Raw genomic sequence first — 57,671 nt, forward strand, 5'->3', positions numbered from 1 at the left:
CAGCCCGTGCACGTAGCCGTGCACCTCCAGCCCGTCGCGCGCCGGGATCCGGGCCGGGTCCAGGCGCGGGCCGGCCACCACCACAAGGCGCAGCCCCGGCACCGCACGCCGGGCCGCCGGGAACGCGTCGACCACCTTGCGTAGCAGGTCGCCGCCCACGCCGGACCCGCCGACGGTGGCCACGCAGACCGGCTCGTCCGTTGCCCAGCCGAGCTCGGCCCGCAGCCGGGCGCGCTCCTCGTCGTCGACCTCCGCGAAGTCGGTGACGTACCCGCTGAAGGTGAAGTGCTCGGTGGTCCAGTCGCGGACGCTGGGCAGCCCCGGTCCCAGCGGGTCGTCGACCAGGTCGGCCGGGTTGCCCACGAACACGGCCCGGTCGCGCAACCGGGGGAAGCGGGCGATCTGCTCGACCATCTCGGCGTTGTAGTCGCCGGTGAGGTCCGCCTCGTCGGGGGCCATCGGCAGCCAGCCGACGAAGTCGGTCAGCCACGCGTACGCGGTGCGCTTGAGCTCGGGATTCTCGTGGAGGAAGTAGTCGAGCTCCCAGGCCTCGTCGCCGACCCAGAGGTCGTACGGCTCGCGCTCGGCCAGGTCGGCGAACACCATGAAGTTGGCGACCAGGATCTCGTCCATCCGCCGGATCGCCTGGAACGCGTGCAGGTCGTGTTCGCCGGCCTCGCTCTCGATGTGCGCGGACTCGGTGACCAGGTGTTTCGACGCCGGATGGACGCGCTCGCCGCGCCGCTCCAGCACCTCGGTGACCGGGTGCTGCGCCAGCCAGTCGACCTGGACGCCGGGCCGCTTCGCGCGCAGGGCGTCGACGATCGCGGCGTCGCGCTCGACGTGCCCGAGGCCGATCGGGGACGACAGGTAGAGCACGCGGCGGGGTCTGTTCAGCGGGCGTTGCCAGCGGGTCGGCTTCGCCGGGGTCCTGGTCACGTCCCGGACGAAGTCGCGCAGCAGCCGGTTGACCACCACCGGCTCGCGGACGTGCGGCATGTGGTCGACGCCGTCGAGCACCACGTCGCGCGCGCGGCTGTAGAGCGCGGCCCGGGCCATTTCGTCCGGCGTGCGGCAGTGGTCGTCGGAGCCGCGGATGACCAGCACCGGACGGTCGATGCCGCGCAGCAGCGCCTCGGCCTCGTCGCGGTCGCGCACGCATCGCTGACTGCGCTCGGCCGCGATCAGCGACTCCGGCGTGGTCTGCACGGCCCAGCCGACGGCGTCCTCGATCTGCTTGGTCGAGTGCGGCTCGCTGATCACCGTCTGGAAGAAGAACTCGGCGAAACCGCGCAGGTCCTGCTGCCAGAAATGGCGGTTGAAGCGCTGCCAGCCCTCGTACGCGTCGCGGCGCCGCTCGAAATGCTCGACCTGGCGGTAGGGGGGCTGCTCGTCGAGGAACGGGGCCACAGGCGCGATCGCCACGGAGCCGAGCACCCGGTCGGGATGGCGGGCGGCGCCGACCAGCGACCACCAGCCGCCCCGGCTCAACCCGACCAGCACCACCCGGTCGGCGTCGACCGCGTCCAGCACCGCGATCAGATAGGCCAGGTGGGCGTCGTCGCTGTAGGCGGCGGGGTCGGTCGGGCGGTCCGAGCGGCCGTTGCCCGGCGGGTCGATCGTGATCACCCGGAACTCGCGGGACAGGTACGGGACCTGCGCCTTCCAGTGCCGCGAGTCGACGATCGACCAGGCCGGCAGCAGCACGACCGTCGGCGCGTTGGCGTCTCCCGGGTCGAACACCTCGTACCCGATCCGGACGCCGTCGCGTTTGACGTACCCCTCGATGTCTGGTTCCCGTGCCCGCATGACCGCCAGCCTGCCCGGTGGCATTGCAATGCGGTTGCAAGCGGCCTGCAACGCCGGTCCGGAGGGTGTGCCGGGACACGACCTTCCAGAGGGGGAAATGATCATGGCGATCGACAACGACCGGTTGATGGAGTTCCTGGGCCGGTTCGTCGGTGACCTGGGCGCCACGATGGCGGCCGGCAACGTGGTGGTCGGCGAGCGGTTGGGGCTCTACCGTGCGCTCGCCGCGGCACCGCGCACGCCCGCCGAGCTCGCCGAGGCGACCGGGACCGACACGCGCTACGTGGACGAGTGGCTGCGCGGCCAGGCGGCCGGCGGCTACGCGCAGTACGACGCGGAGACCGGCTCCTACTCGCTGACCGAGGAGCAGGCGTTCGCGCTGACCGACCCGGAGGGCCCGGTGTTCGTGCCCGGCGCGTTCCAGCTCGCGCTGGGTGCGCTGCGCGCCGAGCCCCGGATCACCGCCGCGATCCGCAGCGGCGACGGGGTCGGCTGGCACGAGCACGACGCCGAGGTGTTCGAGGGGTGCGAGCGGTTCTTCCGGCCCGGCTACCTGGCCAACCTGACCGCGGCCTGGCTGCCCGCGCTGGACGGCGTCGAGGACAAGCTGCGCGCGGGCGCCAGCGTGGCCGACATCGGCTGCGGGCACGGCGCGTCGACCGTGCTGATGGCCAAGGCGTTCCCGGCGTCGCGGTTCTCCGGCTCGGACTACCACGACGGGTCGATCATGCAGGCGCACAAGCGGGCCGCCGACGCCGGTGTGGCCGAGCGGGTGTCGTTCGAGACCGCGACCGCGCAGACGTTCAGCGGCGGACCGTACGACCTGGTCACGACGTTCGACGCGATCCACGACATGGGCGACCCGCTGGGCGCGGCCCGGCACGTCCGCGAGTCGCTGGCCACCGACGGCACCTGGATGATCGTCGAGCCGATCGCCGGTGACACGGTCGCCGAGAACCTCAACCCGGTCGGCCGGGTGTACTACGGGTTCTCGACGTTCCTGTGCGTGCCCAACGCGCTCTCGCAGGAGGGCGGCTACGCCCTGGGCGCCCAGGCTGGCGAGGCGGCCATCCGCCGGATCGCGACGGAGGCCGGCTTCACGCGCTTCCGCCGGGTCTCCGAGACCCCGTTCAACCTGGTGTACGAGGCCCGGCCGTAGGAATTTCCGTCGGGCTGTCGATTCCGGCATCGTGGGGTTCGTCGGTGTGGTGAGGGGGCCACACCGCGGCCCCACGTACGGAAGGCCGTTCCATGGCGAAGTACATGTTGTTGATCTTTGGTGACCCGAAGCAGTGGGACGCGATGACGCCGGAGGAGTGGAGAGCGCACGACGCCGCGCACGCCGCGTTCAACGCCGCCGCCGGTTCGCGCGTCCTCCGCGGCGAGCAGTTGGAGTCGCCGCCCGTGGCGACCACCCTGCGGGCCGGGTCCGACGGCGGCCTGGTGCTGACCGACGGGCCGTTCCTGGAGACCAAGGAAGGGCTGGGCGGGTACTACCTGATCCAGGCCGACGACCTCGACGAGGTCACCAAGCTGGCGGCGCTGCTGCCCGAGGTGCGGGCCGCGCACAGCGCGGTGGAGATCCGGCCGGTGGTCGACCACGGATGAGCGCGCACGTCGATGCGGCGGTGGCGCTGGCCCACCGCCGCGAGTGGGCGCAGCTGCTGGCCGTGCTGGCGCGGACGACCGGGGACCTGGAGCTGGCCGAGGAGTGCGTGCAGGAGGCGTTCGCGCAGGCGCTGGTGGTGTGGCCGGTTTCCGGCATCCCGGACCGGCCCGGTGCCTGGCTCACCCGGGTCGCCCGCAACCGCGCTCTTGACGAGCTGCGGCGGCGCGCGGCCCTTCGGCGACGGCTTCCCCTGCTGGTGACCGACGGGCCGGTTTCCGGGCCGGACTCCGCGTTGGACGACGACCGCCTCCGGTTGATCTTCACGTGCTGTCACCCCGCGCTGTCCCAGGAGGCACAGGCGGCCCTGACGCTGCGGCTCGTGTGCGGCCTGTCGACCGGTGAGGTGGCCCGGGCGTTCCTGGTCTCCGAGGCGACGATGGCGGCGCGGTTGACCCGGGCCAAGAAGAAGATCGCGACGGCCCGGATCCCGTACCGCACGCCGGCGCCGGAGTCCCTGGGTGCGCGGGTCTCCGTGGTGCTCGAAGTCGTGCAGCTCATCTTCACGACCGGGCACACGGCGCCGGCGGGGCCGGGGCTGGTGCGGCACGACCTGCTCGACCGGGCGTTGGACCTGGGCCGGCTGCTGCACCTGCTGATGCCCACGTCGGCCGAGGTCGCGGCGCAGCTCGCGCTGATGCTGCTGACCTCAGCCCGGGCCGCGGCGCGGGTGTCGTCCGACGGGCGGCTGCTGTTGCTGTCCGAACAGGACCGTTCACTGTGGAATCCTTCGCGGATCGCCCAGGGGGTGGCGTTGTTGGACGAGGCGTTGCGGCGTGGGCCGGCGAGTCGCTATGCGCTCCAGGCGGCGATCGCCGCCACCCACGCTTCCGCCGCTTCCTGGGAGGCGACCGACTGGGCGGAGATCGTCGAGCTGTACTCGCGGTTGTTCGTGCTGTGGCCTTCGCCGGTGGTGGCACTGAACCGGGCGGTGGCGGTCGGCATGCGGGACGGGCCCGCGGCGGGTTTGGCCGCGCTCTCGCCGCTGTTGAGCGAGCCCGCGCTGGCCACGTATCCGTATCTCAGTGCCGCGCGGGCCGACTTCCTGCGGCAGCTCGGGCGGGTTTCGGAGGCGGCCTCGGCGTACGAGGAGGCCCTGGTCCTGACGTCCAACGACGTCGAGCGCCGGTTCCTCCTCGAACGCCTCGGTGCGCTCTAAGTGCTCTGTACCAACGGGTTGGTCGGGTTGAACAGGCCCGCCGGGTTGTGGAACCAGAGCCAGACGTGCATGGTGACCAGCTTCGGATGCCAGAAGCCGAACGGTTCACCGCCGTTGGTCTTGGCGCAGTCGGCCTCCTTCTCTTCGGCGACGAAGGTGCCGTCCTGGTAGTGGCAGGCTGCGGCGAACTCGCCGTAGGTGGCGCCCGGCAGGGGTGGGCCGGTCGGTTGCTCGGGCCAGACCCATTCCAGGGCGCCGAGCTCCCAGTGGTTGTCGTTCTTGACGTACACGAGGATCGCCGGTGTGGTCAGGTCGAAGGCCGGGGCCTTGGGGTTGAGGTAGTGGTAGCCCATGCCGGGCATCATCGGGGTGATGATCTGGTAGCCGTCCTTGAGCGCTGCCGGTAGGTCGGTGGCGTATTTCGCGGTGGCCGCTCGGGCCTTCGCCAGGGCGGCGGCCAGTTCCGGCGTCGCCGTCTGCTGGCTTTGGTCTTGGCTGTGGCTCTGGTCTTGGCTGTGGCTCTGGTCTTGGCTGTGGCTCTGGTCTTGGCTGTGGCTTTGGTCTTGGCTGTGGCTCTGGTCTTGGCTGTGGCTCTGGTCTTGGCTGTGGCTTTGGGTCGCGGGCTGCTCTTCTTTCGCACCGCAGGCCGCCGTCGCGCCAGCGGCCAGAGCCAGCGCGACGGCCGCCGCCAGGACGCGGCCCCTCACGAGTAGAAGTAGGGATCGAGGACGCGGACCTCGCTGATCCGGTCGACCGGGAGCGCGTTGCGGCTCGCGGTGCGGCGGACGGCTTCGGGGTCCGGGGCGTCGTACACGCAGAAGGTCTTGGTCTTGTCGCTGGTGACGTAGGAGTGGATCCAGGTGACGCCCTCTTCGGCGTTGCCGTCCACGACGCCCAGGCAGGTGGCCGCGCCCGCCTCGTCGACGGGGATGTGCAGGCCGCTGTCGAAGGTCCGCTCCACGATGTATCTCGGCATCTCGTTTCCTCCCGGTGGTGGTTTCTCATCACCGTAGGAATCGGGACAGGTCGGGAGATCCGAACAACTACCTAGGTTGCGGGTACGGGGATGCCTAAGTTGCGATGCCCCGCCTCGAGGCTTCGGTGACGGCCTGGGTGCGGCTGCTGACGCCGAGCTTGCGCAGGATCGCCGAGACGTGGTGGTGCACGGTCCGCTCCGACAGGAACAGCCGGGCGGCGATCTCGGCGTTGGAGTCGCCTTGGCGGACCAGCGTGAGCACCTCGCCCTCGCGCCGGGTCAGCTGGCCGGGGTTGCCGGCGGTGTGGGGGCGGGGGCCGCGGGGCAGCTTGCGCACCCCTCGCTCGCGGAGGCGGCGGGTGGCGATGGCCACGGCCGGGCGCGCACCCAGTTTCTGCAGTTCGTCGAGCGCGCCGCGGAGGTCCGCTTCGTTCGTGGTGTCGAGCAGGGCGAGGGCTTCGTCGTAGGGGCCCGGAATTCTCGTCGGCTCGGTTCGTTCGATGCCGGCCAGGCGGCGCAGCGCTCTGACCTCTCTCACGAGTGGGGCAGCTTGGCGGTCCTCGGCTTGTGCGAGGACGTCGCGGGTCGCCTCGTCGACGGCGTCGTTGCGGCCGGCGAGCCAGAGGGCCTCGGCATGGGCGAGGGCGACGGGGGCGCGGTACTGGAGCTCGCTCTGTCCATCCAGGAGCGTGCGGGCCTCCTCGATCGGCGCCCACTGGTCGGGGTCGCCGCGCCGGGCCCGGATCGTGCCGATGGTGGTCAGGGCGAGGATCCGCAGCAGGGGTACGGACTCCGCGGACCGCAGCACGAAGGCCGCGTCGTCGGCCGCCGCGTCCCAGCGACCCTGGTCGAGATGGAACCGGGCCCGGTACGCCTGGACGTACAGCCGCCAGCCCTCCAGACCGAGCTCGTCGCACAGCTCGATGCCGCGGTCGAGCCAGGGCGCGAGGTCGTACGCCCGGGTGCGGGTCATCGCCCATCCCACGTGGATGAACACGCGGCCGATGTGCTCCTCGAAGCCGGGCCGCTCGGACATCGCCCGGCTGCGTTCGAGCTTGGCGAGCCCTTGCCGGTCGCCGTTGAGGAGCTCGATGGTGCCGATGTTGTTGAGCGCGTGCACGATCACCGCATTGTCGTCGAGGGTCTCGGCTAAATCGATCGCGCGGCGTGCCCAGGCGACGGTCTCCGGTCGTCGCTCGTCGTTGAGGAAGAGCTGGGAGAGGTTGCTGTACGCGAGGGCCAGCTCGCGGCCGGGCGGCAGGCCTTCGAGGATGCGTACGGCCTCGTCGCCCCGCCGGGTGGCCTCCTCGGTGCGGGCGGCGCACCAGAGCCGGCGGGTCAGTTGCGACACGGCGGCGGCCTCGGCGCGCCGGTCCCCCGCTTCTTGCCACACTTTGATCGCCAGCTCCAGCGCGGTGATCGACTCGTCGGTCTGGTCGGTGAGGTAGCACTCCTGCGACTGTCGCTCGAGCAGGTCGGCCCTGGTCTCGGGTGGCAGGCCGGCCCCGAACCGCAGCGCCCGCGCGTAGTGGGCGGCGGCCTCGCGGTGCGACCCGATGGCGGCGGCCTGCTCGGCGGCCCTGGGCGCGAAGCGCTGCACGGCCTCGGCGTCGCCGGCGGCCTCGGCGTGGTGGGCGAGCCGGGTCGCGTCGCCGGCCGGAATCGCTCTCAGCGCCCGGCGGTGGAGGGCGACCCGGCGGTGTGGGCTCAGCGACTCCTCGATGGTCCGGCGGGCAAGCTCGTGCCGGAACCGGATCTTGCCGCCGGGCGCGACCTCGACAATGCCCGCGGCGAGCGCGCGCTCCAGCCCGTCTTGCGCGGCGGCGCCGTCGACCAGCGCGTCCAGGAGATCGAGCTCGCACTGCGGCACGGCGACGGAGACGGCCTCGACGACGGTGGTCGCTTCGGCGTCGAGCCTGGCCGCGCGGGCGAGCACGGCGTCCCGGACCGTCGCGGGGATGTCGTCGCCGCGAGCCGCGAGGACCTCGGTGACGAAGAACGGGTTGCCGGCGGTGGCCCGGTGCAGCTCGTGCGGGTCTCGGCCGAAGGGCCGGGCGAGCCCGGCGACGGCGTCCACCGAGAGCGGCCCGGCGGCCAGCCGTGTGCCGCGGACCTCCCCGAGCAGCCTCCGCAGGGGGTGTGTCCGGTGGAGCTCGTCGTCACGGTAGGTGGCGATGACGAGCATGGGCAGCGAGCCGATCCGCCGGCCGAGCAGGCTCAGCACGTCGAGGGTGGCCTCGTCGGCCCAGTGCAGATCCTCGAGCACCATGATGCCCTTGGCCTGCCGCCCGACCTCGACCGCAACCTGATGCGGCTTCGCCCCAGCGGCGATCAGCTCGCGCAGGGCACCACCGGTGTCGTGCGCGATGTCCGTGAACGGGCCGAGCGGCCGGGGCGTGAAGAGCGGGTCACACGCTCCCCAGAGGACCGGTGCGTGGTGACGGCAGAACTCCCGGACGAGGGCGGTCTTTCCGCCACCGGCCTCGCCACCGAGCAACACGAGAACCCCACCGTGGCCTGCGGTCACGGCGTCGAGCACGGCATTGAGCACGGCGAGCTGCGGCGCACGCTCGACCAGATCCGACCCTCCCACACCCGAACACTGCCAGAGCCCGACGGCACGCACTGTCAGGTTTGCGTCGTACGCCGGGCATCGGTGCCCGGGTTCGGGATCGCGAGAAGCTCTTGGTCGCCGGCCCTCGCGCGCCGACGCGTCATGCTCGACGCCGCCGACCGGGCGGCTGTGGTGGTTCACCATCGAGTCGGCCATTGTCGCCAGGCGCCGCCCTACGAGGCTGGGTGACGGGCCGAGCTCCGCGGGATCTTGCGGTTCGTTCAGGCCGCCTTACTCGTCCAGGCCTCAGACCCAGGTCGTCCATCTTCGCGGCTGCGCCGGGCCAGAAACCAGTGCAGGGCGACGAGCGGCACTATCCCCGCCGGATACCAGAACAGGTCGACCAGATCGAACCGCACCCCCAGCGCCATGCGCGACAGCAGGCTCCGGGCGGACAGATCGGCCGGGATACCGGTCAACTGGAAGAGCTCCGTCGCCCAACACCACCCCCAGGCGACGGCGCCGGCCACGGACGGTGACCACCAGGGCCGGAGAAACAGCACGCCCACCTAGATCATCGAGGCATACAGAACGGTCCCGGAGATCTGCTCGATCGTGCCGGTGCCGTCGAACCGACCTGCCCTGATGACCAATGCGACAGCCAGAAACCCGACCGCCGCAGCGAGCATCAGCAACCGAAAACGCGGACGGTCGATCGACACCCCGAAATCCTAGGCCCGTTGATCATGTAAACGCCGCGTGCTGCCCAGTGCTGGCGCACTGCCGAGAATCGAGCAGCCCACACGCGGCCTCGACGACACCGGCCAGCCCAGGCCGACCACCGACGCCCAGCAGTCCACACACAGCGCCACGCAAACCTGCCAAGCCCAAGCCCCCCACCTGCAAGCCGACACGGCGCCCCACGCACACCCGCCAAGCCCAGGCGACCACCACCCACTCCACCTACCGCCAACCACTCCGCACCCCGCCTCGGCGACGCCCACCAAACCCAGCCCGACCACCTCCAAGCCCACACGGGGCCCCACGCATACCCACCAAGCCCAGGCGACCACCGCGCTCGCCAACGACCGCCGGGTAGTCCATGCGGGGCCTCGGCGACGTCCGATGGGTGGGGGTGGACCGTGGCTGAGCAACGCGCTTCAGTCACGTCGTCGCGCGAGCGGGGCCGCTCGTCCTGGCCATCAGGTCCGTTCCACATCGTCGCCCGGGACGCCGGCCACCCCAGGCGGCCCGGGAGGCGCCGAGGCGCCGCACGCCTGGTTCACCACATTCCGCGAGGTCCCTGGGAAGGCGGCCGGGCCGTGGACCCCGGCCGACCAGGTCGCCGCGTGCGTGATGGTCAGTGCTGGACGATTCGTCAAACAGCCGCGACGCAGGATCAAGCACCGCGACCCGGCCGCGGCAACGCTTGCGCGGTGACTCTGACCTCTGATCTTCGCGAGCCCACGGCCGGCGTCGCGGTACGCCCGGCGCGGTCGCCGTGGTTCGCCGTCGCCGCCGTCGGGCTTGGCATCTTCGCTCTCGTGACCAGCGAGTTCCTGCCGGCGAGTCTGCTACCCGGAATCGCCGCGGACATGAACGTCACCGAAGGCGTAGCCGGTCAAGCGGTCACCGCTACGGCGATCATGGGAGCGATCACCGCGCCGACGATCGCCGTCGTCGTGCCGCGCCTGGACCGCCGACGGCTGCTGGCTCTGCTGCTCGGCCTCGCCGTCGTCTCCGACGTGCTGGTCGCGCTCGCCCCTTGGTACCCGCTGCTGCTCCTCGGTCGGCTGATCATGGGTGTGGCGATCGCCGGCTTCTGGGCCATGGCCCTCGCGGTCGTCGGGCAACTCGTCAGCAGCGACAAGCTGGGCCGAGCGATGACGGTGGTCAACCTGGGCGTCTCGCTGGCGACGGTCACGGCGGTGCCACTCGGCACCTTCCTGGGCGACGCCTGGGGCTGGCGACCGGTGTTCTGGCTGGCCGGCGGCATGGCAGTGGTCGCCCTGATCGTGCTGCTGGCCTGGCTCCCACCGGTAGCGGCCGCCGGCGCACCGCCCCTGCGCGCCCTGGTCGACACAGCCCGCGGCCGCACGATGATCCTCGGCATGGTCGCGATCCTCCTGGTAGCGGGCGGCCACTTCGCGGCCTTCACCTACATCAGGCCGGCGGCCGAGCGCGTACCCGGGATCACGTCCTCGTCCCTCGCCCTCCTACTGACGATCTTCGGCATCGCGGCATTCGTCGGCACGATGATCGCCGGCCCGCTGGCCGACCGGCGGCTCCGCCTCGGCGTCCTGGCGGCACCGGTCCTGATCGGCTCGGCTGTAACGATCTTCGCCCTGCTGTCAGGCTCGTACGGCGCGGTCGCCGCCGCCGTCGGCCTCTGGGGCCTGGCATTCGGCGGCCTCCCGACGCTGGTGCTGACCTGGGTGGCTCGGGTCGAACCGAACCGCCTGGAACCAGCGGGCAGCCTGGCCACGGCGATGTTCCAGGTAGCGATCGCCCTCGGCGCGGCCGTCGGAGGCGTCCTGGTCGACGCGTTCGACGTCCAGACGACCTTGATCGTGGCCGGAGTCGCCGCCATCGCCGGCGGTGCGGTCTTCACGAGCGCACGCCGCGTCCTCTGACGTCGCATGATGTGGATGGCCCGTGCGCTCACCGCGCACGGGCCGAATCCCTTGTGGCTCCCCAGCCGACGGCGGTTGGCCTGGCGCGATCCTGACCCATCGCACGCGGACAACGCGCCAAACCCGGACACGCCAGCTACCGACGGACCCGGTCAAGCCGCCAAACGGCCGGGCCGGGCGGGAGTCTTCGTCGTCGATCCGCCGACAGGCAGCGCCAGACGGAAGCCGCCCCACACGCCGGCGCCGTCCAGGAGACAGTGCCACCCCACACGGTGCCACCGTCCACCAGACCGGCGCCGCCTCACGCGCGACGCGCGCGCTCACGCGCGAGGGCCGGGTCCGGTTGCCGCGATGATTAGACGTGCAGGCGCGCGGGCTCATCGCCGGCGTGTCGCCATTGGGTGGGTGGGACGCCGGCGTGCCGGCGAAAGGCACGGCTGAAGGCGGCCTCCGAGCCATATCCCAGCCGCACGGCGACCTCGGCGACGCTGCCACGCTCCGCGAGCAGGCTCTTGGCGTGTTCCATCCGGATGCGGGCCAGGTAGCGTGCGGGCGAGTCGCCGACCGTGTCTCGGAAACGCTTGGCGAAGGCCGACCGCGACGCCAGCGCGATCCGCGCCAGCGCCTCTACGGTCCAGGGGGAACCGGGGTCGTCGTGGATGGCGTCCAGCGCACGCGCGATGTCGGTGTCGCGGAGCGGCACGGACAACAGCGACAGGCTCCCGCAACTGGACTCAACCCAGTTCCGGATCGCGGCCGCCGCGACGATGTTGGCCAACTGGGAGATCACCGACCGGGAGCCGGGGCGCGGTCCGCACGACTCGCCCTCCATACCCTCGAGCAGCGCCGCGACCACCGGCTCACGCGTAGTGAAGCGGCAGGCGACCACCATGTCCGGCATGACGGCCGCGACTCGGGCGGCGACCGGCGAGGCGTGCTCCAGGTCACCGGTGTGCAGCACGGTCTCGCCACGAGCTACCAACTCGTGGTCGCCGCCGCGCGGAAGCAACAGGAAGTCACCGGGGCTGAGCCGCTTCTCGGTGACGCCGCTCACCTCGCGCCGGCTTCCCAGGTCTTGCCGGCTTCGCACATCGATCCCACCCTGCACGACGAGGTGGAAGCGCATCCCGGCGTCGCTTACGGCGCGCCGCTCGCCTGCGCGCAACGTCTCCTTACGATAGGCGCCCACGGACCAGCGGAGCCGTTCGAGCACGTCGCTGAGGTCGTCGGTCGCCTGCGTCACAGTCACGAATCGATCCAGCACCGCTGGCAGTGAACCCATTCCCACTCGTGTCGACCGCCACGATCAGCTCGCGCGCCCAACACCGCCGGAGCCGCCTGCCACGTCGCGTTGGTGGGTTCCTGCCGTCACACGGCGCGAGCTGGTCGCTTCAGGTCATGCCTCGGCCAACACGGCGCCGCCGCCAGGCCGGGAGCGGCTATACAGTCCAGACCTCGGCGCGCCACCCCCAACCAACAACCCCCGCGTGGCCCGATAGGTCAGACCTCGATCCGTCGCCGCCCGGCGGCAAGGCCCCGCGTTAACCCCGACAAAGTAAACCTGGTCCGCCGCCACGCCGCGGCTAGGCCCGGGGGCAACCTGACAGATCAGACCCTGATCCGCCGCCGCACGGCGACAAGGTCCAGGGACAACCCGGACAGATCAGACTCTGATCCGCCGCCGCACGGCGGCAAGGCCCGGGGACAAGCCCGACAGGTCAGACGCTGGTCCGCCGCCGCACGGCGGCAAGGCGCGCCCTAACCCGACAAATCAAGCCTTGATCGGCGCCGCACAGCGGCAAGGCCCCGCGACAAACCGGCAGGCCAGTTCGGGTCCCACCGCTGTGGCTAGACATTTGCCGAGGGGTTAGCAAGGTCAGAACCGGCAACCCGGCGCCCACCGCCCAGACCCGAACGGCCCAGCCACGCCAAACCCGGCTCCCCAACCGCCTACAGCCCAGACCTGAGCAACCCGCCACCCCAAATCCGCACGCCCGCCGCCCACAGCACGGACCCGAGCCGCACTCCAGGTGAGACCTGGCCGGCGCCACGCGACCGCAAGACCCGAATGGTCCGCGAGGCGGACCTGGCCCTGCCGCCGCGGGGCGGCAGGGCCTAGCCAACGTGGCCGGCGCTCAGACCGCCGGTTTGGTCGTGTAGACCGTGGGATCGCCCTGGATCAGCCAGATCTCCGGGGTGTTGATCGGTAGGAACGAGCGGTCACCGCCTGGCTCTCGGGTCGACGGGACCGCGTCGCCACTGGGTAGGTGCATGATGAAGTTGACCGGTTGGGTGTCGTTGACCAGCGGGATCGCGTAGTCGGCCCAGCCGTCGGTCACACCAGAGCGTGGCCAGGGCTTGTCCCAGGCGACCTGGGCGAGCACCTCGGGAGCAACCGCGTCGCCCCACATGTGCAGGCCCCAACCAGCCGCTGCCGGGTCGCCGTAGTCACCCGCCGGTCGGTAGTAGTGAACCGTGGCCGACGTGGCCGGCGGGCCGGCCGCGCGGACCCGGCGTGGTTCGGACGTCGCGCCCGAACCGGCCAGGCCCCCGGGTAGCAGCACGGCCCGGTACTCGACCGGAGTGTTGGCCGCCAGGTCGAGCGGCGTCAGGTCGTCGAACACCGTGTAGGCCGGCGACGACGAGTCGGTGCCGACACGGGTCCACGCACCGTCGCCGACACGGCGCTCGATCGCGACCACGTTGGTCGCGCGCTCGGGGTCGACCACCGCGCGCACCTCGACGGTGCCCCGGACGCCGCTGCCCTCGGAGGGCGCCTCGATGGTGACCAGCGGCGCCGGCACGGTCGCCGACCGGACGGCCGATTCCCGGCTGTGGCCCTTGTTGTCGAGGACCACCGCGCGGTAGCGGACCGAGGTGCCGGCCCGCTGGTCGCTCACGTCGTCGAAGACCTGGTACGGCGCGTTGTCGTCGGTGCCGACCGGCCGCCAGGGGCCACCCGCGACCGAGGCGTAGAAGCTGACCTCGTAGAACGAGGAGCCGCCGACATTGGCCGTCACCTGCAACCGGCCGCGCGAGCCGGGTGCCGGCGTCGGCGTGCCCAGCGACACCGACGGCGCCGAGCGCGAGCCGGCCACCTTGTCGCCGGCCAGGTAGACCACCGCCGACAGCGGCGGCACCGTCAGCGACAGCCGGCCGTCGTTGCTCGTGCGCAGGGTCTGCGGCCCGTCGCCGTAGACGCTCTTGAAAGTCGAGCGACCCGTCGCGTAGGTCGGGATCGTCGCCGACTGGGCCGCCTCGCTGTTGTTGAGGGCGACCACGTATTCGCGCTGGTCACGCCGGTCGACCCGGGAGAAGGCGTAGACGCCGGGACCGTCGCTCGCGTAGCGGTGCTGCTGGGCGCCGTCGCGCAGCGCGGGATGCCGCTTCGTCAGCGCGGCCAGCCCACCGATCGACTCGTACAGGGGGTGGGTGGTGACGAAGTTGTCCTGGGCGTGCGTCGCGTCGGTGCCGAGCAGGTCGTCGTCGAGGTAGTCGGGCACCCGGCTGGCGAACAGCGTCTGCCGCGCGTCCTGGTCGCCGCCAGGACCGGTGAAGCCCTGCTCGTCGCCGTAGTAGATGACGGGGTTGCCGCGGGACAGGTACATCAGCTCGTGGGCGAGCCGGTCGCGGGCCACCCACTCGGCGTCGGTCGCGCCGGGGTTGTCGCCCCGGACGAAGCCGCCGATGCGGCCCATGTCGTGGTTTCCGAGGAACGTCGGGAGTTGGTAGACATTCGAGTCGGCGTCGGTGTACCAGTCGTCACCGGCGAAGAACGTCTGCAAGGCGGCGGCCGACTGCCCACGCGACGCGAAGTTGCGGGCCGCGTCCTGGAACGGGAAGTCGAGCACGGACTGCATCCGGTCGCGGGTGGTGAACTGCGAGGTGAAGCTCTTCGTGGTGTCGAAGACCTCGCCGAACATGAAGAACTCGGGCTTGCCCCGGCGGTGGGCGTAGTCGAGGATCTCCGGACCGAACTCCTGCCAGAACTCGTCGTTGACGTGCTTCATGGTGTCGATGCGGAAGCCGTCGACGCCGAAGTCGCGGATCCAGGTCTTGTAGATGTCGATCATCCCGCGGACCACCCGCGGGTTCTCGGTGAACAGGTCGTCGAGGCCGAAGAAGTCGCCGTAGTAGGAGTTCTCGCCGACGAAGGTCGTGTCGCCACGGTTGTGGTAGAGCGTGACGTCGTTGAGCCAGGCCGGCACCTTCAGGTTTTGCTCGGCGGGGTCGAGCACCGGCCGGTAGGGGAACGACGTCGCGGGGTCGAGCGCCGGGAACGACGGCTTGCCGGCGAAGTCGCGGTCGTCGAAGGTCGCGCCGGACGCCGTCTTGTAGGGAGCCACGTCCTTGCTGACGTAGCCCTTGCGCGCGCCCTCCGCGTACCCGATGACGTCCGCGGTGTGGTTGGTGATGATGTCGAAGTAGACCTTCATGCCCTTGGCGTGCGCGGTGTCGATCAGGGCACGCAGGTCGGCGTTGGTGCCGAGGTGGGGGTCGATCTGGGTGAAGTCGGTGATCCAGTAGCCGTGATAGCCCGCCGACGGACCGTCTTCGATTTGCACCGCCTTGTTCTTGAAGCTGGGCGTGAGCCAGATCGAGGTGGTGCCGAGGCCCTTGATGTAGTCGATCTTCGAGCGCAGGCCCTTGAGATCGCCGCCGTTGTAGAAGCCCTTGCGGGTCGGGTCGAAGCCGGAGACCAGCGGGTCGGAGCCGAGGCCGCCCTGGTCGTTGGCGGTGTCGCCGTTGGCGAAGCGGTCGGCCATCACGAAGTAGAAGTTCTCGTCGGTCACCGACTCGCGTAGCGAATGCCGCGCCGGCAAATCGTCGTCGCGACCACCGGCAACGGCTGGAGCGGCGGGCAGGGTGGCCACGAGCACCAACGCGGCGATCAGGCCGATCACACGGCGGACGGATCCAGGTATGGACATCTTCCCCCCTCGGACATCGACGGACGGGACGTTACCGAAGGGCTACGACATTGCATACGGGTGAACCAGACGGACAATTCAGGGGGTACGCGGGCGCAAACGTCCTCTTCAGACAGCTGCCGGCAACCGAATGCATAGAAACGGTGGGGTCTCCTTGACAGGATCGTTATCTGGCATCGGAGGCGTGGTGCCACGGGAGTTCCACCGCGGACGCCGGTCGACGCCCCGCCGCGAGCTCGTCGATCAACCCGGCCAGGCCGTACGGGAAAACCGTCTCCGCCGGACTCGCCAGCTCGGCGCTCGTCCACCAGCGGTGCCCGACGTGGAACGCCGATTCGACCTCCAGCATGCCGGACATGTCCGGCTCGAAGGCATCGACGCGCAGCGCGAAGAAGTCGTCCCGGAACACCCCTCGTGCCCAACCGAGGTCGGCATATCCCCCGGTGTACGCGACCGGCGCACCGAGGTCGTCCGGAGCGACGGCCAAACCGACCTCCTCGCCCACCTCGCGGGCCGCCGCCTCGGCGAGCGACTCGCCGGCTTCGACGCCGCCACCGGGCGCGCACCAGCCATATGCGCCGAACTCCGGCACGTCGCGCTGGTGGAAGGCGAACCTCAGGAGCAGGACGCGAAAGTCGCCGTCGAGCAACAGCACCCGCGCGGACAGCCGCGCCAACTCGCCCTGATCCGTCACGGACGCGCAGCTTATCGGCGCTTCCCAGATTTCCTCACCGCAATATCGCGTCACTCGCTGGACATCGCCCGACCTGCCCATGCGAACATATGTTCTATGTCCGAAGGCGCCATCCTCCACGCCGACCTCGACGCGTTCTACGCGTCGGTCGAGCAGCGCGACGACCCCAGGCTGCGGGGCCGTCCGGTGATCGTGGGCGGCGGAGTGGTCCTGGCGGCGAGCTACGAGGCAAAGGCCGCGGGGGTACGCACGGCGATGGGCGGCCGCGCCGCGCGGCAACTGTGTCCGGACGCGATCGTCGTCGAGCCGCGGATGTCTGCCTACACCCGGGCGAGCCGGGCGGTGTTCGAGGTGTTCCGGCAGACCACGCCGTCGGTCGAGGGCCTGTCGATCGACGAGGCGTTCCTCGACGTCTCCGGGTTGCGGCGGATCGCGGGGCCGCCGTCGGAGATCGCGGCCGGCCTACGCGCGGCGGTGCGCGACCAGGTCGGGTTGCCGATCACGGTCGGGGTGGCGCGCACCAAGTTCCTGGCCAAGGTGGCGAGCGGTGTCGCCAAGCCCGACGGCCTGCTCGTGGTGGCCACCGAGAAGGAGCTCGAGTTCCTGCATCCGCTGCCAGTCGAGCGGTTGTGGGGCGTCGGGCCGGTCACCGCGGCCAAGCTCCGCGACCGGCGGATCTTCACGGTCGGCCAGCTCGCCCGGCTGGGCGAGGCCGGGCTGGTGTCGCTGCTGGGCCGGGCCGCGGGCCGACATCTCGACGCCCTGGCCCACAACCGCGACCCGCGCGCGGTGCAGACCGGCAAACGCCGCGGCTCGATGGGCGCCCAGCGGGCACTCGGCCGAGCCCCGCGCACACCGGCGGCGCTCGACGCGATGCTCGCGGGCCTGGTCGACCGGGTGACCCGGCGCATGCGCGGCGCGGGCCGCACCGGCCGCACGGTGGTGCTGCGGTTGCGGTTCACGGACTTCACCCGCGCCACGCGCTCGCACACCCTCCCCCGCGCGACGTCGCACACCCAGACGATCCTGGACGCGACGCGGCGGCTGTTGGCGACGGCGTTACCGATGATCGAGGAACGCGGCATCACCCTGATCGGGATCTCGGTCGGCAACCTCGACGACCGCTTCATGCAGCTCCCGCTTCCCTTCGAGGAAAAGGACGGGGTCGCCCTCGACGCGGCGCTCGACGCGGTCCGCGACCGCTTCGGCTCGGCGGCCGTCACCCGCGGCGTCCTCGTCGGCCACAGCCCAGTCCTGGAGATGCCCATGCTCCCGGACTGAAGGCGCGCGAGGCGCGCGCGGCACATGGGAGTCGCCGAGGAAGGCTCCGCGACCGAGCCCCCGGACAACGCCGATCGCGCGATGGGGACGCCGGGCGCGCGTGCCGGAACGGCCGCGCAGACCGGGACCCGCGCGGACCGCGACCGCCCGCCGAGCCGAGACCCGCGCGAGCCGGGACCTACGCGCGGACCGGGACCCGGCACGGACCGGGACCGCCCGGCGGGCCGAGACCCCCGCGCAAGCCGGGACCCGCGCGGACCGGGACCTACGCGCGGACCGGGACCGCCCGGCGCCCCGAGACCCTGGGCGGGCCGGACCCCGCACGGACCGGGACCCCCACGGCGGGCCGAGACCCCGCGCGGACCGCGAACCCGCACGGACCACGAACGCCCGGCGGGCCGAGTCCCCTGCGCGAGCCGGGACCCCACACGGACCGGGACCGCCCGGCGGGCCGAGACCCCGCGCGAGCCGGGACCCCACACGGACCGGGACCGCCCGGCGGGCCGAGACCCCGCGCGAGCCGGGACCCCACACGGACCGGGACCGCCCAGCGGGCCGAGACCCCGCGCGAGCCGGGACCCCGCGCGAGCCAGGACCCGCGCGGACCGGGACCCCGCGCGGGCCGGGACCCCGCACGGATCCGGACCCCGCACGGCGGGCCGAGACCCCCGAGCGTGCCGGACCCCGCACGGACGGGACACGGCACGGACCGCGACCGCACGGCGCGCCCAGAGCCCCACGCGAGCCGGGACCCCACACGGACCGGGACCGCCACGCGAGCCGCGACCGCGGTCCGGCATGTCACCCCGCCGCTGCTGTCGCGACGTGCGTTATTTCTCGGTTGGGCCTGGGTTTGCGGTGAAGGACTCCTGGTAGACGTCCGCGTAGGTGCGGGTGCCTTTGATCAGGTCATCGCAGAAGGCGGCTACGTCCGGGCCGATGAGTTGGAGGACTCCCTTGCCTGACGCAACGCCCTCCTCGAAGAAGTCGACGATGTCCGGGAGCAGGCGCCCTTCGGACAGGTCGATCGGGCCGACCTTGAACAGGTACTTCTGCATCTCCTTGTAGACGATCTGGTAGTCCGGCGGGAGCGCCTTGACCCGGGCCACGTGGGCCCGCCACTGCTTCTTGCCTTCGATGACGTCCTGGATGCCCACGTCAGCCTCCCAGCCGGCCCAGTTTTCGTGCCACGTTCCTGTTCAACTGCTCGCGCCACCGGTCTCGATAGGTTCGGGCACCCTCGCCGCCGGCCAGTGCTGCGCAGAACGCGGGGATGTCGTCGCCCAGGACCTCCTGGATGGGCTGACCGTCCGCCGACGCTTCTTCGAGTAGGCCCAGGGCCGCGTCGGCGATCGGCATCAGGTTGCGGCCTGTGAAATCCCCGTACGCGAAGATGTTTCCTTTGATCTGTTCCCACGCCGACCGGTATTCGGCCGGTAGCTGCTGTGCCCGGGCTTCGAAGGCCTTCCATTCCCTGGTGAGGTCGCTGCCTGTGATGGTTTCCCAGAAGGTCATCTCCGGCCCTCCTTGAGCCCGTCGATGCGGGACGAGACGTACTGCCATTTCGCCCAGAACGTCGCCAGCTCCGCTCGGCCGGCGTCGTTGAGCGCGTAGAACTTGCGCGGCGGGCCCACTTCGGACGGCCGCTTGGTCACCTCGACGAGTCCGTTCCGCTCCAGCCGCAGCAGGATCGTGTAGACCGTTCCCTCGATGACGTCCGCGAACCCGAGCTCGTTCAGCCGGCGGGTGATGGCGTACCCGTAGGTCTCCTCGCCGCCGATGATCTCGAGCACGCAACCTTCGAGCGTGCCCTTCAGCATCTCCGTCAGATCGTCCATCGCGGCTCCTCTCCAGCCAGGCCCGGAAAGGCCCGGTACTTCGTGCCACCGAGTACCGCTATAACGTAGCACCAAGTACCGGTACGCGGTAGCACCGAGTACCGCCGACGGCCCTATCGTCGTTGCCCATGTGGATCACCAACGGCGCGGCATGACCGACCCCGCGGTCGGGGCGTGGTTGCGGGCCAACGGCAGCCTGTTGCGCACGATCGACCCCAGTGATGACGACGACTTCGCCGACCTGGCACCACTGAGGCAGATCGTCGGCGATGCGCGGATCGTCGGCATCGGTGAGAGCACGCACCGGGTGCACGAGTTCTACCGCGTACGCGACCGGCTGACCCGGTTCCTGCTCACCGAGCTCGGCTTCACGGCGGTCGTGCTGGAGTCGGGCTTCGCCGAGGGCGCCCTGGTCGACGAGTGGATCAAGAACGACGACGGCGATCTCGAGCAGGTGCTACGCGACGGGATCACCTACAGCTTCGGGCGCTGCGACGAGATGCGCGAGCAACTGCGCTGGCTGCGCGCGCACCGGCGGGCCGGCGCCGACGTGAGCTTCTACGGGATGGACCTCGCCGACTCGAGCGGCTCGGCCAGACCGGCGGTGCGGGCGGTGCTGACCTATCTCGACCGGGTCGACCCTGCGTACGCGGCGCACGTCCGGGCCACCCTGCTGCCGATGTTCGACTACCTGCCGACCGATCGCAGCGGGATCGCCTGGGTGGCACCGACGCTGCACGCCTACATGGCTCTGCCCGCGCCGACCCGCCACGAGCTGACCGCCGCCATCAACGACCTGGCCGAACGCCTCCAGGCGATGCGGGTCGTCTACCTGAGCCGCGCGAACCGCGACGACTACGAGTTCGCGTACCGGTGCGCCGTCACCGCCCGGCACACCGACGCGTTCCTGAGTGGATTCCCGGACGGAGCCACCCGGCGGTACGAGGGTGCCAACGTTCGCGACTCCGCCATGGCGGAGAACCTCGAATGGATCCTGGCCCGGCACGAGCGGGTCGTCGTGCTCGCCGCCAACGGTCATCTGCAGACCCGGCCCTGGTCCGCCCCGCCGATCGTGCACAACGAGCTCACCATGTTGGGCGGGCAACTGGCCGTCGACCACCGGCACGAGATGGTGATGATCGCGACCGCGTGCGGCGGCGGCGAACTGCTGCTGCATCGCCCCCACCCGGACGACCCACCGGGCCACAGCCGCCTCTTCACCGAAGCGCTGACTCTGCTCGACCCGGACAGCCTGGACGAGCTGCTCGCCGGGTCCGGAATGCCGCGGTACCTGCTGGACCTACGGAAGGTGCCGGCCGACGGACCGGTCCGCGACGGGTTCGCGGCCGTGCGTTCGATCATGACCGGCGGGCAGGCCACCCCGGTCGACCCGTTGGCCGCCTTCGACGCGGTCGTCTACGTGGGCGACGTCAGCCCGTGGCGACACTTTCCCGAGTGGGGGCAGCCGCCGACAGCGGATGGTCACTAAACGAAAATTGCCCCATTTGTGGCAGGCCTCAGGCGCAACAGCGTAGCGTTTCGTAAGTGCTCGGTGACGATTTGATGATCGCGGGGGGCCGGAGCAGCCACGACGAACGGCGCCCACCCGAAACCGCCACCCACGAGCAGCCGCGCCTCGCGGACGGCGACCGAGCGGACAGCAACGCAACGGCCGGCAACGCACCCGGCAGCAACCCGGAAAGTCGGCAAGAACGGCGCGTGCCGGTCACCTCCCGCCGGCACGTGCAGAACAAGGTCGCCGGCGGCGAAACCCCGACCGCCGGCGATCGGCAAAAGCACGACCAGGAGGGGCGCCGCCCGCAGAAGCAAGACCACGCGGAGCGCGGCCCGCAGGAGTACGGCCTCGCGGAGCATCAGCATCGCAGTGGGGTTGACGGGGTTGATGTGGCGCCCGTGCCCAGAGCGATGCTGCGCGACGCCCTCATCAGCGGCGACCTCGTGATCGCACCGGGCTGCTACGACGTCCTCGGCGCCCGCGTCCTCGAAGCCGCCGGCCTCGAAGCCGCCTATCTCACCCCGTTCGGTTTCCAGGCCGCAGACGCCCCGAGCCCGCACGCCCCGCACGACCCCTGGGAGCGTTACCTCGACCTCGCCCGCGAGCTCGTCGACGCGTCCGGCCTCGCGATCATCGTCGACGGGCAGACGGGCCTGGAAGGCGAGCGCAGCGCCACCGAGCGGGCCGCGGACGCCTTTTCCGCCGGCGCCGCCGGGTTCGTGATCGAGGATCGCCAGGGGTTCGGCAAGGACCGGCCCCTGCGGACCATGGTCGAGGTCGGCCGGGAGATCGCCGCTGTCCGGCACGAGGTCGGACGCGAGACCACGGTGATCGTGCGCACCGACGCCGTACGCGAGTCCGTCGACGACGCCCGCGCCCGCTGCGAGTCCTATCTGGACGCCGGTGCCGACCTCGTGCTGCCGTTGATGACCAGATATCTCAACTACCCCGACACGCCGGCCGACCGCGAGCGCCGGATGTCCGCGTACCACTTCCTGACCGAACGCGTACCCGCGCGCAGGATCGTCGTGCACTCCCCCACCGGGCGCCATCTCCCCGTGGACGAGGCCCGCCGGCTCGGGTTCGGGCTGTACCTGATGTCGCAGCTGCTCATCGCGTCCGCGGTGACCGGCATGACCCACGAGCTCGCGGCCGCGCTGGCCGACGAGCCCGGGCCGATGCCGCTGCTGACGCCCGTCGACCTGGCGACGCTCACCCGCGTCGACCGATGGCTGGAGAACCGATGGTGAGCCACGGCCACAGCCACGGTCACAGCAAAAGCCACAGCCACAGGCGAGGAGGCGTCCGTTGACGGATGCGAAACGGTGGGCCCGGACGAACCTGTCCGGCTACATCCCGGTGATGTTCACGCCCTACACCGACGAGGGTGCGATCGACGAGGCGGCGGTACGCGACGACGTCGAGTACACGCTGCGCCTGCCCGGCGTCGGTGGCCTCTACGTCGGCTCGGTCTGGCAAGAGTTCTGGCTGCTGACCGTCGCCGAGCGCAAGCGCCTGACCGAGATCGTGCTCGACGCGGTCGCGGGCCGGGTCCCGGTCGCCGTATCGGCCACGCACACGGCGCCCGACGACGCGGTCGACCTCGCGGCGCACGCGGCCGAGTCCGGCGCCGGCATGATCATGCTCTGGCCGCCGTTCTTCGGGCCGCGGGGGCATGGCGGCGTGGTGGCCTTCTTCGACTACGTGCTCGGCCGGGTGCCCGCGCCGTTCGGGTTCTACAACACGAGCCTGTCCGAGATCGGGTACGAGATGGACCTGCCGTTGCTACGCGAGCTCGCGCAGCGGCCGCAGATAGCACTGCTGCTCGACGGCGCGGTGCGGCTCGACGTCTTCCTGGAGACGCTGGAGGCGATCGGCCGGGACGTCATGGTGACCAGCCCCGTCGAGGAGTACTTCCTGGTGGCCCGGATGCTCTATCCCGAGGTCGCGCCCGACGTCCTGATGGGGTCGAGCCGGGCCCTGTTCCTGCAGACGCCGCGCCAGCCGTATCTGCACGAGTTCTTCGTCGCTGTCGAGAAAGGACAGTGGCACGACGCGCAGAAACGGCTCGGCTGGATCATGGCGGCGGGCGAGTTCGCGCACGGTTCCGTCCTGCGCGAGGGCAAGACCCCGTTGGGACTGATCAAGGCCATCAGGGGGGCGTACGGGCAGTCGGGCGGGACGCCGCGGGTGCCAATCCCGGCGCCGAGCGAGGTGGAGGTCGGCGACGCCGTGTCGAACCTGCGCGCGGCCGGGCTCGACCCGCTCTGAAAGCCCGCAAACCAGGCGCCGCCGGGGTAAGACTGGATGGATGGCTAGGGAAGAGGACTTCACCACCGAGGCTGCCGAGGGCCAACGGGACCGGCGGTTCCACGGTGGCGCGCCGCAGCGGCTCGACGACGACGAGTTGGCACGCCGCACGCGGGAGGAGCGGGTCGACGCCGGGACCTCCGACTACGACCCCGACGACGTGCCGCCGGCCACCGACGAGCCCGTGCCCACGGACCTGAGCGACTCGGCACTGGTCGAGGACATCGAGGGCGTCGCCGCGCGCCAGGAGGACGAGGACGAGACCCGCCCGCTCAGCGCGGATAACCCGTTCCCGCCCACCCGGTACGACGAAAGCTAGGCGGCCAACGCCGCACCGCAGCCGGCCGAGACCCGGGCGACCAAACGCCCGCGCACACCCGGCCGATCAACGGCCGAGGCCTAGGCGGCCAGGGCCGCGTAGCGGCCGTCCGAGTCGACCAGCGTCTCGTGCGTACCCGACTCCAGGATCTGGCCGTGGTCCACGACCACGATCTGGTCAGCGTCGCGGATCGTCGAGAGGCGGTGCGCGATCATCACCGTGGTGCGCCCGCGGGCGAGCCGGTCGAACGCGCGCTGCACGGCCCGTTCCGTCTCGGTGTCCAGCGCGCTGGTCGCCTCGTCCAGGACCAGGATCTTCGGGTCGCGCAGCAGCGTACGCGCGATCGCGATGCGCTGTTTCTCCCCACCGGAGAACCGGTGCCCACGCGAGCCGACCATGGTGTCGTAGCCGTCCGGCAGCGCGGCGATCACGTCGTGGATCTGGGCCGCCCGCGCCGCCTCGACAAGCTCGAGATCAGTCGCCGACGGCTTCGCGTACCGCAGGTTCTCCCGGATCGTGGTGTGCAACAGGTAGGTCTCCTGGCTGACCACGCCCACTATCCCGGCCAGGTCGGCCAGCCGCAGGTCGCGCACGTCGACCCCGTCGATCGTCACGCGGCCGGAGGTCGGGTCGTACAGCCGGGCGACCAGGCTCGCGAGCGTGCTCTTCCCGGACCCGGTCTCGCCGACCAGCGCCAGCGAGGTCCCGGCGGGCACGTCGAGCGTCACACCGGAAACCGCGGGCACCTCCGACCCCGGGTACGTGAAGCTCACGTCCTCCAACCTCAGGTGCCCCTCGACCTGCTCGAGCGTCACGGGCGAGGACGGGTCGTCGACCTCGACGGGCAGGTCCAGGTACTCGAAGATCCGCGCGAACAGGGCCAGCGAGCTGGTCAGCGTGACGCCGACGTTGAGCAGGCCCATCAGCGGCCGGAACAGCCCGGCCTGCAAGGCGGTGAAGGCGACCAGCGTGCCGATGCTCAGCGCGCCGGAGGTCCACGGCAGTCCCGCGCTCAAGTAGATCAGTGCCGGGATCGCCGCGAAGATGATGCTCATCGAGGCCATCCGCCACCGTCCGGCGAGCTCCGAGCGCAGCTCCAGGTCGATCAGCCGGCGGGACGAGGCGGTGAACCGGTCGACCAGGGCCGCACCGGTGGACAGCGTCTTGGACAGCTGTGCGCCACTGACCGACAGGCCCTCCTCGATGGTCACGTTGAGATCGGCGAGCTCGCGCTGGCGCTGTTCGGTGATCGTCCGGCGCATCTGGGCGACCCGGCGGGTCAGGAAGATCGCCGGGGGCAGCACGACCAGCGAGACCAGCGACAGCTGCCAGGAGAGCGCGACCATCGCGGCCATGGTGGCGATGGTGGTGGTGAGGTTCGAGGCGATCGAGGTGGCCGTCGTGGTGACCACGGCTTCCATGCCGCCGATGTCGTTGGTGATCCGGGACTGCACCTCACCGGTACGCGTACGCGTGAAGAAGCCCACCGACTGCCGGTGCAGATGGCCGAAGACGCTGGTCCGCAGCGCGTGCATGACCTTCTGCCCGACCGAGGTCGAGATCCAGGTCTGCACGACCCCGAGGGCGGCGGTGGCCGCGGCGACGCCGATCATGCCGATCACCAGCCAGACCAGCAGCCGCAGGTCCTGCTTCGGCAACGCCTGGTCGATCACGGCGCGGAGCAGGAACGGCGACGCCATGGCGACGATCGACGAGACAATGATGATCAAAGTGACAATGCCCAGGGGCCAGCGGTACGGCGTGAAGAGACGCCCGATCCGGCGCAGCGACACCTGGCGCGCCTGGGTCTTTTCGGCCTCGCTGACGCGTCGGCCACGTTCGTACGAAGGCAAGGTCCGGTTGTCCTCCCACGTATGCATTGCTGAGGTTCCCTCAACATGAGGTTACAACCTGATCTGTTGGTACGGTATTCCCCGTGGACCAGGGGGAGAGCCTCTCCGAGGCGTTCTGGGGCGTGGCCCGGCGGCTACGGCACCTCAACCGGGAGACGATGGCGCCGTGGGAGGTGACGCCCGCGCAATGGCGGGCGATCAACGTCCTGGTCGACCACGGCCCACTGCGCCTCGGCGACCTGGCCGAGAAGCTGCACATCGCGCCCCGCTCGACCACCGAGGTGGTCGACGACCTGGAACGACGCGGCCTGGTCGAACGCCACCCGGACCCAGCCGACCGCCGGGCGACGCTGGTCGCCATGACCACCGCGGGCACGTCCGCCGCGACCGCGATCCGCACGGCCCGCACGGCCGAGTCGGAGCGCTTCTTCGGCTCCCTGTCCCCAGCAGACCGCGACCACTTAGGCCGCATCCTGCACGGCCTGGCCCGCGACTGACCCGACGGGCATCGGCCTGGCTGCGGGCGGACCCTGCGCGGGAGCCGGTCGGCCTGGCGGCGGGTCGGTCCCCGGGGGCGGGTCGGCCTGGCGGTGGGTTGGCCCCCGGGGGCGGATCGGCCTGGCGGTGGGGTCGGCCCCGGGGGCGGGTCGCAGTGGCGGTGGGTTGGCCCGCGCGGGCGGGTCGGCCTGGCTGTGGATAGGCCCGAACCGGCGAGCGCCGGCGTAGGTCTCTACCCACGGCCAGACCGACCCGATGGCGCGGGTCCGCCCACGGCTCGGCCGGGCGGACGCTGTCCGGCTTCCGACGCGGAACCGGGCCACGCGGAGTGACTGTCCACGATAGAGTCACGCGCATGGTAGCGCTCCCACGCCGCATCGCGGCCCTGCTGTGCTGCGCTGTTCTGACGGTCGCGTCCGCCGCCGCGTGCGGTAGCGGCGACGACGTTCCACCGACCCCGCCGTCCACCGCCGACGAGGCTCCTCCACCCGCCGAGCGCTGCGGCGGCTCCGGCGACGTCGCCAAGGTGGTGCTGACCACCAGCGACGGGGTCGAGCTCGCGGCCGCCCGGTTCGGCACCGGCCCGCGCGGGCTGGTCCTGGTGCACCAACTCGGCAGCGACCTGTGCGGTTGGTTCCCGCAGGCCCAGCGCTGGGCGGGCGAGGGCTACCAGGTGCTCGCCTTCGACCAGCGCTGCGACGGGCTCAGCGAGTGCGGCGGCCCCGAGCCGGCGACCGACGTGCCGGCCGCGGTGGCCGCGCTGCGCGCCTCCGGCGCGAGCACGGTGCAGCTCATCGGCGCGTCCCGGGGCGCCTCGATCGCGCTCGTCGCCGCCGCACACCCGGAGACCGACGCGGACGCGGTGGTCTCGCTGTCCGCGCACGACACGAGCTTCGTGGCCGCCGCCAAGACCCCGACCACGCCGGGCGACGCCGCCGCGGCGATCAAGGTGCCGCTGCTGTTCGCCTGCGCCGTCGACGACCCGTCGGCCTTCTGCGGCGACAACGACCAAGGCTTCTTCCAGGCGGTCGCGGCCACGGACAAGAAGCTGGTCGAGCTGAAGGACAGCCGCCTGCACGGCTGGGACATGCTCAGCGCCATAGAGTCCGATGTAGACACCTTCCTGGCCGCACACGCGGGCTGACGCGCGCCGCGCGGATCAGAGTGGCTCGGCGGCGAGTTCCGGCCAGGGCTGGGCGTGCGCGCCCAGTCCGACGGCAGCTCGTGCAGGACCGCGTAGCCCGACCGGAGACCGGCCACGCGCCGAGCCCGACGACAACCCGCGCGGCACCGAGTAACCCGACCGAAGACCACGCGCACGCCCAACCCGACGACAAGCCGCGCACCACCACGTGGCCCGACCGAAGACCAGGCACAAGCCCAACCCGGCAAGTCGCGTGGGACCGCCCAACGCCAACGGCGACCGGGCGCGCTCGCCCGGTCGTTGTCCGGGCCGGCGGAGTGCCACGCTGATCCGTTGGCCGACGTCAGGGCGACCAGTAGAGCAACGTGCGATCGGGCGCGAAGCCGACCCGTTGGTAGAACGGCACGGCCCGGTCGGCGGAGTGCACGGTCACGTGCTCCAGGTCGAGCCGGCGGGCCTCGGCCAACACCGCTCCCAGCAGCAGGGCCCCGATGCCGTCGTTGCGCAGTTCCGGCACCACGTACACCGATTGGATGTCTCCACACCATCGCCGTCGTCGGCCCGGAGTGGGGACGCGTTCGGCGACCATCAGCCACGCCATCCCGACCGCCGCCTCCTCGCCGTCAAAGGCCAGGAATGGGAGATGCGAATCCGCGTGGTCGGCGAGCCAGCGGGCGAAGTACGCCAGATAGTCCGCGCGGTCAGTCCCCCGGTAGTCGCCCTCTTCGGTCACCCGCCGCCAGCGCAGACCGGCCAGCGCCTCCGCGTCGTCAACAGTTGCCTTGCGAACCAGCACCCGTCCGAAGCTAGTCGGTCGCCGCCAACACCCGGTGCAGCAGCGCGTTGAGCTGCGCGGCCTCAGCAGCGGTGAGGCCCAACGCGGCCGGCCGGTTCATCCGGGCGATCACCGGCCAGGCGCGGCCGAGCAACTCATGGCCAGCCAAAGTCAGGCTGACCGACAGCGACTGCCCACGCCGCGGTGCCGGATGGTCGACCAAGCCGTCGGCGACCAGGCCGCGGAGCAGCGAGCCCATGCTCTGCGGCGTGACCCGCACCTGTCGCGCGAGCTCGGCCGACGACATCCCCGGGTTGCGGCTCAGCGTCGCCAGGATGCCGAACAGGTGCGGCTTGAGCCCGACCTCGGCCAGCTGAGAGGTGAACACCCGGCTGAGCGCGTGGCTGGCCCGCACCACCGTCCACGGGACGACGGCGTCGTCGTCGAACTCCATGTTTAGTAGCGTATGGTCTCGGCTAACTATAAGGCTCCTTATACCCCTCACCTGACCACCACCCGGGAGCGGCTTTCACATGTGGACCGAGCGGATCCTGCGGCACCGGCGCCTCGTCATGCTCGGCTGGCTGGTGCTCACGATCGTCGGTGGTGCGCTCGCGCCCAAGGCGATCGACCGGCTCAGCTACGAGTTCAGCTTCCCGGGCCAGCCCGCGTACGAGGCCAACGTCAAGATCCAGGACACCTTCGGCGGTGGCGGCGGCAACGTGGACCCGCTGGTCGTCACCGTCACCCTGCCCGAAGAAAAGAGCTTCAGCGATCCGGGAGTACGCGACGAGCTCGCCGCCGCGTTCGGTCGTCTGCAGCGACCCGGCTGGCGAGTCGCGTCGCCGCTCGACGTGGCCGACCCGGCACCGTTCATCCGCGACCGCACCGCGTTCGCCCTGGTCTACCCGCCGTTCACACCGGGACCCGGCCCGTACGCCGCCGCCCTCCCCCAACTGGAAGGCGCGCTGGCCGGCGTCACCGTCGCGGGAGCCCAGCCGCTGGTGACCGGCGTCGACCCGCTCAACGAGAGCGGCGGCGGCTCCGACCGCCCGATCATCGTCGAGATCGCGCTGGGCGCGGGCGGCGCCCTGGTCGTGCTGGCGCTGGCGTTCGGCTCGGTGCTGGCGCTCGTACCCCTGCTGATGGCCGCCGTCGCCATCACCACCACGTTCCTGCTGGTGCTGGCGCTGACCGCGGGCGTCGACGTGTCGTTCATCGTGCAGTACCTGGTCGGCCTGATCGGCCTCGGCGTCGCCATCGACTACGCGCTGCTGCTCATCATGCGCTGGCGCGAGGAGCGGGCGAGCGGTGCCGACAACGAGCAGGCAGTACGCACGGCGATGGCCACCGCCGGCCGCGCCGTCGTCTTCAGCGGCGTCACGGTGGCGATCTCCCTGCTCGCGCTGGTCGTGCTCCCGCTGCCGTTCCTGCGCAGCGTGGGCCTCGGCGGCCTGCTGATCCCGCTGGTCAGCGTGCTGGTCGCGGTGACCCTGCTGCCCGCGCTGCTCGCCTCGGTCGGGCCCCGCCTGGAGTGGCCGCGCCGACGGCTGCCCAAGACGGAGAGCCCGGCCTGGCTGTCCGTCGGCCGGTTCGTCGTCCGGCACCGCTGGGTCTCGGCCGCGCTGGCCACCGCGGCGCTCGTCGTGCTCGCCCTGCCGGTCTTCGGCCTGCGGCTCGGCTCACCGGAGTTGGCGGCGATCGCCGGCGGCAACAGCCCGGCGGCGGTCGGCTACCGCAACCTGGTCGACGCCGGTGCCGTGGGTGCGCTGCGTCCGGTCGAGCTCATCACCACGGACCCGTCGGCGGCCGACTCGCTGGACCAGGTCGAGGGCGTGTGGACGGTGGTCGAACCGACCGGCCCCGGCTGGACGGCCGGCGACGAGCGGCTGCTGCCTGTCCTGCTGACGGAGGACCCGGCGACGCCCGCGGGTGCCGAGACGGTGGAGCGGGTGCGCGCGGCCGCGCCGGGCGAGGTCGGTGGCACGGCGGCCCAGGACGCCGACGCGGTCCAGGCGATCTACGGCGACAGCTGGTGGGTACTCGCCCTGGTCGTGGTGATCACCTTCGCGCTGCTCGCCCGGGCACTGCGCTCGATCTGGCTGCCGATCAAGGCCCTGCTGCTCAACGTGGTCTCGATCGCCGCCGCGTACGGGCTGACGGTCTGGATCTGGCAGGACGGCCACGGCAGCGAGGCCTTGTTCGGCACGGAGTCCAGCGGCTCGATCACGGTCTGGGTGCCGATCGCGGCATTCTCGTTCCTGTTCGGACTGTCGATGGACTACGAGGTCTTCATCCTGTCCCGAATCCGCGAGGGCCACGACGCGGGCCTGCCGACAGACGAGGCAACGATCCACGGCATCGGCTACACGGGCCGCCTGGTCACCTCGGCCGCCCTGATCCTGGTGCTGGCCTTCATCGCCCTGTCCACGGTCCCGGTGGTCGACGTGAAGATCTTCGCCACCACGCTGGCGCTGGGCATAGCCCTGGACGCCACCATCGTCCGCGGCGTCCTCACCCCAGCGTTGGTAGCCGCTTTCGGTCGCGTCAACTGGTGGTGGCCGGGGAGACCAGCAAAAACCAAGAGCTCTTGACTCGGGTTCGCGGTGGTCCGGACCGCTCCTCCCGCGAGGGACCGCTCCGCTTCGCTACGCTGCCGGCTCCGCCGCGAGGCGCTCTCAGATCCAAACCCGACGCCCACGGCGGACCTGGCAGCGCAGCCAAGCGTTCTCTCGCGGGAGGAGCCGTCCGCCCACCGCGAACCCAAGTCATGCCCTTGATGATCTTCGGTTGATCTTGGGTACCGCCCACTAGCCCTCGCTCCCTCAACGCTTTCGGCGCGGGTTGGCGGCGATGCGGTGGAAAGCCGACAGGGACCACTCCGCTTCGCTGCGCCGCCGGCCCGCTGCAACGAGCCCTCAGATCGAAACCCGACGCCCACGGCGGACCTGGCAGCGGAGCGAAGCGGAGCGGTCTCTCGCGGGAGGAACGGTCCGGACCACCGCGGACCCGAGTCATGATTGTGGGGATCTTCGGTTGATCTTGGTTGTCGCGCCGCTGGCCTTCGCTCTTTCCCACGGTTTACCACGTGGGTTGGCGGCGATGCGGTGCAGGGCCACAAGGGACCGAGCGTCGCCGTATCGGTGTGCCGCGTCCAAGGCCGCCCGGCGGACCGCGTCGTGGCGGTCGCCCAGTAGCCGCGGGAGCAGGGCGGTCAACGCGCGGCTGTCTCGTGCGACCAGGCTCGCCACCGCCGCTGCCCGCAGATAGCCGTTGCCCGCCTCCCGCACCTGCGCTGCCTCGACCAGGATCGTCTCGGACTCTGGCGTGTGCAGCGACGCCAGCGCCCGGACCACGTTGCTGTCGCGGCGCAGCTTCGGGCTCGCGGAGACGATCGCCTCGAAGCGGTTCGGCCATTGGCGGGCGGCGGCCCGCACGCATTCCGACGCGTCCTCGACGACCTCGATCGGGTGGGCGCCCGGTGCGCCAGCCGGCGGCATCGGCGCCGTGCCCTCGACGACCGCCAGCAGGTCAGCGCATGCCTCGTCGTCGAGTAGCAGGAAGTCGGTCAGGGCGTCCGGAAAGCCCCGGCCACCCAGCGTGGCGAGCAGTGGGCGACACCGTCCACAACCGACAGACTACGACTCCTCGGGCGCGCTCACCAGAGACGAGAGCAGCCGCAGGCGTTCGGCCGACGGCGAGCCCGGCGCCGCCCCGTTGAAGATGATGCGTTGGCCCGGGTCGTCCGGCAGGCGCAGGCTTTCCTCGTTGAGGGTGAGGCGGCCGACCAGCGGGTGGTCCCACTCGCGCACCGCGTGCAGGCACTCCGCCACCGGGTGGGTCGCCCAGATCCGGGCGAACTCCGCGCTGCGGATGCTCAGGTCGCCGACGAGCTCCGCCAGCAGCGGGTCGTCGGCCGCGTCGCTGGAGGCGTTGCGCAGATAGGCCACCGTGTTGTGGGCCTCGCGCTCCCATTCCACGACCAGGTCGCGCATCGCCGGCTCGAGGAACATCTGGCGTGCCATGTTCGGACGCTGCGCGGGGTGCAGGCCGAGCAGCGCGAAGCCCAGCCGGTTGGCGCCGAGCAGGTCCGTGCGCCGGCCGACCACGATCACCGCCTGGTCGGTGCTGCTGTCCGCGAGCGCCAGGACCGACGGCCGGACCGTCTCCGGGCCGGAAGGGCGGCGCGGCACGGCGGCCGGGCGGGCCAGGCGCACCAGGTGCAGCCGTTCCGCCTCGTCCAGGCGCAGCGCACCGGCCAGCGCGTCCAGCACCGAGTCGGACATCTGGTGGCTCTCGCCCTGCTCGATGCGCGTGTAGTAGTTCACACTCACGCCCGCGAGCTGGGCCACCTCTTCCCGGCGCAGACCCGGCACCCGGCGCGCCGTCCCATATGTCCGAATGCCGGTCGAAGCCGGAGTCAACGCCGCCCGGCGTGAGCGCAGGAAGTCGCCGAGTTCGGTGCTCATGGTGCCGATCATTCCCTCCGCCATCAACGGGCTGCCGTCCCCTGTCGTGGGTACCCAGCGCAGGGCGTGGTCGCCACCGCTACCGAGGTGCAACCTCGTTGCGTGAGCAAATATTCATTGGGTCTCGACACGTTCGGCGACGTCCTCTCCGACAACGACGGCGAACCGGTCAGCCACGCCGAAACCATCCGTGGCCTGGTCGAGCACGCCGTGCTCGCCGACCGCGTCGGCCTCGACTTCTTCGGCATCGGCGAGCACCACACGTTCGACATGCCGCTCTCCGCGCCCGACCTGGTGATGGCCGCGATCGCCGCGCAGACCGAGCGGATCCGGGTGGGCTCCGCCGTCACGGTGCTGAGCTCCGACGACCCGGTGCGGGTCTACCAGCGGTACGCGACCCTGCACGCGCTCTCCAACGGGCGGGCCGAGGTGATCCTCGGTCGCGGGTCGAGCATCGACTCGTTCCCGCTGTTCGGCTACGACCTGGCCGACTACGAGGAGCTGTTCGAGGAGAAGGTCGACCTGTTCGCCCGCCTGCTCGAGGAGAAGCCGGTCACCTGGTCCGGCCGGCTGCGCGCGCCGCTGGTCGACGCCGACGTCGTGCCGCACACCGAGGGCGGACCGATCCGGACCTGGATCGGCGTCGGCGGCAGCCCCAAGTCGGTGATCAGGACGGCGACGTACGGGATGTCGCTGATGCTGGCCATCATCGGCGGGCCGATCGAGCGCTTCAAGCCGTTCGCGGACCTGTTCCGGGAGGCGGAGCGCCGGCTGGAGAAGCCGGCCATGCCGATCGGCATCCACTCGCCGGGGCACATCGCGGACACCGACGAGGAGGCGTACGAGCAGCTCGTCCCGCACTACCTCGAGGTGCTGACCCGGGTCGGCAAGCAGCGCGGCTGGCGGGCGCCGACCGCCGACCAGCTCCGGCACGAGATCGAGAACGGCGCCTGGCACGTCGGGTCGCCGGAGACGGTGGCGCGCAAGATCGCCGAGTCCATCGAGACGCTGGGCGCGGTGCGCTTCGACCTCAAGTACGGCCTGGCCGGCGTGCCGCACGACGCGGTGCTGCGCAACATCGAGCTGTACGGCACGAAGGTCGCCCCGATGGTCCGCGAGCTGCTGGGCGAAACCGAGAATTAATCTGGTCCGGGACAACCAGGGATCGTGTACGCCGCGTTTGAAGGCGCGTGAATCCCTCGATCCCGCGGGCCGGCGTGGCGCTCGCCACCGCGGCCGCGTTGCTAGCCGGCTGCACCTCCGAGCCGGCCCCGGCCGAGCCAGGCAGACCGACCGCCCCGACCCCCGCCCAGACCGCCGACGACGCGTACGCGGCCTGGGCGGCGGGGCGGTCGACCCCGGTGCTGGACCCGATCTACCCCGAGCGCGGCACCGACGCCCTCGACGTGCTGCACTACGGCCTCGACCTGGACTGGTCGCCGGCCAAGCGGGTGCTGACCGGCACCGCGACACTGCGGATCCGGCCGACCCGGGACGCGCCGTCGCTCGCGCTGGACTTCAAGCCGTACACCCTGGACTCGGTGACCCTCGACGGCAAGGCCGTCAGCGCGGCGGTGACCAAGGCGGAGAAGCTGGTCGTCGAGAGCCCGGTGCGGGCCGACGTGCCGCTCACGCTGGTGGTCGGCTACCACGGCAAGCCGTCGCAGACCCCGATGCCGTCGAAGCGCGGCGACACCCACCCGCTCGGGCTGACCGTCGACCGCGAAGGCGGCGTCTGGACGATGCAGGAGCCGTTCGGCGCGTTCACCTGGTACCCGGTCAACGACCACCCGTCCGACGAAGCGCTCTACGACATCGCGGTGACCGCTCCGAAAGGCTGGTCGGGGGTCGCCAGCGGCACGCCCGTCGGTCAGGACGGCAACACGTTCCGGTACCGCAGCAGTGTGCCCGTCGCGTCGTACGCCACGACGCTCGCGGTCGGGAGGTTCAAGAAGGCCACCGACCAGGGGCCGCGGGGCATCCCGGTCACCTACTGGTACCACGACGCCGCGGCGCTGCCCCGGCTGAAGCGCTCCGTCGGCTTCCTCACCTGGCTGGAGAAGAAGTTCGGCCCGTACCCGTTCGAGTCGGCCGGCGTGGTCGTGGTCGAGTCCGGCTCGGCGATGGAGACCCAGCAGATGGTCACGCTCGGCGACCTGTTCACCGACGTCGACGACAGGTTCTACGACCTGACCACGCTGCACGAGTACGCGCACCAGTGGTTCGGCGACGCGGTCACGCTCACCGACTGGCGGGACATGTGGCTCAACGAGGGCTGGGCGCTCTACGTCCAGAAGCTCTACGAGGTGGAGCACTACGGGCTGAGCCGCGCGGAGCTGGTCGCGCAGAGCCGCAAGAGGGACGGCGAGCTGCGCAAGGAGTACGGGCCGCCCAGCGCGCCGAAGCGCGACGAGTTCGGTGCGACCAACGTCTACACCTGCGGCGCGGCCATGCTCCGCCAGCTCCACCAGGCGCTCGGTGACGACCGGTTCTTCGCGCTCGCGCAGGGCTGGGTGCGGGACAACCTGAACACCCAGCAGACCAGGGGGTCGTTCACGGCGTACGTCAACAAGACGACCGGCCACGACTTCACCGCGTTGATCGACGCGTGGCTGGACTCGCCGACCACGCCGCCGGAGACGGGGCCGCTGGCCTGACCGAGCGGGGCGGCGCGGGTCCCGGGCCGTCGGGCACAATCGGCGGCGTGACCGCCGACGAGACCGTTGTCGACGACCCCGGGGCCCGGGTCCTCTACTGGGTGCTGTTCCCGCTGCTCGGCGCCGGGCTCGGCTGGGTGCTCCAGTGGGCCGCCGGCCGGATCGCCGGGCTGCCGTTCGCCCCGTTCCGCGGCGTCTTCAGGTGGATCGACGAGGCGCCCGACCCGCAGGCGACGCTGGCGGCCGTCGGCGTCGGTGCGGCGGTCGGCCTGGTCGTCACGTTTCTCGCGATCGCCGACATGCTGGTCGTGCGGGTCGGCCTCGGCGAGGTCACGTTGACCCGCGGCGGCAACCAGGCCAAGGCGCGCCGGGCCGCCCGGAGCGAGGTCACCGCGGCGTTCTTCGACCGCGACGAGCTCGTGCTGCTCGGCCGGGACGCCCGCGAGCTGGCCCGGGAGAAGACCGACCTGTCGAAGAAGGACGTGGCGGCGGCGTTCACCGGCCAGGGCTATCCGTGGCTCGCCGCCGGCGACCCGCACCGGGCCGAGTTCCGGATCTACACCCGGCTCGACGACGACCTGCCGGGCGTCGCGCACGGCCTGCTGATGGACCGGGCCACCGCGTTGGAGAAGGGCAAGACCGAGGAGGCGGCGATGCTCCGCGAGCAGTTGCTGGCGTTGGGCATCGTCGTACGCGACGAGAAGAAGAAACAGCACTGGCGACGGGACCGGCGGGAGCTGGCGTAATGCGGATAGCGATGTGGTCGGGGCCCCGCAACGTCTCGACGGCCCTGATGCGCAGCTTCGGCGCGCGCCCCGACTGCGTCGTCGTTGACGAGCCGCTCTACGCGTTCTACCTGGCGGCGACCGGCCTCGACCACCCGGGCCGGGCCGAGATCCTGGCCAGCCAGCCGACCCACTGGTCCGAGGCGGTCGACCAACTGCGCCGGCCGTTGCCGGCCGGTCGCTCGGTGCAGTTCGAGAAGCACATGGCGCACCACCTGCTGCGCGAGGTCGGCCGGCGGTGGCTGGGCGAGGTGACCAACGCCTTCCTGATCCGCGACCCGGCGCACGTCGTCGCCTCGTACGCGAAGGTGCGCGGCACGCCGACCCTCGACGACCTGGGCTACCCGCAGCAGGTGGAGATCTTCCGTGCCCAGGGCGGCCCGGTGCTCGACTCCGCGTCGCTGCTCCGCGATCCGGCCGGTCAGCTGCGCAAGCTCTGCGCGGAGCTGGGCATCGCGTTCGACGAGGCGATGTTGAGCTGGCCCGCCGGCCGGCGCGACGACGACGGCGTGTGGGCGCCGCACTGGTACGCGGCCGTCGAGCGGTCGACCGGCTTCGCGCCCTACCGCGACGAACCGGCCGACGTGCCGGCGCACCTCGTGCATCTGGTGGAGGCGGCGCAGCCGTTCTATTCAGAGCTGGCCGCCCATCGGCTCTAGCCGATCGGGGTGCCGTGCTCGCGGGCGTGGGCCTGGTAGATCGCGGACAGCTTCGCGGTCACCGGGCCGACCTCGCCGGCGCCGATCGTCCGGCCGTCGATCGTGGTGACCGCGGCGAGCTCGCCCATCGTGCCGGTGCAGAACACCTCGTCCGCGGTGTACATCTCGACCAGTGAGATGTCGCGGACGGTGACTTCGTAGCCGGCTTGGGGGGCGAGCTCGAGCACCGTGTCGCGGGTGATGCCCTCCGGGCACGCGACTGTACGCGGCGTGACCAGCGCGCCGTCGACCACGGCGAACAGGTGGGTGGCGTTGGTCTCCGCCACGAAACCGCGCGAGTCGAGCATCAGCGCGTCGTCGGCGCCGGCCACGTTGGCCTCGACCTTGGCCAGGATCGAGTTGAGCAGGTTCGCATGGTGGATCTTCGGGTCCAGCACGTCCGCGCCGGGCCTTCGGACACTGGCGGTGGCCAGGGTGAGGCCGGCCGTGTCGTACACCGGCGGCTTGTGCTCGGCCAGCACGATGAGGGTGCTACCGGCCGTGTTCAGCCGGGGGTCCATGCCGCTGGTCAGCTTGACGCCGCGGGTCAGGGTCAGCCGCACGTGTACGCCGTCGCGCATGTCGTTGGCCTTGAGCGTCTCTTTGACGGCGCTTGTTATGTCCGAATCGGACGGAATGTCGGTGAAGTTCAGTGCCTTGGCCGACCTTCTGAGGCGGGCCAGGTGCGCGTCTAGGGCGAAGATCTTGCCGTCGTAGAGCCGGAGCCCTTCCCAGACCGCGTCGCCACCCTGGACAACCGAGTCGAACGGCGACAATCCGGGCTCGTCCCGGTGGCGAAGCACACCATTGACCCAATAGCGGATGTCGGCGTTCCTCGGGTCGTACCGCTGCAGCATTCACCCAGCAGATCACGCCCATCCACCCGACTAGCGCGCAGGGCCGTCACGAGGGCAGAGTGTCTGGCGTGTCGTCGCCCTCTCCGCTCGCCGCCGCGCTCCGCCAGGCACAGGCGTTGCGCGACGCCGGCGACCTGAAGAACGCCCGCGCCATCCTCGAGGACGCGATCGACGCGTCCCGCCCGCTGCTCGGCGAGGACCACCCGGAGCTACTCGGCGGCCAACACGCGCTGGCCACGCTGCATCGCGAGGCCGACGACCCGGCCGCCGCCCGCCGGGTCCTGGAGGAGGCGATCGCGGCCGGCGAGCTGCACCTGGGCGAGGCCCACCCGCTGATGCTGGCGCTCTCCTTCGACCTGGGCATGGTCGCCGAGGAGCTGGGCAACCGCCACGAGGCCCGCCGCAACTTCACCCGCGTCGCCACCCACGGCCGATCCCTGTTCGGTGAAGACCATCACATGGTCCGCGGCGCGATCGACTACCTGACCGCGAGCGGCGGTGAAATGCCCCCGCTGCCCCCGCTCCAGCCCCAGGTCGCACCACCGCCACCACCCCCGGTGGGCGGGGCTCCGTCGTTCCCACCGCCCGCCGGCTGGCCCGCGGGTCAGGCCGTCCCGGCCCCGGCCGGCTGGCCGGCGGGCCAGGCGGGCTCGCCGGTTCCGCCGTCCGCCGGTGGGCCTCCTGGTCAACCCTTCCCGACACCTCCCGGCTGGCCGGCAGGTCACGCAGGACCACCGACTCCGCCCACCGGCGGGCCCGGCGGGCCCGGCGGACAGCCCACCCCGACGACCGCCGGCTGGCCGGCAAGTCCAGCAGGACCACCGATCCCGCCCACCGGCGGTCCTGCCGGTCAACCTGGAGCAACCGGCCCGGCGGTGGTGCAGCCTGGCGGTGGGTGGCCCACAGGCCCGCACGACACCGCGGTTTCGTCGCCCGCCGGCGGGCAGCCTTCGGGTCCGTCGAACGCCGTTGGTGGGACACCGCCGAACTCGTCCTGGGCCCCCACCCCCGCGGGCACGTCATCGCCTCCGGGGTGCGAGGTCGCGCCTGGTGTGTTCGCCCCGCCGCAGGGCGGTGCCGCCGAGGCGGCACGGGCCGCGATCGACGCGCCGACCCAGGCCCTGCCGACGCAGGGTGCACCGCGACCGGACCAGGCGGATCGGCGTAGCTCAGGGACCGGTCACCAGCCCGCGCCGAACGGGGGCGGTTCGACACCGTGGGCCGCACCCACCCACGACCCGGCGGCGCAGGGCGCGCCGAACGGCGGTGCGCCGCTGCCAGGGGGCGCCCTTGGTTGGGGTTCGCCGGCGCCGAGCACACCCCAGCCGGCCAACCCGGGCGGTCAGGCCGCCGGTCCAGCCGGCAACGGCGGTGGATGGTCGGGCTTCGCCACCAAGCCGCCGGCGCAACCCGGCACCGTTTCACCCGGCCAACCCGACAGCGCGTCCCTCGCGCAACCCGGCAACAGCCCGTTCGCGCAGCCCGGCAACGTCCCACCTGGGCACGCCGGGAACGGCCCGCCGGGGCATCCCGGCACCGCTGGCGGTTGGCCCGTCCCACAGCCCGCCGCACCCACCACCCAACCGGCCGGCGCCGGCGGGTGGTCCGGGTTCTCCGGCAACCCTTCCGCGCAGCCGGGCAACGGCGCGACGGCGCCTGGGCAGGGCGGTAGGCCCGCCGGTGGGGTGTGGGGGCAGGAGTTGGAGCCCGCTCGGGAGCGGATGCCGCAAGCCTTTGGGCCGCGGCCACGGCCGGCTGTCACTCCTACCGCGGCGGTCGAGGTGGCGCCCGTATCCCTGCATGGTCCGATGGCGGCCGCCGCGGCTCGTGATCGGGCGCGGGGTCGCAGTGCGACGGTGGCCGCGTTCGTTGCCGCCGCGGCGGCCGTCGTGGCCGCATTGCTGGTGTTGACAGTCGTGTTGCGCAAGGAGACCGAGCCGCCCCGCGTCGCGGCGGCGCCCGACATCAGTGCCGGTGCGGCGATCCCGACCGGGCCCGCGTTGGGCGGCGACCCACCCACTGACCTGGCGGTACGCGAGGACGGCGACGCACTGCTGCTCACCTGGACCGACCCGACGGCGGGCACGGTGCCGTTCATCGTCGCGGCTGGACGGACCGGCACGCAGCTTCGCGCGATGGCGACGATCGAGCCCGGTGCGACCCGGTATCTGGCGAATGGCCTGAGCACCGAGATCGACTACTGCTTCACGGTGGTGGCTGTCTATTCGACCGACAAGTACGCCACGTCCGGTCAGGTCTGCACCACCCGTACGGCCCAGTCGCCACGGTAATCCACAACACACCGACGGTACGCACGACTGCGCCGACCTGCGGTGATCCGAGGATCGCTAAGTGTTGTCCACAGGGCACGCGCACACTGTCCACAGCCGACCACAACGGGTGCCCGCCGCCATTGACAGCCCCATATGATGGCCCCTGGCTTCGGGGAGGAACGCCAGGGCGGCCCAGCGCCGCCGACACACGGGTGGGGAGGGGCAGCCGGCTGTGGCCACCACAGACAACGGCACCATGACGGGCGCCGACGGCGCGGAAGATCTCGGCAAGGCGCTCGACGCCGCGCTGGCCAAGCCTAAGCGGCGCATCCCGCGTGGTGGCCTGGTGACCGGCGGCGTGGTGACCGCGCTGGTGGCGGCCATGGGCTTCACCGTGCTCGGGCTCGGTGTGGCCGACAACGCGGTGGCCAACTACGACGCCAGCTCCTGGCTGTGGAGCCGCGCCAAGAGCGAGGTGGCCCGGGTCAACGGGCTCACCGGCCGGGTCGACACCCGCGTCCCGGTCGCGCAGTCCCGCAACCACGCGATGCAGGTGACCCAGACCGACCGCTTCCTGGTCCTCCGTGACCTGGCGACCGGCCAGGTCAGCTCGCTCGACCTCGCCACCCTCCAGGTGATGGCCACGACCCGCACGACCTCGGGCCTGGGCGTCAGCATCGCGATGCGCGACGACGCGGCGTTCGTGGTCGACGCGCCGCAGGGCGTGGTCCGCCAGCTCGACCCGCGCTCGCTGGTGCCGATCGGCGAGCCGGTCCGCTACCCACCGGGCATCTCGGGCGGCACCTTCGACGGCACCGGGCGGCTCTGGGTCGCGGTGCCCAGCGAGGGCACGGTTTCCGCGATCACCCCGGCGCCGCTGCCGAGCGCGCCGGCCGATCCACTCCCGACCGGCGTCGCCCTGGTCGGCGTGGCCAATCCCGGCTCCGGCGGGTCCGGCGGTGGCGGGGTCAGCCCGGCGCTGGTCAAGACCGTGACGGTGGCCGACCCGAGCCACGACCTGGCGGTCAGCACCCTCGACGACGGCGTCGCCGTGCTCGACCGCACCACGGGCGCGCTGACCACGGTGCGCGGCGAGCGCGAGCACCAGGTGGTGCTCCAGCTTCCGGGCATCGGCGCGGTGCCGCCGCGCACCAACGGTGCTCAGGTCCCGGTGACGGTGGCCGACGGACGGCAGGTCGTGGTCGTGGGCGAAGGCGGGCCCGTGACTCAGTTCAAGGTGCCGGGTTCCGGTGCTGACCTGCGGCCGGCGGTGGCCTGGGCCGGGCGTTACTACTGCGCCGACGAGCGGTCGGGTTCCGTCTACGTCTTCGACGAGCGCGGCCAGTTGGTCGACACCATCGAGATCAAGGGCGCCAACGGGCCGCTCGAGCTCGAGGTCCGCGAGAACTACCTGTTCATCAACGCGCCCAACTCCTCGACCGCCCGGGTCGTCGACGACAAGCACCACGTGCGGGTGGTCGACAAGTACGCCGACGACGTGCTGGGCGGCGACCCGCCCAAGGACCCGCCGAAGCCGCCGCCGGTGAAGGAAGACGTGGTCACCAAGCCGAGCGCGCCGCGGTCGGTGACCGCCACGGCCGGCGACAAGCTGGCCCGGGTGAGCTGGCGCGCGGCCTCCGACAACGGTTCCGCGATTTCGAAATACGTGGTCGAGGGCGGGCCGCAGCCGGTCGAGGTGGGCGCGCGGCAGCGGTCCATCGAGATCAAGGGGCTGACCAACGGCGAGACCTACAGGTTCTCCGTGCGGGCGGTCAACGGCAAGGGCACCGGTCCGGCGAAGCGGGGCAACCCGGTGGTGCCGACCGCCGAGGTCCCCGACGCGCCGGCCAGCGTCACCGCCGAGGCCCGGCCCGACGGCACGGTGCGGGTGAGCTGGCCCGCGGCCAACGGCCAGGGCAACCGCATCGCCAAGTACGCGGTGACCGCGACGACCGCCGGTGCCACCGCGCCGGCCGGCGAGAGCACGAAGACCGAGCTGATCGTGGCGAAGGGCGAGCTCGACTACGGCACGCAGTACGCGTTCACCGTGGTCGCCGTCAGCGACAAGGGCGCCGCCTCGACGCCGTCGCCGGCCAGTGACACCGTCGTGCCGTTCACGGTGCCCGACAAGCCGCTCGACGTCGACGCCGTGGCGCCCAACGAGCCCGGCACGATCACGGTGAGCTGGGGCGCGCCGCCCGACAACGGCCGGCCGATCACCGAGTACGTGGTGACGGTCAACGGGCAGACGCAGCGCACGGCGGGCACCTCGCTCAAGGTCACCGGCCTGCCCGAGGGCCGCGCGGCGACCGCGACCGTGCGGGCGGTCAACGAGGCCGGCGAAGGCCCCACGGACACCGCGACCGCGACCACCATCGCGAAGCCCACGGTGACGCTCGGCGCGGCCCGGGTCTCGTCGACGACGGTCACCGTGCCGGTGACGGTCAACGACAACGGCAGCGCGGCGCAGTGCCAGGTCACCATCTCGTACGACGGCCGCTCGGTGGCCAGCGGCTGGCGGGCCTGCGGCGACATCGTGGTCAACGCGTGGCGGGCCGGCACGACGTATTCGTACGTCGCGTCCGCCCGCAACAACGCCGGTCAGGTCGACCAGCCGGCCCGCAACGCGACCACCACCACGGTCAACGGCCTCGTCTACTGTGTCGACCCCGCGGGCGAATACTGCGGTGGCGGCATCGGCATCTACACCGGCACCCGGCAGGTCGCCAGCGAGGCGGTCGGTGACACGCCCAACGGCTCCCGCTTCACGGCGTGGTGCAAGAAGACGGGCACCAACATCCGGGCGGTGCAATACAACGGCAACAAGGCGAGCACCTGGTGGGTGCAGATCACCTTCAAGGGCAACGCCCGCTACATCCCGTTCGCCTGGCTCAACCTCGACAACGGCGACAACATCAACGGCCTGCCGACGTGCGTGTGAGGACCCGGTGACCCAACCACAGCAGGAGCCGTTGCCGGCCGGGCACATCTCGGGGTTCGCCGCCCTGGCCGGCCGGCTCGCCGACGCGGTCGGTGCGGTCGTGCTCGGCAAGCAGGAGGTCGTGCGGCTCACCCTCACCGCGTTGTTCGCGCAGGGCCACGTGTTGCTCGAAGACGTGCCCGGCGTCGGCAAGACCACGCTGGCCCGGGCGTTGGCCGCGACCGTCCACGGGCAGTGGCGGCGCATCCAGTTCACGCCCGACCTGCTGCCCTCCGACGTCTCCGGCGTCACGATCTTCAACCAGGCGACCCGCGGTTTCGAGTTCCACCCGGGTCCGGTGTTCGCCAACATCGTGATCGCCGACGAGATCAACCGGGCGTCGCCGAAGACCCAGTCCGCGCTGCTCGAGGTGATGGAAGAGCGCACGGTCACGGTCGACGGCGTGCGGCACACGGTGCCCCGCCCGTTCCTGGTGGTCGCGACGCAGAACCCGGTCGAGATGGACGGCACCTACCGCCTACCCGAGGCCCAGCTCGACCGCTTCCTGATGAAGCTGTCGGTCGGCTACCCCGACGAGTCCGTCGAGATCGAGGTCCTGCGCGGCGCCAACCTGCGCTCGCCGGACGCGCTCGAAGCGGTCACCGACACCGCGACCGTCGGCGAGATGGTGCGGATGGCACAGCAGGTGCACGTCGCCGACCCGCTCTACGCGTACGCCGTCCGGCTCGCCGCCGCGACCCGCGCGCATCCGCAGGTCCGCGTCGGCGTCAGCCCGCGCGGGGTGATCGCGTTGACCCGCGCGGCGTGCGCCTACGCGTTGATCAACGGTCGCGGCTATGTGCTGCCGGAAGACCTCAAGGCCCTGCTCGGCCCGGTCTTCGCGCACCGCATCCTGCTCACGCCCGACGCCCAACTCCGCGGCACCACCCCCGACGAGGTCCTGGCCGACGCGATGCGCACGGTCCCGGTCCCCCTACCGGGCGGCGGTGGTGCGGGCCCGACCCCACCGGCGGCCAACGGACGGGCCTCGGCGCGCGTCGCGCCGGCTGCTCCCCCGCCGGCCGCCAACGGCTACGCCACCCCGGCCCAGCCCAACGGCGCCGCACACGCCGCCGCCCAGCCCAACGGCGCCGCGCACCACCCGGCCCAACCACACGGCACCGCGCACGCCCCCGCCCAGCCCAACGGGGCCGTGTACTACCCGGCCCCGCATAGCGCCGGGCACGCTCCGGCCCAGCTTGACGGCGCCACGGACGCTGGGTCCGGCGGGGCCGCGCGGCCCGCCGCCAGCGCGCATGCCACGAAGGCCGCGCGGGGCAGGTTGTTCGGGTTCGGCGGGCTGCGGCCGCTGCCCGGGAGCTGAGGCGTGCGGCCGACCGCCCGGGGTGTCGGGCTGGCCGTTGCCGGCGTCGCACTGGTCGGCGTCGGTTGGCGCTTCGGCTACGCCGAGCTGGCCGCGCTCGGTGGTGCCGCGCTGGTCGCGATCGCGTTCGCTCTCGCGCATGCCGCCTGGCGGCCCAGGCTCGCCGTGTCCCGGCAGGTCGAACCCGATCGGGTCGCACGGGGCGAACCGGCCGGGGTGATCCTCACCGTCCGCAACAGCGCTCGCCTGCGTGCCGCGAACGTGCTCGCGCACGACCGGTGCGGGCCGGCCACCGTGCCCGTTCCGGTGCTACGCCTGCGACCCGGACGCGACACCACGGTGGACTATCCGGTGCCCACGACCCGGCGCGGCGTCGTGCTGGTCGGGCCGCTGCGGGTGGCGCGCCGCGACCCGCTCGGGCTGGTCACCGCCGCCCGGTCGCACGGCGGCACCGGCACCGTCTGGGTGCATCCCAGGATCCACCCCCTGACCGCCGTGCCGGTCGGTGCGTTGCGCAGCCTCGACGGGCGGGTCGACAACGTCCCGCACGGCACGATCACGTTCGACTCGCTGCGGGAGTACGTCGTCGGCGACGAGCTCCGCCGCGTCCACTGGCGCACGAGCGCCCGCATCGGCGAGCTGATGGTCCGCGAGCAGCTCGACACCAGCCTCCCCCGGCTCGTCGTGCTGCTGGACAACCGGGCCGCCGCACACCCCGACCGCACCGGCGGCGAGGCGCCGACCTTCGAGGCGGCGTGCGAGGCGGCGGCGTCCGTGGTCACCGCCGCCGCGCGCGAGGACGTCGACGTCACCCTGCTGCTGGTCACCGGCGACACCACGCCGGCCACCCGGCCGCTCGACCGGCTCGCCGAGGCGACCCTGGCCGCCGGCGACCTCGGTGCGGCGACCGACCGGCTCCGCCAGCAGCGGGCCGGTGACACCGTCGTCTTCCTGACCGGCACCGGGGCCCGCGGCGACCTCGGCCTGGTCGGCGCGCTGCGCGGCCCGTACGCGGCCGTCGTCGCCGCCGTCTTCGGCCAGGGCAGCACGCCGGCCGCGGCCGAGGGCATGGTCGTGCTCGACGCCGCCGACGGTGCGGCGTTCGCCGCCGCATGGGACGGGGTGCGCGGATGGTGAGGCTCGCCCGGGCCGCCGTACCCCCGCTGGCCCTGATCGTCATGATCGCCGCCGCCGCGTCGGCGCTCGGCCGGGTCTACGCGGGCGCCGTCCTGATGCCGCTGGTCACCGCCGCCGGCGCCGGTGCCGTGCTGATCTCCGTCGCGGCCCGTCGCGCGCCGTCGTGGCTGGTCGCGCCGATCTCGGTGGTCGGCATGGTGGGCTACACGCTGGGCGCGCTCTGGTGGTCCGCCGACCGCGCCGCGCTGCCGGGCCCCCTGCGCGACCTCGCCGTCGAGGCCGCCCGCAACGGCATCCCGCGGCTGCTCACCGCGATGATCCCGGTGGAGCCGACGCCCGACACCGTGATCGTGCCGGTGGTCGCGGCGTGGCTGGCCGGGCTCGCCGGCGCGGAGCTCGGCCTGCGGTGGGGACGACTGCTCATCGGGTACGCGCCGCCCGTGCTGCTGTTCGCCGGTGCCCTCTATGTCGTCGGCCCCAATGCCGCACCGGCCGTCGTACCCGTCCTGATGGTCGTCGTCGCCGGCGCGCTCGGATTGGCCGTCACCGCCCGCCGGGATGCGCCGGACGCGGCCCTGCCCGGCCGGGCCCGGCTGGCGCTGCGGGTGCGGGCCGCCGTCGCCGCGCTGGCCGCGATCGCCCTGGCCGCCGTCACCGCGCCGCTGGTCACCCGCCGGGTCGAGGCGACGCCGGTGGACCCCCGGCAGTACGTGCAGCCGCCGCAGGTCGACAGCCTCGACGAGAACCCGTTGATCCGCATCTCGGGCTGGGCGCTCAACCCCGACCAGAAGCTGTTCGACCTGAGCAGCGACCGCGGCGAGCCGACCCGGATCCGGCTCGCGGTGCTCTCCGACTACGACGGGATCACCTGGCGGGTCGGTGCCGTCTACCGGGGCGCCGGCCGGGTGCTGCCCGCCCCGGCAACGCTATCGGGCAACGCGCCGCGGCCCGTGACCCAGCGGATCGAGATCGGCGACCTGTCCGGCCGGCTGCTGCCCGCGGTGCCGACACCGTCGCGAGTGGACGGTGTGCGGGTGGCGTACGACCCGGCCACCGGCACCATGATCGAGCCGGACGGGTTGCGGCCGGGGCTGGCGTACACGGTCTCGTCGCTCGCCGAAGAGCCCGACCTCAACCTGCTGACCGCCGCCGAGGTGCCGTTCGGTGACGGGATCGCACGGATGCTGGCCCTGGGTGCGGGCGCGCCCGATCCGATTCGCGAGCTGTCGGAGCGGATCGCGTCGGACGCGGGCGGCGGCGCCTACGAGCGTGCGCTGGCCATCGAGGACTACCTGGCGACCCACTACAAGGTCATCGCGGACGCGCCCAGCGGCCACGCGTACCCCAACCTCGCGTTCTTCCTCTTCGGCCCGGCCAACGGCGGCGGGCAGCAGGGCACCTCGGAACAGTTCGCGGCGTCGTACGCGGTGCTGGCCCGGATGATGGGCCTGCCGACCCGGATCGTCGTCGGCTTCCGCAGCGCGACGGGCAACGGCCCGGTCCGCGGCTCGGACGCCCAGGCCTGGCCCGAGGTCTACTTCACCGACGTGGGCTGGGTGGCGTTCGACCCGATGCCCAAGCCCGACACCGTGCCGGAGCCGCCGGCGTCGGAGCCGCCCAAGCCGGAGCCCCCGACACCACCACCGTCCGAGGCGCCGCTGCCCACCCTGGACCCGACGGTCTCACCGACCGCGGCCCCGATCGTCGCGGCCCCGGCGGATGGTTCCGGCGTGGCCCCGGTCTACGCGATCGGCGGCGGCGGCCTGCTGCTGCTCCTGGTCGGGGCGTGGTGCGCGCTGCTCGTGATGCGCCGCGGGCTCAGCCGGCAACGGCTGGCTACCGGCACCCCGACCGACCGGGTGGCCGGGGCGTGGCTGGAGGTCCGCGACGCCCTGCGGCTGGCCGGCACACCGGCGGCGACCCACCTGTCGGCCACGGAGCTGGCATCGCACGCGACGGCCGCGGTTTCGGTCCGCCGGGCGGTGCCCGACCGACCAGGAGCGCCCGACGCGCCTTCCGCGGCCGGGGCTCAGGTCGGGAACGACGCATGGCCCGGGACCGGGGGGCGGTCCGGGACCGGGGGGCGGTCCGGGACCGGGGGGCGGTCCGGGACCGGGGGGCGGTCCGGGACCACTGGGCCGGCAGCGACCGACGCTCGGACCGGGACGGGGTCCGCGACAGGGGCCCGTTCCGAGACCGACACGCAGACCGGGACGTCGGCGCGGTCCGCGACAGAGGCGCAGCCCGACGCACAGGCCGGAGGTCGGGCCCGTTCCGCGACCGGCGGGCAAGCGGCGACCGACGCGCGGGCCGCGACCGGTGTGCCAGGAGCGACCCAGCCACCGGCCGGAACCGACGCCTCCGCCACGACCGCCGCGCACGGTCCCAAAGCCCCGCTTCCCGAGCTCGCGACGCTGGTCGGTCTGGTCAACCGGGACGCGTTCGCGCCGACGAACACCGGCGAAACCGAGGCCGCGGAGGCGGGTGCGGCTGCCCGCGCGTACACGGCCCGGCTCCGTGCGGTCCAGTCCCGCTGGCGGCGGCTGGTCTGGCCGGTCCATCCCGGTCCCCTGCGCTGGCGCCGGAAGCACCACACGGACCCGCGCTGACCCGTCGGCCGCAACCGTCCGCTTCGGCGCTGGTCACGCACCGCAGCAGGGGCGGGGTTGGGCGGGCGGGCCGCCCGCGCTGCGGGTAGCTTGGCCAACGAGGACCGCACGACCCGCAAGGAGAACACCATGCCCGCGCCGTCGAACGGTTTCGATCCCAAACGCACCGCGCTGCTCGTGATGGACTTCCAGAGCGGCATCGTCGGGCGGCTCGCGGATCCCGACGCGCTGATCGGGCGGGTCCGCGACGCGATCGCCGACGTGCGTGCCCACGAGGGCGTCATCGGGTACGTGCGGGTCGCGTTCACCGACGACGACTACGCCACCGTGCCGGCCACCAACGTCACCTTCGCCGCGGCGGCCGAGAACCGCGCGATGGGCGACGACGACCCGAGCACCGCGATCGTCGACGCGCTCGCGCCGGAGCAGGGCGACATCGTGGTCCGCAAGGTACGCATCGGCGCCATGTCGACCACCGACCTCGACCAGCGACTGCGCGCCCGCGGCGTCAACACGGTGGTGCTCGCCGGCGTCAGCACCAGCGGCGTGGTGCTCTCCACGGTGATAGACGCGGCGGACCGCGACTACCGCGTCTACGTCCTCTCCGACGGCGTCGCCGACTTCGACACCGACGTGCACAACCTGCTGCTGGACAAGGTCTTCGGCCGACGCGCGACGGTCATCGACAGCGCCGAGCTACACAACATGCTCGCGAAGGCCTGAGGCCGGGCAACGCAACCTCCGAACGAGCCAAGCCGCCGCCGATCGCGAGACCACCGCGGTAACGGCATGCTCGCAACGGCAGCGCAGCTTCCGAACGGGCCAAGCCGTCGTATCGCGGGACCACCGCGGTCGCGACGCTCGCGACGGCTCAGGCCGGCACGGGGTTTCGAAGGCCTGGGTGGTCGGGCGGCAGCGTTCGGCGGACCACCCACCAGCTGACCGCCACGCAGGCCGCGACCAGGGGCCAGGTCAACGCGACCCGGGCCGTGGTCAGGGCCAGCACCCGGTCCGCCGCCCACAGTGGCAGGAACACCGCCACCCGCACCACGTACTGCATGACCCAGACGACGCTGCCCCACCCGTACGCGCGGACCAGGGCCGGATCGCGGCGCCAGCGGGTCTTCTGGCCGAGGGCGACGCCGACCACGACCCCGAGCAGGGGCCAACGGATCGCGATGCTGACCAGCCAGGCCAGCGCACTGGCGGCGTTGGTCAGCAACTGGAGCAGGAAGAAGTCGGCTGCCCGGCCCGTACGCAGGACGATCAGCGCCGCCAGGCACACGCCGAACAGGCTGATCACCACGGCCATCGGGCGGTGGCCTCGGGACAGCCGCCAGACCGCGACCGCGGTGCCGACGACGAGGGCCGCGACCACTCCGCCCAAAATTGAGCCGGCCGTCGCAGCCCAGCCGACGCCGAACGCGAGCGGCGGCAGCGACGCCTCGATCGCGCCGCGGCGGCCCCCGAGCAGGTCGTGCAGCGACTCCTCGGCCATCGAACCTCCCGAACTCGCGGTTAGGCTACCCTAAGCGACGGCCTTCGATAAGAATCAGTAGGCGACCGCGGCGCCCGCAACCGGTAGGTTCTTCAGACGTGAGCCACCGTTGGGGAATGACGGTCCCGTTCGCCGGGATCCCGTTGGCCGACCACGGTCGGCTTTACGCCTTGCTACACGATGCCGGCTTCACGGACCTGTGGACGTCCGAGGTCGCCGGCACCGACGCCTTCACGCCGCTGACGATCGGCGCGATCACGACGCCGAAGATGCGGCTCGGCACCGCGGTCGCGCCGGTCTTCACGCGCGGTCCCGGCCTGCTGGCCATGACCGCCGCGTCGCTCGCCGAGACCGCTCCGGGCCGGTTCGTGCTCGGCATCGGCGCCTCGTCGCCGGTCGTCGTCGGCGACTGGAACGCCGTGCCGTTCACCGAGCCGTTCAAGCGCAGCCGCGACATGCTCCGCTTCCTGCGCGCCGCGCTCAGTGGCGAGACCGTCGACCAGGAGTTCGACACGTTCGCGGTGCGCCGGTTCCGCCTCGAACGCCCGCCGGCCACGCCGCCGCCGATCCTGCTCGCGGCACTGCGCCCGGCGATGCTCCGGCTGGCCGCGGCCGAGGCCGACGGCACGATCCTCAACTGGCTCGCCGCCACGGACGTGCCGAAGGTGGTCAAGACCCTCGGCGACACCCCGGCCGGGTTCGAGATCGCCGCCCGCATCTTCATGTGCCCGACCGACGACGCCGACCACGCCCGCGCCGTCGGCCGACGGATGATCACGAGCTACCTGACCGTTCCCGCGTACGCGGAGTTCCATCGCTGGCTCGGCAACAGCGACCTGCTCGACCCGGTCTGGTCGGCGTGGCAGGCCGGCGACCGGCGCGGCGCGCTCGCGGCCGTGCCCGACGAGCTCGTCGACGCACTGGTCATCCACGGCACACCGCACCAGTGCAAAGAGCAGATCATGCGGTACGTCGAAGCCGGCGTCACCACCCCCGTCATGGCCCCGCTGCCCACACCGGAGCTCACCGCGGGCGGCGTGGAGGCGTTGTACGCGTTGATCGGCGGGTTGTCCGCACCGTCCAGTGTGGAAAGAGGCTGAGCCCGATGGAGCTAGCAGGCAAGGTCGTCGTCATCACGGGCGCGGCCGGCGGCATCGGCGCCGCGCTGGCCCGCCGGTTCGCCGACGAGGGCGTGGCCGGGCTGGTCCTGGCCGACCTCGACGCCGCCGCCGCCGAGGCACTCGCCGCCTCCATCAACCGCGGCCTGACCCGGGCGGTGGGTTGCGACGTCACCGACCCGGCGCAGGTCGCCGCCCTGGTCGAGGTAGCGCACGAGGCGTTCGGCCCGGTCGACCTGTTCTGCTCGAACGCCGGCATCACCACGGGCACGGGCCTGGACACCACCGACGAGTCGTGGGACCGCGCCTGGTCGGTCAACGTGCACGCGCACGTGGTGGCGGCCCGCGCGGTGCTGCCGTCGATGCTGGACCGGGGCGCCGGCTACCTCCTGCAGACCTGCAGCGCGGCGGGCCTGCTGACGGCGGTGGGCGACGCCCCGTACGCGGTGACCAAACACGCCGCGGTCGGCTTCGCCGAGTGGCTGTCGATGACCTACGGCGACCGCGGCATCGGCGTGAGCGCGCTGTGCCCGCAGGGCGTCCGCACCCCGATGCTCGAAGCGGGCCTGGCCCAGGGCCACGCGGGCGCCCAGATAACCGCGGCGGCGGGCGAGGTGCTGACCCCGGAGCAGGTCGCGGACGCGGTGGTCGAAGGCCTCGCGGCGGAGCGGTTCCTGATCCTGCCGCACCCGGAGGTAGCGACCTACCAGCAACGCAAGGTGGAGAACCCGGACCGCTGGCTGGCCTCGATGCGCAAACTCATCACCCGCGTCGGCTCCACCGCCTGACCGACCCGTCCTACATCCCAACCGGGCAAGGCCTTCCGCACCCCACACCCGGACCGCCAACGGCTGTCGCCGCATGGCTGGCCGCGGCGCTCGCCGAGGCTCTTCGGCTACGGGCGCCGTAGCGGATCGGTGGCCCGGGTGGTTGTCACCGCCCGCGCCTTCGTCGGTCTCGGCCTTCCCCGGTCTGCCGGGGATCGGCTAGTCGTAGATGTTGGCGCCGCTACCTCTCGCACCAGGGTCCGACACGCTCGGCGGACCAGGCCCGCCGCCTCGGCGGTGTTCTCGTCGCCGTCGGCGGCGCCGCCCCGCGAAGAGGATGACCACCGCGCCAGCTGCGGCCAGCCGCGACGCGCGGACTGGTCACCCGCGTCGGCTCCACCGGCGGACCGGTCGTCCCCGCACCCGACTGACCTCAGAACGCGCCGCTCCGGACGGGCCACGGCCGGCCGTGCCCGAGGTGGCCGTTGCCGGAGGTTCTCCGCCTGGCGTGGTGGGTGTCGGGTCGTCGTGGATGTAGACGCCGCCGCGGAACAGCGAGACCACCGCGCCGGCCGTGGCCAGGGCCGCTGCCAGGACGAAGACCACGATCAGGCCGTCGTGGAACGGGCCGCTGAGTAGGCCCGGCAGGAACGTGCGGCCGGTCAGGTGGGACAGGGTGTCGGGTGGGACCTGGCCCGTGACGCCCGCCTGGTCCAGGAGGGTGCCGATCGGGTTCGTGCCCAGGAACGCCGCGAACATCAGGGAGACCGGTGGCACCGCTACCACCGACGAGACCGCGTCCGGGGGTACGCCCTGGGCGCTCAGGCCGTCGTGCAGCGCGCTCGGTAGCGACGACGACAGGCCCGCGATCAGCAGCGAGAAGAACACGCCGATCGACAGGACCATGCCCGCGTTCTGGAACGTCGCGCGGATGCCGGACGCCACACCGCGCTCCCCCGGTGGCACCGCGTTCATCACCGCTGTCGTGTTCGGGGCCGAGAACAGGCCCGAGCCGACTCCGTTCAGGAACAGCAGGACGGCGAACAGCACGTAGTCGAAGTCGACCGGGATCAGCAGCAGGCCCACGAAGGTCGCCGCCATCACCACCAGGCCGCCCGTGGCCAGGAGTTTGGCTCCGTAGCGGTCCGACAGGTAGCCGCTCACCGGCCCCGCCACGACGAAGCCCACCGTCAGCGGCACCAGGTAGATGCCAGCCCACAGCGGGGTGTCCTCGAAGGCGTACCCGTGCAGCGGCAGCCAGATCCCCTGCAACCAGATGATCAGCATGAACTGCAGCCCGCCGCGGGCGACCGCGTTGAACAGCGCGGCCGCGTTGCCTGCCCAGAAGGCCTGGATCTTGAACAGGCGCAGGTGGAACATCGGCTGGGTCACTCGGGTCTCGATCACGCAGAAGGCGATCAGCAGCACCGCACCAACAAGAAGGCCGCCGTACACCAGCGGGTTGGCCCAGCCCTCGACATGGTTCCGGTACGGCTGGATGCCGTAGGTCAGCGCCGCCAGCAACACCGTCAGCCCGACGGCCAAGGTCGCGTTGCCCCACCAGTCGATCCGTACCCCGACCCGGCGGGTCACCGTCTCCCGCAGGTTCCGGTAGGCCCAGACCGCGCCGACCACCCCGACCAGGGCACTGACCGCGAAGATCGACCGCCAGTGCCAGGCCGACAGCAGCCCGCCGAGCACCAGCCCGATGAAGCTGCCCGCCAGGCCGGCGACCTGGTTGACGCCGAGCGCGGTCCCCCGCTGCCGGGCCGGGAAGGTGTCGGTGATGATCGCCGCCGAGTTCGCCATCAGCATCGCGCCGCCGACGCCCTGCACGATGCGCCAGCCGATCAGCCACAGCGCCGCCGTGCGTCCCGAACCCGGAGTCAGCAGGCAGGCCACCGACGCGGCGGCGAACACCGCGAACCCCGCGTTGTAGATCTTGACCCGCCCGAAGATGTCGCCCAGCCGGCCCAGCGACACCACCAGCACGGCGGTCACCAGCAGGTAGCCCATCAGCATCCAGAGCAGGTAGCTGACGTTGCCCGGGGCGAGCGGGTCGAGGTGGATGCCCCGGAAGATGGCCGGCAACGAGATGATCAGGATCGACGCGTTGACCGTCGCCATCAGCATGCCGAGCGTCGTGTTCGACAACACCGACCACTTGTGCGGGATCCGGCCACCGGGCCGGGCCTGGATTGCCATGCCGCCGCCTCATCTCATTAGCTGTACTAAGCATATTGCTGAACACACTCGCCCGCCGCGTGAAGTGGGTCGCATGACGGCGTCATATCGGGATTGATCCGGACGAGAACGACTCGCCAGGTGGCCCCCCGCCAGCAGGCCAATGGCGACCTGGCCTTATCACAGCCACTCGCATGTTGCAATCGGCAGTTGTCGCTATCTGTGCCATATTCACGTGAGTCTTGTCACGGGCAGTGTCGATCCCTACGCTCAGTGTGACGAAGCGCCCCTCGGAACCCCTCCGGGAGCGCCCACGGTCACCACAGCTGGGGGAGGACCCATGACCGAGGAGACGAGCTCCAGCCACCAGGCCGACGCGAAGCTCCTGACAGCCAGCCTGGAAGTCGTAGCCGACCGGGCCGACGCGCTCATCGCGTCGTTCTACGACCGGCTTTTCACCGAGTACCCCGCCGTCCGGCCGATGTTCCCCGCGAGCATGGACGCGCAGCACGACAAGCTCCTGGGTGCGATCGTCGCCCTCGTCACCAACTACGAGGACCCGGAGGCACTGCGTCCCACGCTGCTGGCACTCGGCGCCAAGCACGACGGCTGGGGCGTGCAGCCGGCGCACTACACCGCCGTAGCCGGCTGCCTGCTCGCCACCCTGCGCGAGTACGCCGGCGACGCCTTCACCCCTGAGGTAGAAGGCGCCTGGGTACGCGCGTACACCTTCGCGGCCGGCACCATGATGCAGGGAGCCGCGGTAGCCACAGCCGAAACCCAAGCGGCCTGACCGCAGCAGCACAACGGAAGCCCGGGCAACCCCCGGGCTTCCGTGCGTCCGAGCACAGCAAAGCGCCCCGGTCCGAAGACAGGGGCGCTTTGTGAGGTAAACGGAGAGGCCGCCACGGGGGAAGCGGCCCCTCCGGCCAGAACGATACCCCGTCGTCCGCGTTATCGGTAGCCGGCTCGATCAACCATTCGGGAATAGATGGCCGTAGTCCGCGTACGCCATCGCGACGTCGGCCTGGGCCCAGAAGCGGTGGTACGTGAACGTCGGTGCCGCACCACCATCCAGGTAGGACTGGACCTTGGCCCAGTCCGGGTCCCGCTTGTAGAACGACCGGATGTCGACGAAGCTCTTGCCCGGCGCGATCACGTCACCGTTGGGCATGTCGCCGGTCCAGCCCGGCGGCAGGTAGAGACCCTGCCCGGTGCTGGAGCTGTAGACGTCGTCGAACCGCCGGTAGTCCTCACGGGTCTCAGGCGTCACGACACCCCGCGCGTCGCTGTTCGCGTACAACGCGTCGATCAGGCCCTTGGCCCCCGTCTTGGCGGCGGCGTTCCCGGCCCGAGCGGCGTAGTACATCAGCGTCCGCGCGTACGCGGCGGCGACGCCCACGTCGCGACCCTTCTTCGTGACGGTCACGTGCAGGTTCGAGTTGGCGGCGGGCGACGACGGGTTCCAGGTCGCCGGCGCGCCGCTCCACGTCATGTCGGACGGGATCTCGAACGACCCGCCGGTGCCGATCGTGGTGTTCGCCAGGGCCCACGGCACCCACTTGTCGAGCAGCGCCTTGGCCTTCGCGTTGCCGGTCGCGTAGTACAGCTCGGCGATCCGGTGCATCGACCAGACCTGCATGCCGAACCACTGGTTCGACGGCGGGTCGTGGTAGACGGGGTCGACGTCGTAGAACATGCCGTAGAACGTGGGCGTGCCCGAGGGCGGCGTTCCGTACGAGCCGTCCCAGCTGTTCGTCGCACCGCCGGCGATGCCGCCCTCGGCCGACTGCAGCCACTGGTAGAACTCGAGCTGGCGGTCGAAGCTCTTCTGCCAGTCCGAGACCGCCGACGGCGAGCGCGGCTTGAGCTCGTTGACGTTGGTCAGCGCCCAGGCCGCCATCGGGTTCTGGTAGCCGAAGTGGTTGTGGCTGGAGCCGATCCGCCACGACCAGCCGGCGTTCGGGTCGGTCGCGCCGCCCCAGGCGTAGTACCAGGACATCAGGTAGTGCGCCGAGTCCTTGCCGGAGCCGGCCGGGCACGTCGTGGCGCCGACGCAGTTGCCGATCCGCTTGAAGTACTTGTCGAACATCGCGTACCGCAGGTAGTCGCCCATCTTGGCCGCCTTGGCCACGGTGGCCGAGACGTCGGCGGCCCGGCCCTGCGCGGTCGCCCACGTCAACGCCCAGTACGCCGCCTCGATCGCCCGCGCGTCGGCGTCCGGCGCGTTGGTGTACTTCCACTGCTTCGCCGGCGCGTTGGACTCCTTGATCGAGATGTCCAGGAAGCCGGCCGGGCCACCATGCGCGAACGTGTCGCAGGACGGCTGCGGCACGGTCTCCCAGACGGACTCCTGCGGACCCCGCTGGAACGTGTTGATGTACGCGGGCCGCGTGGTCCCGTCGCCGCACCGGCCGAAGCCGTACGTGTTGTCGACGTCGAGCAGCCAGTGCATGCCGTAGATGTCGCCGGTGCCGTAGGTCGACTGGAGCTCCGAGCGCAGCGGGTCCTGCCCGACCGACACGTTGGGCTGCAACTGCGACGGGTACTGGCTGGGCAGGTTGTACTCGGCGGCGTACTGCGGCGTGCCGTTGACCCCTGCCGTGATCTGGTCGTTGTGCGACGGGATGATGTAGCGCTCCATCACCGTCCAGGCGTTGTTGAACGGCGCCCAGTTCTGGGTCACCCGGCCGTACTGCGCCTCGAGCCAGATCCAGAAGCTGAACGCCTCGGACGTCGTCTCGTGGCCGTGGTCAGGCGCCTCGACGATCAAAGTCTCGATCGAGTGGTACGGGACGCCCTCCTGGCTGAAGTACCCGGAGTTCTTGATCTTCCCGTACTGGTCCAGGAACCGGGTCACATACGTGTTGTCGCCACCGCCGCCGTCGTTGTCGATCTCGGTGACGGCGATCGCGACCGGCGCGTACCCGGTGGCGGACGCGGTGATCGTCGCCGAGCCGCCGACGGTGTCGGTGTCCTCGGCGGCCGCGATGGTCACCGGCACGCCCGTGCTCCAGTTGGAGCTCGTCAGCGTCACGCTGGTCGGCGAGACCGAGACGTCGGTGTCACCGCTGCGAGCCAGTGCGACGGTGACCGACGACGACGGCGCGGCGCTCAGCGTCAGGCGCGTCGACGACGTCCCGCCCTCGGCGACGGAGACGGACGTCGGGTTGGCCCGCAGCACCGGCCCGGAGGCCTGGCTGACGGTGAAGCTCGCCTCGTCGGTCGCGGTCAGGTTCGCGTTGTCATAGGCCCGGGCCTGCACCGTGTACGAGCCGGCGGGCAGATCCTCCAGCGTGTACCCGTACGGCGTGGTGGTGTCGGTGTTGACCAGCAGCCCGTTGCGATAGAACTCGACCTTGCTGACGGTCCCGTCGGGGTCGCTGGCGGTCGCGGAGAGCGCGACGTCGGCGGGCGCCTCGAACGGGCCGGCGGGCACGGTGAGGTCGACCGTCGGCGGCTGTTGCACGGGCGCGCCGCCGCAGGTCGTGCCGTTGACCGTGAAGGCCGTCGGGCGCGGGTTGCTGCCGCTCCAACTGCCGTTGAAGCCGATGCCGGTCGATCCGCCGGTCGGCAGGTTGCCGTTCCACGGCATGCTGGTCGCGGTGACCTGGTTGCCGGTCTGGCTCCAGGTGGCCGACCAGCCCTGGGTCACGCGTTGACTGCCGGGGAAGGCGAAACCGAGGGTCCAGCTGGTGATCGGGTCGCCGAGGTTGCGGATGGTGAGGTTGGCGGTGAAGCCGCCGGGCCAGTCGTTGGTCGCGTAGACCACGTCGCAGGCGACGGCGGCCTGGGCCGGACCGGCCGGCACGGCGACCGCGGCGGCGACCAGGGTGCCCGCGGCGAGCATGGCCACGGCGCGTCTGAGCCTGAGTCTCATGGAAGCGTTGTCTCCTCGCGGAAGCAGGGATGAGCGGCGCGTCCTGCCCGGGACGCGTGCGCGAAGGTCGGCTCCCAACCCGCGATTGGATCGACAGTCTTACATGGGAGCGCTCCCGCAAGCAAGCGCGGCGAACCGCGTACGGTGCGGGGCGCACGTGGTGTGATGGGTCGATGGACCGCGTCCTGGGCGGGGTGCTCGGCACCTTCGCCGTCGCGGCGATCCTGATCTGGCTGGGCCCCGCCCCGGCGATCACGTCGTGGTCGGCGCAGGCGGTGCTCGAGGCCACGTTCGCGTTTCTGGCGTGGCGCCTGTGGCGCAGACCCCGGCAGGACTCCGTCTGTCGGCGGTTCTGGGGCGCGGCCGCGATAGCCGGCGTGCTCAAGACCGCCGGTGGCGTCGTCCGCGCGGTCGACTTCGCCATCGAGCCGGCGAACGCGAGCACACACCGCACGGTGCCGACCCTGCTCATCGCCGCA

46 protein-coding genes and 1 pseudogene (2 of these 47 running past the window's edge) are annotated in these 57,671 nt (G+C 71.8%); 26 read left to right on the top strand and 21 right to left on the bottom strand.

Translation table 11 applies throughout. The features are described from left to right. Positions 1 to 1,809, bottom strand: the 5' portion of a protein-coding gene (locus tag CHC05_RS25675; protein ID WP_089253192.1) for an alpha/beta hydrolase. 303 nt of this gene lie to the left of the window's left edge; 1,809 of the gene's 2,112 nt are visible here — the first part of the coding sequence; its start codon is at positions 1,807 to 1,809; the stop codon falls past the left edge of the window. Positions 1,810 to 1,912: 103 nt separating this feature from the next. Between CHC05_RS25675 and CHC05_RS25680 the strand changes: the two genes are divergently transcribed. From CHC05_RS25680 to CHC05_RS25690, 3 genes are all read left to right on the top strand, one after another. Next, entirely contained in the window at positions 1,913 to 2,968 is a 1,056-nt protein-coding gene (locus CHC05_RS25680; protein WP_179266364.1) for a class I SAM-dependent methyltransferase, read from the top strand. A 92-nt stretch (positions 2,969 to 3,060) separates the two neighbouring features. Beyond that, positions 3,061 to 3,417 (top strand): YciI family protein, encoded by a 357-nt coding sequence (locus tag CHC05_RS25685; RefSeq protein ID WP_089253124.1) that lies wholly within the window; start codon positions 3,061 to 3,063, stop codon positions 3,415 to 3,417. Further along, positions 3,414 to 4,634, top strand: coding sequence for an RNA polymerase sigma factor (locus tag CHC05_RS25690; protein WP_089253125.1), 1,221 nt, complete (start codon positions 3,414 to 3,416; stop codon positions 4,632 to 4,634). Before CHC05_RS25685 ends, CHC05_RS25690 begins: the two co-directional genes overlap by 4 nt. Here the strand turns inward: CHC05_RS25690 and CHC05_RS41645 are convergent. The 5 genes from CHC05_RS41645 to CHC05_RS41650 form a co-directional block, all read right to left on the bottom strand. Then, positions 4,631 to 5,341: a hypothetical protein gene (locus CHC05_RS41645; protein WP_179266365.1), complete on the bottom strand. Its 711-nt coding sequence runs from the start codon at positions 5,339 to 5,341 to the stop codon at positions 4,631 to 4,633. The two genes, CHC05_RS25690 and CHC05_RS41645, sit on opposite strands and share 4 nt — an antisense overlap. After that, the gene (locus tag CHC05_RS25700; protein WP_089253126.1) at positions 5,338 to 5,610 is read right to left on the bottom strand and encodes a DUF4242 domain-containing protein; all 273 of its coding nucleotides are present in this window, start codon (positions 5,608 to 5,610) and stop codon (positions 5,338 to 5,340) included. The genes CHC05_RS41645 and CHC05_RS25700 overlap by 4 nt, the downstream gene beginning before the upstream one ends. Before the next feature lie 94 nt (positions 5,611 to 5,704). Then, on the bottom strand, positions 5,705 to 8,203 hold the full coding sequence (locus CHC05_RS43130) for an ATP-binding protein (RefSeq protein ID WP_281257720.1): 2,499 nt from the start codon (positions 8,201 to 8,203) through the stop codon (positions 5,705 to 5,707). 242 nt (positions 8,204 to 8,445) lie between these two features. Continuing rightward, positions 8,446 to 8,733, bottom strand: coding sequence for a DUF2809 domain-containing protein (locus tag CHC05_RS25710; protein WP_089253127.1), 288 nt, complete (start codon positions 8,731 to 8,733; stop codon positions 8,446 to 8,448). Then, positions 8,734 to 8,886, bottom strand: a complete 153-nt coding sequence (locus CHC05_RS41650; protein ID WP_179266366.1) for a hypothetical protein — start codon at positions 8,884 to 8,886, stop codon at positions 8,734 to 8,736. A gap of 714 nt (positions 8,887 to 9,600) precedes the next feature. On the opposite strand from CHC05_RS41650, the gene CHC05_RS25715 reads away from it, so the two are divergent. Next, complete coding sequence (locus tag CHC05_RS25715) at positions 9,601 to 10,797, top strand: MFS transporter (protein ID WP_179266367.1); 1,197 nt, start codon at positions 9,601 to 9,603, stop codon at positions 10,795 to 10,797. A 355-nt stretch (positions 10,798 to 11,152) separates the two neighbouring features. Here the strand turns inward: CHC05_RS25715 and CHC05_RS42715 are convergent, their stop codons facing one another. The 3 genes from CHC05_RS42715 to CHC05_RS25730 all read right to left on the bottom strand — a co-directional run bounded on the left by CHC05_RS42715 (position 11,153) and on the right by CHC05_RS25730 (position 16,422). Next, entirely contained in the window at positions 11,153 to 12,046 is an 894-nt protein-coding gene (locus tag CHC05_RS42715; RefSeq protein ID WP_179266368.1) for an AraC family transcriptional regulator, read from the bottom strand. 886 nt (positions 12,047 to 12,932) lie between these two features. Further along, positions 12,933 to 15,728, bottom strand: coding sequence for an alpha-amylase family glycosyl hydrolase (locus tag CHC05_RS25725; protein ID WP_089253130.1), 2,796 nt, complete (start codon positions 15,726 to 15,728; stop codon positions 12,933 to 12,935). 166 nt (positions 15,729 to 15,894) lie between these two features. Next, positions 15,895 to 16,422, bottom strand: a complete 528-nt coding sequence (locus tag CHC05_RS25730; protein ID WP_245871215.1) for an NUDIX hydrolase — start codon at positions 16,420 to 16,422, stop codon at positions 15,895 to 15,897. 96 nt (positions 16,423 to 16,518) lie between these two features. Here CHC05_RS25730 and dinB point away from each other — a divergent pair, with 96 nt between their 5' ends. Then, complete coding sequence (gene dinB / locus CHC05_RS25735; protein WP_089253132.1) at positions 16,519 to 17,703, top strand: DNA polymerase IV; 1,185 nt, start codon at positions 16,519 to 16,521, stop codon at positions 17,701 to 17,703. A gap of 830 nt (positions 17,704 to 18,533) precedes the next feature. Here dinB and CHC05_RS25740 read toward each other — a convergent pair. From CHC05_RS25740 to CHC05_RS25750, 3 genes are read right to left on the bottom strand one after another with little or no spacing between them, the layout of a single operon-like run. Next, a complete protein-coding gene (locus CHC05_RS25740; protein WP_089253133.1) occupies positions 18,534 to 18,860 on the bottom strand; it encodes a DUF1048 domain-containing protein in 327 nt (108 codons plus the stop codon). Position 18,861: 1 nt separating this feature from the next. Next, the gene (locus tag CHC05_RS25745; RefSeq protein ID WP_089253134.1) at positions 18,862 to 19,218 is read right to left on the bottom strand and encodes a DUF1048 domain-containing protein; all 357 of its coding nucleotides are present in this window, start codon (positions 19,216 to 19,218) and stop codon (positions 18,862 to 18,864) included. Then, entirely contained in the window at positions 19,215 to 19,541 is a 327-nt protein-coding gene (locus CHC05_RS25750; RefSeq protein ID WP_089253135.1) for a PadR family transcriptional regulator, read from the bottom strand. The genes CHC05_RS25745 and CHC05_RS25750 overlap by 4 nt, the downstream gene beginning before the upstream one ends. A 151-nt stretch (positions 19,542 to 19,692) precedes the next feature. On the opposite strand from CHC05_RS25750, the gene CHC05_RS25755 reads away from it, so the two are divergent. Genes CHC05_RS25755 through CHC05_RS25770 form a run of 4 tightly spaced genes read left to right on the top strand, consistent with a single transcriptional unit; the run spans position 19,693 to position 23,686 of the window. Continuing rightward, positions 19,693 to 21,030 carry an erythromycin esterase family protein gene (locus CHC05_RS25755; protein ID WP_089253136.1) on the top strand — a complete coding sequence of 446 codons (1,338 nt, stop codon included), beginning with the start codon at positions 19,693 to 19,695 and terminating at the stop codon, positions 21,028 to 21,030. Positions 21,031 to 21,086: 56 nt separating this feature from the next. Then, positions 21,087 to 22,307 carry an isocitrate lyase/phosphoenolpyruvate mutase family protein gene (locus CHC05_RS25760; protein ID WP_089253137.1) on the top strand — a complete coding sequence of 407 codons (1,221 nt, stop codon included), beginning with the start codon at positions 21,087 to 21,089 and terminating at the stop codon, positions 22,305 to 22,307. A 58-nt stretch (positions 22,308 to 22,365) separates the two neighbouring features. Beyond that, a complete protein-coding gene (locus tag CHC05_RS25765) occupies positions 22,366 to 23,328 on the top strand; it encodes a dihydrodipicolinate synthase family protein (protein WP_089253138.1) in 963 nt (320 codons plus the stop codon). A 40-nt stretch (positions 23,329 to 23,368) separates the two neighbouring features. Continuing rightward, the gene (locus tag CHC05_RS25770) at positions 23,369 to 23,686 is read left to right on the top strand and encodes a hypothetical protein (protein WP_089253139.1); all 318 of its coding nucleotides are present in this window, start codon (positions 23,369 to 23,371) and stop codon (positions 23,684 to 23,686) included. An 80-nt stretch (positions 23,687 to 23,766) separates the two neighbouring features. On the opposite strand, the gene CHC05_RS25775 is transcribed toward CHC05_RS25770, so the two are convergent. After that, positions 23,767 to 25,566, bottom strand: a complete 1,800-nt coding sequence (locus CHC05_RS25775) for an ABC transporter ATP-binding protein (RefSeq protein ID WP_089253140.1) — start codon at positions 25,564 to 25,566, stop codon at positions 23,767 to 23,769. Between the two features lie 56 nt (positions 25,567 to 25,622). Here CHC05_RS25775 and CHC05_RS25780 point away from each other — a divergent pair, with 56 nt between their 5' ends. Further along, positions 25,623 to 26,036, top strand: a complete 414-nt coding sequence (locus CHC05_RS25780) for a MarR family winged helix-turn-helix transcriptional regulator (RefSeq protein WP_245871216.1) — start codon at positions 25,623 to 25,625, stop codon at positions 26,034 to 26,036. 356 nt (positions 26,037 to 26,392) lie between these two features. Beyond that, positions 26,393 to 27,181, top strand: coding sequence for an alpha/beta hydrolase (locus tag CHC05_RS25785; RefSeq protein WP_089253141.1), 789 nt, complete (start codon positions 26,393 to 26,395; stop codon positions 27,179 to 27,181). 343 nt (positions 27,182 to 27,524) lie between these two features. Here the strand turns inward: CHC05_RS25785 and CHC05_RS25790 are convergent, their stop codons facing one another. Then, positions 27,525 to 27,977: a GNAT family N-acetyltransferase gene (locus tag CHC05_RS25790; protein WP_245871217.1), complete on the bottom strand. Its 453-nt coding sequence runs from the start codon at positions 27,975 to 27,977 to the stop codon at positions 27,525 to 27,527. Positions 27,978 to 27,987: 10 nt separating this feature from the next. Further along, on the bottom strand, positions 27,988 to 28,410 hold the full coding sequence (locus tag CHC05_RS25795) for a MarR family winged helix-turn-helix transcriptional regulator (RefSeq protein WP_089253142.1): 423 nt from the start codon (positions 28,408 to 28,410) through the stop codon (positions 27,988 to 27,990). Positions 28,411 to 28,489: 79 nt separating this feature from the next. On the opposite strand from CHC05_RS25795, the gene CHC05_RS25800 reads away from it, so the two are divergent. Further along, positions 28,490 to 30,550, top strand: a complete 2,061-nt coding sequence (locus tag CHC05_RS25800) for an MMPL family transporter (protein WP_089253143.1) — start codon at positions 28,490 to 28,492, stop codon at positions 30,548 to 30,550. A gap of 420 nt (positions 30,551 to 30,970) precedes the next feature. Here CHC05_RS25800 and CHC05_RS25805 read toward each other — a convergent pair whose 3' ends face one another. Next, a complete protein-coding gene (locus tag CHC05_RS25805; RefSeq protein ID WP_089253144.1) occupies positions 30,971 to 31,456 on the bottom strand; it encodes a HEAT repeat domain-containing protein in 486 nt (161 codons plus the stop codon). 138 nt (positions 31,457 to 31,594) lie between these two features. Continuing rightward, on the bottom strand, positions 31,595 to 32,425 hold the full coding sequence (locus CHC05_RS25810) for a helix-turn-helix transcriptional regulator (protein ID WP_089253197.1): 831 nt from the start codon (positions 32,423 to 32,425) through the stop codon (positions 31,595 to 31,597). A gap of 102 nt (positions 32,426 to 32,527) precedes the next feature. On the opposite strand from CHC05_RS25810, the gene CHC05_RS25815 reads away from it, so the two are divergent. From CHC05_RS25815 to CHC05_RS25830, 4 genes are read left to right on the top strand one after another with little or no spacing between them, the layout of a single operon-like run. After that, positions 32,528 to 33,568, top strand: coding sequence for an Atu2307/SP_0267 family LLM class monooxygenase (locus tag CHC05_RS25815; protein ID WP_089253145.1), 1,041 nt, complete (start codon positions 32,528 to 32,530; stop codon positions 33,566 to 33,568). Between the two features lie 47 nt (positions 33,569 to 33,615). Then, a complete protein-coding gene (locus tag CHC05_RS25820; protein WP_245871218.1) occupies positions 33,616 to 35,082 on the top strand; it encodes a M1 family metallopeptidase in 1,467 nt (488 codons plus the stop codon). A 47-nt stretch (positions 35,083 to 35,129) separates the two neighbouring features. Next, positions 35,130 to 35,828, top strand: coding sequence for a YqeB family protein (locus CHC05_RS25825; protein ID WP_144022769.1), 699 nt, complete (start codon positions 35,130 to 35,132; stop codon positions 35,826 to 35,828). Then, positions 35,828 to 36,526 carry a sulfotransferase-like domain-containing protein gene (locus CHC05_RS25830; protein WP_089253147.1) on the top strand — a complete coding sequence of 233 codons (699 nt, stop codon included), beginning with the start codon at positions 35,828 to 35,830 and terminating at the stop codon, positions 36,524 to 36,526. Before CHC05_RS25825 ends, CHC05_RS25830 begins: the two co-directional genes overlap by 1 nt. Here the strand turns inward: CHC05_RS25830 and CHC05_RS25835 are convergent. Next, on the bottom strand, positions 36,523 to 37,422 hold the full coding sequence (locus CHC05_RS25835; RefSeq protein ID WP_089253148.1) for an aminotransferase class IV: 900 nt from the start codon (positions 37,420 to 37,422) through the stop codon (positions 36,523 to 36,525). The two genes, CHC05_RS25830 and CHC05_RS25835, sit on opposite strands and share 4 nt — an antisense overlap. A gap of 68 nt (positions 37,423 to 37,490) precedes the next feature. On the opposite strand from CHC05_RS25835, the gene CHC05_RS25840 reads away from it, so the two are divergent. The 6 genes and pseudogenes from CHC05_RS25840 to CHC05_RS25865 all read left to right on the top strand — a co-directional run bounded on the left by CHC05_RS25840 (position 37,491) and on the right by CHC05_RS25865 (position 48,468). Continuing rightward, positions 37,491 to 39,713 (top strand): tetratricopeptide repeat protein, encoded by a 2,223-nt coding sequence (locus CHC05_RS25840; protein WP_144022770.1) that lies wholly within the window; start codon positions 37,491 to 37,493, stop codon positions 39,711 to 39,713. A gap of 238 nt (positions 39,714 to 39,951) precedes the next feature. Then, positions 39,952 to 42,636: a fibronectin type III domain-containing protein gene (locus CHC05_RS25845; RefSeq protein ID WP_089253199.1), complete on the top strand. Its 2,685-nt coding sequence runs from the start codon at positions 39,952 to 39,954 to the stop codon at positions 42,634 to 42,636. A 31-nt stretch (positions 42,637 to 42,667) separates the two neighbouring features. After that, positions 42,668 to 43,630, top strand: a pseudogene (locus CHC05_RS25850) (AAA family ATPase); the annotation flags it as partial. A 372-nt stretch (positions 43,631 to 44,002) separates the two neighbouring features. After that, positions 44,003 to 45,136, top strand: a complete 1,134-nt coding sequence (locus CHC05_RS25855) for a DUF58 domain-containing protein (RefSeq protein WP_089253150.1) — start codon at positions 44,003 to 44,005, stop codon at positions 45,134 to 45,136. Continuing rightward, the gene (locus CHC05_RS25860; RefSeq protein WP_425426844.1) at positions 45,130 to 47,745 is read left to right on the top strand and encodes a transglutaminase TgpA family protein; all 2,616 of its coding nucleotides are present in this window, start codon (positions 45,130 to 45,132) and stop codon (positions 47,743 to 47,745) included. The genes CHC05_RS25855 and CHC05_RS25860 overlap by 7 nt, the downstream gene beginning before the upstream one ends. Before the next feature lie 129 nt (positions 47,746 to 47,874). Further along, positions 47,875 to 48,468 carry a cysteine hydrolase family protein gene (locus CHC05_RS25865; RefSeq protein ID WP_089253200.1) on the top strand — a complete coding sequence of 198 codons (594 nt, stop codon included), beginning with the start codon at positions 47,875 to 47,877 and terminating at the stop codon, positions 48,466 to 48,468. 148 nt (positions 48,469 to 48,616) lie between these two features. Here the strand turns inward: CHC05_RS25865 and CHC05_RS25870 are convergent, their stop codons facing one another. Beyond that, positions 48,617 to 49,243 (bottom strand): DUF3159 domain-containing protein, encoded by a 627-nt coding sequence (locus CHC05_RS25870; protein WP_089253151.1) that lies wholly within the window; start codon positions 49,241 to 49,243, stop codon positions 48,617 to 48,619. Between the two features lie 116 nt (positions 49,244 to 49,359). Here CHC05_RS25870 and CHC05_RS25875 point away from each other — a divergent pair, with 116 nt between their 5' ends. Then, positions 49,360 to 50,343 carry an LLM class F420-dependent oxidoreductase gene (locus CHC05_RS25875; protein ID WP_089253152.1) on the top strand — a complete coding sequence of 328 codons (984 nt, stop codon included), beginning with the start codon at positions 49,360 to 49,362 and terminating at the stop codon, positions 50,341 to 50,343. A gap of 5 nt (positions 50,344 to 50,348) precedes the next feature. Then, a complete protein-coding gene (locus CHC05_RS25880; protein ID WP_089253153.1) occupies positions 50,349 to 51,149 on the top strand; it encodes an SDR family NAD(P)-dependent oxidoreductase in 801 nt (266 codons plus the stop codon). A gap of 360 nt (positions 51,150 to 51,509) precedes the next feature. On the opposite strand, the gene CHC05_RS25885 is transcribed toward CHC05_RS25880, so the two are convergent. Then, entirely contained in the window at positions 51,510 to 53,333 is a 1,824-nt protein-coding gene (locus CHC05_RS25885) for an MFS transporter (RefSeq protein WP_089253154.1), read from the bottom strand. A 319-nt stretch (positions 53,334 to 53,652) separates the two neighbouring features. Here CHC05_RS25885 and CHC05_RS25890 point away from each other — a divergent pair, with 319 nt between their 5' ends. Then, positions 53,653 to 54,105: a globin domain-containing protein gene (locus CHC05_RS25890; RefSeq protein WP_179266370.1), complete on the top strand. Its 453-nt coding sequence runs from the start codon at positions 53,653 to 53,655 to the stop codon at positions 54,103 to 54,105. 180 nt (positions 54,106 to 54,285) lie between these two features. Here the strand turns inward: CHC05_RS25890 and CHC05_RS25895 are convergent, their stop codons facing one another. After that, positions 54,286 to 57,162, bottom strand: coding sequence for a glycoside hydrolase family 48 protein (locus tag CHC05_RS25895; RefSeq protein ID WP_245871224.1), 2,877 nt, complete (start codon positions 57,160 to 57,162; stop codon positions 54,286 to 54,288). Positions 57,163 to 57,365: 203 nt separating this feature from the next. Here CHC05_RS25895 and CHC05_RS25900 point away from each other — a divergent pair, with 203 nt between their 5' ends. Further along, on the top strand, positions 57,366 to 57,671 hold the 5' portion of the coding sequence (locus tag CHC05_RS25900) for a GGDEF domain-containing protein (protein ID WP_179266371.1). 1,179 nt of this gene lie beyond the right edge of the window; 306 of the gene's 1,485 nt are visible here — the first part of the coding sequence; its start codon is at positions 57,366 to 57,368; its stop codon lies beyond the right edge, outside the window.

The sequence above is a fragment of the Asanoa hainanensis genome, from assembly GCF_900188485.1.
In the GTDB taxonomy this organism is placed as follows: domain Bacteria; phylum Actinomycetota; class Actinomycetes; order Mycobacteriales; family Micromonosporaceae; genus Asanoa; species Asanoa hainanensis.

Excerpts from the sequence above, each read along its gene's own strand:
- CHC05_RS25775 (WP_089253140.1), bottom strand. The coding sequence starts at position 25,566 with ATGCATACGTGGGAGGACAACCGGACCTTGCCTTCGTACGAACGTGGC.
- CHC05_RS25880 (WP_089253153.1), top strand. The coding sequence starts at position 50,349 with ATGGAGCTAGCAGGCAAGGTCGTCGTCATCACGGGCGCGGCCGGCGGC.
- CHC05_RS25875 (WP_089253152.1), top strand. The coding sequence starts at position 49,360 with ATGACGGTCCCGTTCGCCGGGATCCCGTTGGCCGACCACGGTCGGCTT.
- CHC05_RS25750 (WP_089253135.1), bottom strand. The coding sequence starts at position 19,541 with ATGGACGATCTGACGGAGATGCTGAAGGGCACGCTCGAAGGTTGCGTG.
- CHC05_RS25800 (WP_089253143.1), top strand. The coding sequence starts at position 28,490 with ATGTGGACCGAGCGGATCCTGCGGCACCGGCGCCTCGTCATGCTCGGC.
- CHC05_RS25755 (WP_089253136.1), top strand. The coding sequence starts at position 19,693 with ATGACCGACCCCGCGGTCGGGGCGTGGTTGCGGGCCAACGGCAGCCTG.
- CHC05_RS25685 (WP_089253124.1), top strand. The coding sequence starts at position 3,061 with ATGGCGAAGTACATGTTGTTGATCTTTGGTGACCCGAAGCAGTGGGAC.
- CHC05_RS25870 (WP_089253151.1), bottom strand. The coding sequence starts at position 49,243 with ATGGCCGAGGAGTCGCTGCACGACCTGCTCGGGGGCCGCCGCGGCGCG.
- CHC05_RS25845 (WP_089253199.1), top strand. The coding sequence starts at position 39,952 with ATGACGGGCGCCGACGGCGCGGAAGATCTCGGCAAGGCGCTCGACGCC.
- CHC05_RS25725 (WP_089253130.1), bottom strand. The coding sequence starts at position 15,728 with ATGTCCATACCTGGATCCGTCCGCCGTGTGATCGGCCTGATCGCCGCG.
- CHC05_RS25680 (WP_179266364.1), top strand. The coding sequence starts at position 1,913 with ATGGCGATCGACAACGACCGGTTGATGGAGTTCCTGGGCCGGTTCGTC.
- CHC05_RS25885 (WP_089253154.1), bottom strand. The coding sequence starts at position 53,333 with ATGGCAATCCAGGCCCGGCCCGGTGGCCGGATCCCGCACAAGTGGTCG.
- CHC05_RS25895 (WP_245871224.1), bottom strand. The coding sequence starts at position 57,162 with ATGCTCGCCGCGGGCACCCTGGTCGCCGCCGCGGTCGCCGTGCCGGCC.
- CHC05_RS25785 (WP_089253141.1), top strand. The coding sequence starts at position 26,393 with ATGGTAGCGCTCCCACGCCGCATCGCGGCCCTGCTGTGCTGCGCTGTT.
- CHC05_RS25865 (WP_089253200.1), top strand. The coding sequence starts at position 47,875 with ATGCCCGCGCCGTCGAACGGTTTCGATCCCAAACGCACCGCGCTGCTC.
- CHC05_RS25700 (WP_089253126.1), bottom strand. The coding sequence starts at position 5,610 with ATGCCGAGATACATCGTGGAGCGGACCTTCGACAGCGGCCTGCACATC.
- CHC05_RS25770 (WP_089253139.1), top strand. The coding sequence starts at position 23,369 with ATGGCTAGGGAAGAGGACTTCACCACCGAGGCTGCCGAGGGCCAACGG.
- CHC05_RS25835 (WP_089253148.1), bottom strand. The coding sequence starts at position 37,422 with ATGCTGCAGCGGTACGACCCGAGGAACGCCGACATCCGCTATTGGGTC.
- CHC05_RS25830 (WP_089253147.1), top strand. The coding sequence starts at position 35,828 with ATGCGGATAGCGATGTGGTCGGGGCCCCGCAACGTCTCGACGGCCCTG.
- CHC05_RS25690 (WP_089253125.1), top strand. The coding sequence starts at position 3,414 with ATGAGCGCGCACGTCGATGCGGCGGTGGCGCTGGCCCACCGCCGCGAG.
- CHC05_RS25745 (WP_089253134.1), bottom strand. The coding sequence starts at position 19,218 with ATGACCTTCTGGGAAACCATCACAGGCAGCGACCTCACCAGGGAATGG.
- CHC05_RS25860 (WP_425426844.1), top strand. The coding sequence starts at position 45,130 with ATGGTGAGGCTCGCCCGGGCCGCCGTACCCCCGCTGGCCCTGATCGTC.
- dinB (WP_089253132.1), top strand. The coding sequence starts at position 16,519 with ATGTCCGAAGGCGCCATCCTCCACGCCGACCTCGACGCGTTCTACGCG.
- CHC05_RS25795 (WP_089253142.1), bottom strand. The coding sequence starts at position 28,410 with ATGGAGTTCGACGACGACGCCGTCGTCCCGTGGACGGTGGTGCGGGCC.
- CHC05_RS25890 (WP_179266370.1), top strand. The coding sequence starts at position 53,653 with ATGACCGAGGAGACGAGCTCCAGCCACCAGGCCGACGCGAAGCTCCTG.
- CHC05_RS25805 (WP_089253144.1), bottom strand. The coding sequence starts at position 31,456 with ATGCCGCCGGCTGGCGCACCGGGCGCCCACCCGATCGAGGTCGTCGAG.
- CHC05_RS25810 (WP_089253197.1), bottom strand. The coding sequence starts at position 32,425 with ATGAGCACCGAACTCGGCGACTTCCTGCGCTCACGCCGGGCGGCGTTG.